This window comes from uncultured Roseobacter sp., assembly GCF_947499265.1.
Classification (GTDB): Bacteria; Pseudomonadota; Alphaproteobacteria; order Rhodobacterales; family Rhodobacteraceae; genus Roseobacter.
Window position 1 is genome coordinate 112,135 of sequence record NZ_CANMNK010000003.1, and the last position, 56,269, is coordinate 168,403.

The following is a 56,269-nucleotide window of genomic DNA, read 5'->3' on the forward strand; positions in this document are numbered from 1 at the left end:
CTTACTGGCCCGCCACCGATTGGGATTGTGCGATACTTTGTGAAAGGGTGAAATAAGCACAATTACCTAGGTAAAATTACTTAATTTCTTTTGGACAAGCTCAAGCTGAAGGCATGCCAATTTGGTCGGGCGAGTTTATTTGTGCCCGGAATTGCGCGTGAGTGTCATTGTGATCTGGCCTAAGCCCGCCGGGCAATTTCCTGAGTGCTCTCTGACACCTCAGAACCGGCATCAACCGACCGAAGACTACCAACATAGAACGTGTGACGGCTGCGCCCTCTATTTTTCGATTCGTACAGGGCAATATCCGCGTCCGCCAATAATTGGTCGGCGTCCGGCACCTCGTATTGACACGAGAGCGCCGTCCCGGCACTCGCGGAAATCTCACACAATTCCCCGGCATAGAGAATGGGTTCGCGCAGCTTCGAGATGATCCGCATCGCGATTTTGTCGATTTTGCTGGTATCCTCAAAGTCACGCAGCAAAATTACGAATTCATCGCCGCCAACCCGCGCGACGGTATCGCTGCGCCGCGCCTCTTTGAGCATAATCGATGAAACTTCCTGAAGAACATGGTCCCCCGCGGCATGGCCCATGGTGTCATTGACCGCCTTGAAGAAGTCCAGATCGATGTGCATCAGCGCAAAGTGCTCACCGCTTTCGATCAGTTCTGTCAGAACCTGATCCATCCCGCGGCGGTTCTTCAACCCGGTGAGCGTATCGGTGAGTGCCTGTTCCTCGGCAGCAATGCGCGCGCCTTGCAAGCGTTGATTGAGCTGGCGCGACGCCTCCATCGCGGCGGATTTCGCCTCAACCAGATACAACATTTCTATGGTCAGATCGGTTGGTGCAAAATCAGCGGCGGTCAGCTTGTAGTCCTGCACGGCCTCCACAACAGAAATGCCAAAAGAGAGGTTGATCACCATCTGACCAACCTCCGGTCCTTCCATCAAAACGCCTTTCAACTCCCGGTGCGGAGGATCACGAAACTGCAAGTGCAGCTTCGTCCCGGCCTTTTCGAGGAGCGCGTCAATGGATTTGATTTCTTGCGGTCTCTTGATCTCAAAGATATCGAGAAAAGATTTCCCCACAAGGGAGTGATCTGGAAACAGTTTCTGTGTCGTTGGCCCTGCAGAGCTGATGTCCCCATGACGGTTCAGAATGACGTGCATCGGGCACATGACATTCAGCATCTTGTAATACTTGGTTCCACCGCTCATTGGACACCCGCCCCCAAATCGAACCCGCGGCCTTCGGCAAAATCTGCTTCCAGCAGTGCAATCGCGACGGTCTCCGTCCCATCCTCGACCCCCTGATGTTCCAGGAACACCAGCGCGCCGTAGTCATCCGCCATTGCGCGCAAAACACCTGTAAACAGATGCCCGCATCCCGGCACCTTTCCCTCACAGGCCAAGCTATATTGCTGCGTGTTATGTTCTCGAAGTTCGATCCGGGGCAATTCCAGATCTGCAACTGCCAGCCGCGCGCGATCCGGCAGATCATCCAGTGAATGCAGGAAATCGACAAAATCCACACCGCCAAAACGTAACAATCGCCGCAAAGATTCCAGATTGGGGTGCGACACCAGATAGGTGCCAATGTCTTCCATCAACTCATCATATGGCCGGTCGAGTACATCGCTTACCGCCGCAAGCACGCGCGGCGTCAAGACGTCATCATAGATCCACATGGCTTCGAATTCGGTGAACCCGAGGTTCGCCCGTTTCGCAGACGCATTCCAAGCTGCCGCACCGTATCTATCGACGACAAAGCTCTGAATTGCTCGATTGATCAAACCATGCATGATTACCTACTCCAACACGAGTAGGACCATGCGACAGACCTGTTAAGAAAGGCCCAATACATTCAATTGTAACGATTAAATTTGGTCGAATCTGCGGTTAGAAGTCCGTCGGCGCCCCACCTTCGGACTTCCTGCGTGCCACGAAATCCGCCAGTTCTTCGCGGATGGCTTCGTCCATCTTCGGCGCTTCGAAACTGCCGATGATTTCCTTATACATCAAGTGCGCGCGCTCCGGTGTCCAGACGGCGCCCGCAACCTCCCAGCCTTCATAATTTTTCCAATCGCTCAGGAACGGCTGGTAAAAGGCCGTGGTGTAGCGATCCTGGGTGTGTTGAATGCCAAAGAAATGCCCGGCATTGCCGACGGATTTAATCGCATCCAACGCAATTTCATCAGGGCCTGTCGCAATCACGCTTGGGTCCATATATCTTTGAATTTGCTGTAGTATTTCGCAATCCATGATGAATTTCTCGGGGCTTGCAATCAACCCGCCCTCAAGCCAGCCCGCCGCGTGATAGACCATGTTGGTACCCGATTGCACGGCTGCCCAGAGGCTGTTGGAGGTCTCCCACATCGCCTGCCCGTCGGGCACGTTGGCAGCGCAGACGCCGCTGGACCGCATCGGCAACCCGTAAAAGCGGCACAGTTGGCCCGTCATTTGCGTCGCCCGCATGTATTCGGGAGTGCCAAACGCAGGTGCGCCGGACTTCATGTCGACATTGGACGTGAACGTGCCGATCGCCACCGGACAACCCGGGTTGACGATCTGCGCCAATACCACAGCGCAAAGCGCCTCGGCCAGCGATTGCGCCACTGCACCTGCCATGGTGACCGGCGCCATCGCACCCGCAAGCGTAAAGGGTGTCACAACCAACCCCTGTCCACGCCGCGCCATGCGCATCCAGCCGTCGAGCATGGGAATGTCGTGTTTGAGCGGTGAGGTGGAGTTAATATTCGTGTACATTCTGGGGCTTGCGTCGAATTCCTCATGTGAAAGCCCCTGTGAAATGCGCACCATTTCCATCACGTCTTCGACGCGCTCCTTGCCCAGCGAATAGGCGTGCATGACCTTATCCGTGAGCGTCAGTTTGTCGTAGAGCACATCGAGGTGCCGGACCGACGCGTGCAGGTCCACAGGCTCCACCGGGTACCCGCCAGCAAAGTGGATGCAGTTGAAATACTGCGTCAGTTTCAGCAGGTTCCGACACATCTCCCGCGTGCCCGGCACCTTGGTGCCTCGCTCCATATCCCAATAATTGGGCGGCGATGACACATTCCCGAACAAGAGATTCTTGCCCCCAACCGTCAGCTTTCGATCCGGGTTGCGCGGGGTCAACGTGAATTCAGACGGCGCATGCGCGATCCATTCCATTACGAATTCCCGGCCCATCCGCACGTTTTCGCCAGACACGGTGCACCCGGCCTTGCGCAGGATCTCCAGCGCCTCATGGTTCAGAAATTCGACACCGATTTCTTCCAGAATGCGCATCGCCCCGTCATGGATCGCCGCGACCCCTTCAGGCGACAGCGGCTCGGTCGGTTGATCGATGTTGACAGGCGGATTCCATGGCATCTGCTCGATGACTGCCGTGCCACGCCGCGTGGCAGCGCCCGCGCGTCCGCCCCCCCGTGTCCTGCGCTTGCTCTTCACATCGGCCATCGATCTGCCCTTTCTGCACATCCCATCGTCTATAAAGGGCAGAGCAAAAAGGGGGTGGCCGTCTCATTCGCGACGCAATCAGTCGTTTTTACACGTCAGGCCCCGGGGAACATACGCGCGCGTTTCAGGTGTCTTGTGCTGCAATCCAGCCCGGCAAGTGACCAATGTTTTCAAAGACCGCGTCCGCAAGTGGTTCCAGAACATCCCGCTCCGCGAGACCGGTCAGCACGCCGACACAGCGCATACCGGCCGCGCGTCCGGCAATCAGGTCATGGTTGCTGTCGCCCACCATCACAATTGTCTCAGGGGCTGTGCCAATGACACGGGCGAAGGCCAGCAGTTGACCGGTGTCGGGCTTGGCCCCGTGCCCACTGTCGAAACCGGCAATAAAGTCAAATTTATCAAGAACCTGCGCTGAGGAGAGATGCGCGCGTGCCGGGGCCTCGGCATCGTTGGTGGCCACGCCCAGACGTAACCCCCGGTGCTGCAAATCTGAGAGGAATGGGATCAACGGCACCGCCTCGGCCTGCGGCGCATTCGCGGCTTCGGAGTTCAACAGATCGATGGTTGCTTCAAAGGAATATCCCGGAAGATGGGGCATCAGGGCGCTGGCCACATCCCCAGGCGTTCCCGCGATGGCCACGCTGTCCTTGGCAAACCGGCGCGCATGGTAGTCGAAACCGATCTGCGCCCCGAGATGAGCAGCCCCAGCACGGTCTTTGGCAAGGCGCTCCAGGAAACTCGCAGCCCAGGCTTCCCAGGTCGTGGCAAAGTCGAAAAGCGTGCCGTCCTTGTCGAAAAGAACCCCTTTGATCATGCTCATGTCCAATTCACCTGTTCGCCGCCGGGCAGTGCCTGTCGCGCCTGAAAAACCGTGTCATATCCCGCGCCAATCGTATCGCAGGCCTGCACAACCCAGGCGTCATCCATGAGGATAAAATCGAGCACGGACCCCAGAAAGACCGGGTCCGACGCCCCTGCCCGTAGATCCGTCTCCGATGCGCCCGTCGCACCCAGAAAAACGGGTAACAGCTCTTTGTTTCCCGCCAGCCAGCCCAATATCTTGAGCGCCAGCACCTCGGCGGATTCCCGCGTGATCATGATTGCCTGCCTGCAATTTGCCTTAAATTCGAAACCCTTTGTTAACCAAATTCAGCGCAATGTCGATCAGCGGTTCATCACCCCAGAAAGGACGCAAAAAGCGTGCAGGGCAAAATACTGATAGTGGATGCGATCTCGACAAATCGCATCGTCCTCAAGGTCAAACTCGCCTCTGCGTTCTACGAGGTGGTTCAGGCCGCGACCGCCGATGAGGCCTGTGTTGCCGCCCTCAGACATGACCCCGACCTGATCATTTCCGCGATGGCCTTGCCGGACTGTGACGCTGCTGAGCTGTGTCGTCGTTTGAAACGCAGCCCGCAAACCCGCGCCATTCCGATGATGGTGGTGGGATGTCGACCGAACGCAGACACAAGGCTCAAAGCGCTCGAAGCGGGCGTGCAGGATGTCATGCTGAAACCCATTGATGACACGCTTTTGCTGGCGCGGGTGCGCAGCCTGATCCGCGCGCATAACACGGCGGCAGAATGGCAAATGCGCGATGACACCTCCCGCGCCCTGGGGTTCGCGGAAGAAACCATGGATTTCGGGCCTGCCGGGCGCGCGGTGCTCGTCGGCGCCGATGCGCATGTCTCGCACAACTGGATCAACGTATTGCGCCAGCAATTGCGCACGAACCTCAATTATGCCGCTCCTGAAACCGCCCTGCGGGACTTGTCGCCGGACAAAGTCCCGGATGTCTTCATCCTGACCCTGGCTGAAAACGACACGTCCAACAGCGATGTGTTGCGCCTGCTGGCGGCGATCCGGGCAACAGCCATCACCCGGCACGCAGGGATTCTCGTGATGCAATCCCGCCCCGACCCAGGGCTGGGCGCCTATGCGCTCGATCTTGGCGCCGACGACCTGATGACCGATGGGTTTGAGCCTGCGGAACTGACATTGCGGGTCAAGGCCATGATGCGCCGCAAACGCATTGCCGATCAGCTGCGCGCCACCGTGCGCACTGGCCTGAAGGCCGCCGTGTCGGACCCGCTCACCGGATTGCACAACCGGCGCTATGCGATGCCGCATCTGGCGCGGGTGGCGGAGCATTCCGCCGCAACCGGGCGCAGCTTTGCGGTGATGGTGGCGGATCTGGACCATTTCAAACGGATCAACGACGTTTACGGCCATGCCTCGGGCGATGCGGTTCTGGTGGAAACGGCCCGGCGGCTGCGCGACAACCTGCGCGGCGTTGACCTGATCGCGCGGATCGGGGGGGAAGAATTCCTCATCGTCATGCCGGCGACCCCACTTACCGAAGCCCGTGCCGCGGCAAGCCGCTTGTGTCGCAAGATCGGCGGGCGCGGGTTCAAGGTTCCGGGATGCAACGAACTCATCAAGGTGACGGTTTCAATTGGTGTCACCATCGGCGGGCTGCGCACCAACCAGCAGCGGCCGGAACAACAGGATGCAAATGTGCTGCTCGATGCGGCTGACAAGGCGCTCTACGCCGCCAAAATGCAGGGCCGCAATCAGGTGAACCTCAACCGTCCCGCGGCCTGATCTCCTCGCCGATTTCTATTTTTTGGCGGGCTTTTTATGGGGTGGGCCACGGCGCAAGACCTCTTCGACCTCATTGGCATAAGCGCTCCGTTCCGCATCGCTCATCTGCGAGATCACCTCCAGCCATGCGGATTGTGCGGACTTTTGGACGCGGATCGCCGCATCGGCCTGACCGCTCATGGCAACAGACAATTTCTCCGCATCAAAAGGCGTAGAGCGCAAGGCGGTCAGAACTTCGGAGTAGAGCGCGCGGCGGGCGGCACGATCAGGCACCCCACCCTCGCGATCCGCCCGCACCGCGCGGATCACATCGCGCCGCTCCGGCTTGGGCAGCGCGATCATATAGGGCAACCCATAGGCGCCAAACCCGGCAGAGCGCACACCGCGCATGCCATCCCCGCCATGCCGAAACGCCGTGCCCGCGACCAATCCTGCCACCGCAAGATTGAGCGCCAGCGACACGCCCAGAAGCACTTTGTAGCGGCGGGCCAGCCTGGGTTTGGGATCCATCTCGTCAGCCATCTTCTATTCCCCGTTCAAATCCCAGCCAAAACTGGTCAGTTCCGCCGTTGTCGTCGTAAAATCCGCGGTCTCGTACCCCAGGAGCAAGACCCCCGCGTCCGGCAAAGCTGCCGGAGGGTTCAGACCGATCCAGACGCCCGCACAGGTGGCGGCAACCAGCCCGCCCATGCCCTGCCAGCCCCCCAAAAGATCCGTCCATCGCACCCAGAGGCCTGGCTTTTCCCGCATCACACCCATCTGCGCGGGCTGCAATGCTGCCGCATCCGCCAACACCCGTGCCGTCAAACCGTCGGGGACATCCGGCACAGGATCACGCGCCGCCTTCAACAGCGCATCAACCTCGACAGTTTCCTCGTTGTCATGCTGTTTCATCATCATACCCCAATTCTGCGCGCCGCCCGGCCAGCAGGGCCGCCAGCGCACGTTTGCCCCGCGCGGTCAGACTTTCGACGGCACGCGGCGATATTTCCATCACGTCGGCAATCTCCGGATTTGGCAACCCTTCGATATGCCGCAAGACAACCGCCTGTCGTTGGCGCTCAGGCAATTGATCCAATGCCTGCTGCAACGCATCGCCGCGGGCGCGGTCCTGCAGCCGTTGTGCGGCGCTTGGCGCCGGGTCTTCGGGCTCGGCAATCTCATCAAGGCCCACCCCGCGCCTTTTCCGCAGGCGATCCGTGCAGAGATTTGCGGTCACCCGGTAAAGCCATGTGGTGACCTGCGCCTCTCCCTGTCGCCAATCCGGCGCGATGCGCCACAGACGCACCATCGCGTCCTGCGCCACATCCTCCGCTTCGGATGCATCACCCAACATGTGTCGGGCCTGCCGGAATACCCGCGGCAAAAGGCGCGCCGTCAACGCCTGCGCCGCATGGCGGTCGCCATTGGCGTAGAGCACCAGAAGCGCGTCGTCGGGCAGCGTCGTGAGGGCGTCTGACGGCATTTCCATCCTGAGCATCGATAGGGTGCCACGGCGCAGCAATCAAGGCGCGCCGTGGCGGGAAGGCGGGAACAGGGTTATTTCGACCCTTTGCGGCCATCGCGATGCTCTCTCATCTTGGCCACGGCGGCATCGAATTCCGCCCGTGTTATGGCCCCATCCCCATCCGCATCCGCACGGTTGAACCGACGATCTGCGCGCCCGGGCTTCTCAATTTCTTCGGCGGAGAGCTTGCCATCCTCATTTGCGTCGAGGCGCTCCAACATCTGGCTGGCGCTGGTTTTGGCCCGTTCTGAAGCCGCAGCCTCCAATTCCTCAAGGCTCAGGAAACCGTCGCTATCTGTATCAGCGCTCGCAATCCGCGCAGCGCCACGTGCCTGCATTTCCTCCAGCGTGATCTGGCCATCGCCGTTGGTGTCCAGTGTCTCAAAGTCGATCGGCGCACCACCTCGGTCGCCTCTGGCAAAGGCAGTGCCCCCTGCAAGAGCAATGGCAGTCCCCGCGATCAGCCCGATAAACACAGTATTCTTCATCATTCTACTCCTCAAAAGTATGTCCATCCTAGAGGCCCTGTTTTCGGGCCGGACATCTCTTCAACGCGGCACCCGCACAGTTCCGTCGCAAATAATTTTGTGCAATATTTCGCGACATCCCGCCGCAGCGACACCACCACACCTTTTAATTGCCGTATGAAAGGCGCAAGTAGGCACCCAGATAAAGGATGCGCTCCATGACCGATGCGACCCACGACAGCGGATTGACCCATGCCCCGGCAACAAGTGTGGATGACGTGCAAGAGCGCGACACCAAGCGCTCCATGCTGCGGGGCTGGCGGCGGAAATGTCCGCATTGCGGCAATGGTCCGTTGTTGAAATCCTATCTGAAAGTGAATGATACCTGTTCGGTTTGCCGCGAAGAGCTGTTCCACCACCGCGCCGATGACGGCCCGGCCTATCTGACGATTCTGTTTGTCGGTCACCTGATGGCGCCGCTTTTGCACGTTGCTTTTGTCACCTGGCGACCTGAACCGCTGACCTTGTTCACGATTTTTGCAGTTGGCTGCGTTGGATTGTCCCTCTACCTTTTACCACGACTGAAAGGGGCCATCGTGGGCTATCAGTGGGCGCGCCGTATGGGTGGGTTTGGCCAGACGGCCTGAGCCATAGTTGCGCGGCCCGCATGAACAAAGGGGCTGCGGCATGACAGACAAGAGCGCCATTCGTAATGCAGCAACATTGATTGTCCTGCGCGACCGGCACAGCGATCCGCGCATTCTGATGGGTCAGCGCGGTGCCAAGGCCGCCTTCATGCCCAACAAGTTCGTTTTTCCCGGCGGCGCCGTCGATGCCGCCGACGCAGATGTTCCCCTGGCTGCTGCCCTCAGCGAGCCCTGCATCAGTCGCCTTGCGGAGGACGCTCAAGATGGGCTGGCCCATGCGCTTGGCGTTGCGGCGATTCGGGAGCTCTGGGAAGAGACCGGGCTGATTTTGGGGAAACCCGGGGATTGGACCACGACAGTACCGGCGGATTGGCAAGGTTTTGCAGCAACAGGGCATGTGCCCATCGCCTCCGGCTTGCAGTTCGTGTTCCGGGCGCTGACGCCGCCCGGCCGTCCCAGACGCTTTGATGCGCGTTTTTTTCTGGCGGATGCCGATGATCTGGCGGGAGATCCGGATGATTTTTCCGCCGCCTCCGATGAGTTGTCCCACCTGCAATGGGTCGCGCTGCGCGAGGCGCGGTCTTTTGACATGCCTTTCATCACCGAAGTGGTTCTGGCCGAAATTGAAGCGCGGGTTTGCGACCGGAACCCGCCCAAAAGCGTGCCGTTCTTCAAGAATAATGACGAAGAAAGCCTGTTTTTGCGCCTGCGCGGGCATCCAATGCCATCGTGACCGGGTAATTTGCCCCCGGCCCGACCGCGTTCACGCCCGAGGCAGCCCCCCCGGTCAGATCAGCAGGACGAGGGCCAGAATTGAGATGCACAGGACCAAAACACCCGCCAACTCGCGCAGGCTCGGCTTTTCGCGAAAAAACAGCACAGAGGCGATCAGGCTGAGGACCAACTCCACCTGCCCCACAGCTTTGACATAGGCTGCCGTCTGTAAAGTGAAGGCAAGAAACCACCCGTATGAGCCACCCATCGACAGCATTCCAATCCAGCCCGCCACACGGCGCGCGCGCCACACGGCCCCAATCTGCGCCCGGTCGCGCCAGATCAGCCAGAGCCCCATGCCCATGAACTGCGATGCGGTCACTGCGGCAAGTGTCACGCCGGCGCGCAGCAAGGGATCCTCCGCCGCGATCTGCAGCGACGCCCCCCGGTAGCACACCGCCGACACCGCAAAGAGGACGCCGGAGGCAAGGCCCAGACCCACGCCGGGGTTCCACATCTCCTGCCAGCCCCACCCCTTCACGTCGGGGGGTGTCGACAGCAGCAAAACACCGATGAGACCCAGGGCGATGGCCCCGAATGCGGGGAGGCTGACGCCCTCTCCCAACAGGATAAGGCCGATGACGACGGATAGGATCACTTCCGTTTTCATCAGCGTGACGCCAACGATGAAGTTGCGCGATTTGAACAAGGTGACAACGGAGATGGTCGCGATGACCTGTGCCAGACCGCCGCTCAGACCGTAGGCCCAGAAGGTGGTGCTCAAGGTTGGCAGATGCTGCCCTGTCTCGCGGATGTAGAGGGCCACCAGCAGCGCGATCAGAGGCGCGGAATAGAAAAACCGCGCGAATGTGGCCCCCGCAGGCGAGAGCGTCGCCGTGGCTAGGACCTTTTGCAGCATAAAGCGCAGGGTTTGAAATGTCGCGGCGGCAAAGGTGACGACAACCCAGAAATCAAAAACAGGAAAATCCATGGGCCCCTCTTGCCGCAAATGGCGGGCAGTCACCAGAGGCCGCGGTCGGACGTGGGCGGCGCGATCATCAACGACGCTCGTTTGTCCGGAGACAGGATGCGCGGCATTTCAGGCGGAAAGACAGTGCTGGTGGCGCGGGCTACTCCGTCCCTGTGCAAAACGGCCTAGCGCGGCGCGGCAACGCTGCGGCCTGCCCCTTCCGGGCGCGGCTGATCCGCCTGGGCTTCGACAAAGCGGCGCAAAGCGGCATCAATGTCAGGGCTCGCATCCGCGGGTCGCCGGGTTTCAAGGCGGACATGCAACAGGAAATGCTCGCCCGTGGCCAGCAATCGATCCCCCTCAAACATCTCATGCCAGAGGTGCATCTTTTTGCCGCCACCGCCCAGCACGCGGGTCCGTATCTCGATGATCGCGCCCGCATGTACCTCATCGATATGCCGAATGTGGGTTTCTGCGGTGAAATAGCTGCCGCCCGAGGCGATGTATTCAGCGTCACAGCCGATCAGCTCCATGAAACGGTCCGTGGCATCGCCGAAGGCTTGCAGGTATTTTGCCTCATTCATATGGCCGTTGTAATCGGTCCAGTCGAGCGGCACGGCTCGGCGGATCGTCAACACCGGGGCCGCCGGATCAGCCACATCTGCAGCCCGTTGACCAAGCTCCGAACCTGCGCGGAGCCGCGCTTCCTGCCCTGCCAGCAAGGCACCCGCACCCCAATTCTGCACTTTGAGCGCGCGCATCATCGCCACCAGATTATTGTCGCGGATACGTTCCAGATCACGGATGGTGTGATGCCCGGATTGCGCATCCGACTGCCCCGCGATCAGGTCCACCAACTCCTCGGTGAACTCCGGCACATCCATCAGTTTGGTCCAGGGCCATTTCAACGCAGGGCCAAATTGCGCCATGAAATGCTTCATCCCGGCCTCGCCCCCCGCCACACGGTAGGTCTCGAACAACCCCATCTGCCCCCAGCGGATGCCAAAGCCATAGCGGATCGCGTCGTCGATTTCCTCGGTTGTGGCGATCCCGTCCTTGACCAGCCAGAGCGCCTCACGCCACACCGCTTCGAGAAACCGATCCGCCACATGCGCGTCGATTTCCTTTTTCAGGTGCAGCGGATGCATGCCAATGTCGGTCAGCGCCTGTTTCGCCGCCGCAACAAGCCCTTGGTCATTTTCCTTGGTCGTGACCACCTCGACCAGCGGCAGCAAGTAAACCGGGTTGAAGGGGTGACAGACCATGATCTGACCCGTGCGCAAGGCACCTTGTTGCAATTCGGACGGTTTGAAGCCCGAGGTGGAGGATCCGATCACCGCATCCGGCGCGCAAGCCTGTTGAATCTCGGCAAAGGTTTCGTGCTTGATCTCCAGCCGCTCGGGCACGCTCTCTTGTATCCACGCCGCACCCTCCACCGCCTCCGCGATGCTGGTATGAAAAGTCAAAACGCCTTCGGCGGGCAAAGCCACATCCAGAAGTCCGGGCAAGGACCGGCGCGCGTTGCCCAGCACAGCGCTTATTTTGCGCTGCGCCTCCGGGTCTGGATCAAAGATCCGAACATGCCACCCATTGAGCAAAAAGCGCGCGGCCCAACCGCCACCGATCACGCCGCCGCCAATGATTGCCGCTATCTTCATCCCTCAATCCCTTGCAAATCGGTGACGTCGTAGCCGTTGAACGCCATGATCTCGCGAGCCGCAGTCAGGCGGTCCGCCCGTAGATCCGGTGTCCGGTTGATGATCCATCCCATCTCCCCCGATGGCGTGCCAATCACAGCCGTCTGCGCATCCTCATCCATCCACATCACCCAAAGTGCCCGCGCGGGGATGTCCAGATCAGAGCTCTGCAATTGCAGCGCACCGCGTGGATCGATCGCAACAGGCGCATCATAGGCTGCCCCCCCACCGCCGCAAAACACAGCGAAACGCGCCGGCGTTGTTGCTGTATCCGCTTGCCAGCGCTGATCCGCACACCCGGGCAGAAAGACCGTAGGATAGGCTTCGATGACATGCCACGTGCCGGCGAACGCCCGCGGCGAAAACCGCGTTGTGGCCGATATCTGCACTTCGGGGTCGCGAAACCCGGGATCAGCTGTGGGAGCACAGGCCGCGAGCCACAAACCCGCAGCGCATAAAGCCCAAAGGCAGACGCTGCGACGCGCGTAAACATGCCATATCAGAGAAAGGCCACTTGCCCGCATCATGGTGTCGGCGCGCGTTTGACCAGCCCCAGCTTCTCGCGCACAGCGGCGGGGCCCATTACCCGCGCACCCATCGTCTCGATAAGGGTGCCCGCGCGTTCCACCAACTGCCAGTTTTCCGCCAGCACGCCTTTGTCCAACCACAGATTATCCTCCAAACCGACCCTGACATGCCCGCCCGCCAGCACGGCCGCCGCCACATAAGCCATCTGATTGCGACCAAGCGAAAAGGCGGAGAAGGTCCAGTCAGGCGGCACGTTATTGACCATCGCCATGAAGGTGTTGAGGTCATTCGGCGCGCCCCAGGGCACCCCCATGCAGAGTTGGACCAACGCCGGGGCCTCCAGCACACCGTCCGCCACGAGTTGTTTGGCATACCAAAGATGGCCCGTGTCGAAAGCCTCGATTTCGGGTTTCACGCCCAGGTCGGTCATCATCCGGCCCATCGTGGTCAACATACCGGGCGTATTGGTCATGACGTAATCGGCTTCGGCAAAATTCATCGTGCCGCAATCCAGCGTGCAAATCTCCGGCAGACACTCCGCCACATGCGCCACCCGTGCGCTGGCCCCGATCATATCCGTGCCTTCGGCGACAAGCGGCAGCGGGTTTTCGGTGTCGCCAAAAATCATATCACCGCCCATGCCCGCGGTGAGATTCAGCACCACATCGACATCCGCATCGCGAATACGGTCCGTGACCTCACGATAGTATTCAAGCTTGCGGCTGGGCGCACCGGTCTCTGGATCACGCACATGGCAATGCACAATCGCGGCCCCGGCCTTGGCCGCCGCAATAGCGCTATCTGCGATTTCTTTCGGCGACCGCGGCACATGTGGGCTGCGATCCTGCGTGCCGCCGGATCCTGTTACCGCGCAGGTGATGAAAACCTCATTGGACATGGTTAGCGGCATGATCGGTCTCTCCCTTGTGATTGGCGCCACGATGCCGCAAAAGAAACCATAGGACTTGCCGTAATACGAAGCATAGTTGATGAAATCCGCAGAAAAATTGCACACTATCTTTCTGGTTCTGGATGAGGCGAATACGCTGTCCTTCGCGGCCGCCGTCGATCCCCTGCGCGCGGCCAACCGGCAAGCGGGCCGGGACCTCTTCGACTGGCAATTCGCCACCCCGGAAAATCGCGATGTCTCGTTGACCAGCGGCCTGATCATTCCAGCTGCACCGCTGCATGATGTCACAACCTGTGATGTTCTGATTGTCGTCGCAGGATTCAATCTGCATGCGCAATCGACACCCAGGCTACGATCAAGTTTGCGGCGGCTTGCGGCGCGTGCGGCGCGGGTGGCCGGGATCGATGGCGGGCCCTGGATCATGGCGCAGGCCGGGGTGCTGGACGGTCACCGGGCCACCACCCACTGGGAAGATCTTGACGCCTTTGCGCAACGCTTTGCCGCGGTCACATGTGTCGATGCGCGGTTCGTCGACAGCGGCTCCCGGCTGACCAGTGGCGGGGCGGCCCCGGCGCTTGAAATGATGCTGCACCTGATCGCGCAGCATCACGGGGCGGCCTTGGCCGAACGTGTTGCCAGCAGTTTCATCTACGATGCAGTACCAACACCTGCCCGACCGCAAGGCCGTCAGCGACCGCGCGTGCACAACGCCCCTCTCACCGCACGGGCGCAGGATGTGATGCAGGCCAACCTTGAAGATCCGATCCCGATCAAGGTCATCGCGCGCCGTCTCGGCGTCAGCCTGCGGGCGTTGCAGTTGCAGTTTCAGGCGAGCCTGCGCACCACACCCCAGGCCTATTACCTGGGGCTCCGGCTCGGCGAAGCCGACAGGTTGGTCACCCAAACCGCCCTGCCCCTGCAGGATGTGGCGCTGATCACCGGTTTCGCTTCGCAATCAAGCTTTGCAAGAGCCTACCGGCAGCGTTTTGGTGTGTCTGCCCGTCAGCGCCGGTCAGATCTTGCCACGTTCAATAGGGCATCGGATGCTGACGGTGGGCGGCGTCAATATCGGCGATGACCGCATCATCCAACTCAAGGTCAATCGCGCCAAGGCAGACTTCCAACTGCTCCATGGTCGTCGACCCAAAGATAATGGACCCCATGAAGGGACGCGTTTTGCACCACGCCAGCGCCATCTGGGTCGGATCGAGGCCGTGCTCCCGGGCGATCTCCAGATAGGCGTCCACAGCCGTGAACGCGCGGTCGGTCTTGCGCCCGCCCAAATCAGCGCTGAGGGACATGCGCGATTTGGCAGGCACAGCCCCGTTTTGATATTTACCGGTCAGAAGCCCCGCAGCCAAAGGTGAAAACGCAAGCAGCGGCACCTCTTCATGCAGGCTCATTTCCGCCAGATCGGTATCATAAAGCCGACAGAGCAGCGAATATTCATTCTGGATCGAGGCAACGCGCGGCCCGCCCACCCGGTCTGCGACTTCCAGCCATTTGGTGGTCCCCCACGCACTTTCGTTGCTCAGACCGAAGGCGCGGATGGTGCCGCGCTTGACCTCATCCTGCAGCGCCCCCAAGGCATCTTCCATGTGGTTTTGGGTGTCGAGCATCAACTGCCCGGAGGGATCATAAGCCCAGTTCTTGCGAAACATGTAGCTGCCACGATTTGGCCAGTGAAACTGATAAAGATCGATGTAATCGGTCTTGAGGCGCCGCAACGATCCCTCGACGGCCTCCGCGATGGTGTCGGAGGAAATCGGCGCGCCGTCACGCACCGCGGCCATACCTTCCCCGGAGTGCTTGGTGGCCAGCACCACATCGCCCCGGCGCATGTCGCGTTCAAACCAAAGGCCTATGATCCGCTCGGTGCGACCGATGGTTTCTGCGCTGACCGGGTTCACGGGATACATTTCCGCCGTATCGATAAAGTTGATCCCTGCGTCAAGCGCGCGGTCAATCTGGTCATGCGCCTCTTCTGCGGTGTTCTGTGTGCCCCATGTCATCGAGCCCAGACAGAACTCCGATACGTCGATATTTGTGCGCCCGAGCCGGTTCATCTTCATTGCGGAATTTCCCTTGTCTTTCGGGATGCACAGTAACTTTCCCGATCATCTCCGCAAGCCACTTTAAGGCGCAAAGAGATGGTGTGAGAAAACAGGGGCATAGCACCCAGATGGCATTTTATAACTTTGCGCCCTTTCATGTTCACCCAACGCGCCGCTTGAGCCGCTGCTCTAAAAGCAGGCATCGCCCGGCAATGATGCGCTCGCCGGAAATCAAAGCTGCGTGACGTGATTGGCAAGCCAGCTCAAGATCCTATCTAAAGAGGGACCCAAAGAAAGCGCACCGCCATGTCCCTGCCGATCTCACGCCGCATGCTTCTTGCCGCCGGACTGGCCAGTTGGGCCACAAAGGGGTTGGCCGCCGCCCGACCCTACGATCTGGTTGCGGAGCGGTCGCGCGTGTCCTTCATCTTCAGCTTCAACGGCGCGGCGCAAACCGGCACCGTGCCTGTGCGCACCGCAGATATTCGCGTGGATCCGGACAATCTGGCGGCCTCCAGCGCCGACGTCACCACGGATATTCGACAGGCCAAGGCTGGCCTTCTGTTTGTCAAACAGGCCTTGCTCAGCCCCTCGGTTCTGGATGCCGAAAACCACCCCATCGTGCGCTATACCACAACCCGGATCATCCTGGGCGCGCGGGGCCGTATTTCCGAAGGTGCGCAGGTCGACGGCGCCCTCACCCTGCGCGGTGTGACACGCGCCTTGCGTTTGAACGCGGAGCTCACCCGCCCGGCGGGCACCGCCGCGAATGATCTGTCTGTGTTGAACATCCGGCTCACCGGCGCGTTGAGCCGCTCGGAATTTGGTGCCGCCGGTTTTCCGAAACTCGCAGCCGACCGGGTTGATCTGGACATCCTCGCAGAAATTCGCGCGCGCGGCTGAAAACGACGCGCTTTGTCGAATAACCGATAGGTCCGAGGTTTCAATAGTCTATGGCTGGGCGGATCATGCGCCTGCTCATTTCCTTCGCCGCCCTGTTTTTATCCGTGATGCTGTTGCAGCTCTCTTCCGGCGGCGTCGGCCCCCTCGACGTTCTGTCCGGGCTGAAACTGGATTTCACCAAACAAGAGATCGGCCTGTTGGGTTCGGCGCATTTCCTGGGGTTTTTCATTGGCTGCTGGTGGGCGCCACGGCTGATGGGCAGCGTTGGACATTCGCGCGCTTTTGCCGCCTTCACCGCTGCCGGCGCCATCGGCCTGATGAGCCATATGCTGGTGGTCGACCCCTACGCTTGGGCGCTGATGCGGGTTGCTTCGGGCATGTGCGTCGCGGGCTGCTATACCGTCATCGAGGCCTGGCTTCAGGCCAAGGTCACAAATGCATCGCGCGGGCGCACCATGGGCGTTTACCGGATTGTCGACATGACCGGTTCAATGGCGGCACAGATGATGATCAGCTTTCTGGAGCCTGCGCATTTCATCTCCTACAACCTGCTCGCCATCATCTGCTGCGCAGCACTCTTTCCACTAACTTTGACAACCGTGCGGCAACCCGAAACGCCCGCCTCGCCCCGCCTGCGCCCCAGTCTTGCCCGCGACCGGTCCCCCCTTGCGGCGGCTGCCGTGCTCGTGGCGGCCTTGTCCAGCGCGTCTTTTCGGATGGTCGGACCGGTCTATGGCACCGAGGTTGGATTGACCAATGAGCAAATCGCCTATTTCCTCACGGCATTCGTCTTTGGCGGTGCGCTGGCGCAATACCCAGTGGGCTGGATCGCGGATAAATACGACCGTCGATGGGTGCTGATCTGGCTTTCGATTGCAGCCATTGCCAGTTCGGCGTTGACGATCTTTGCGGCAGGGCTCGGCACCCTTGGCATCATGCTCACCGCCGGGCTTTTTGGTCTGACCACCTTTCCGATCTATTCCGTTGCCGCCGCCCATGCCCATGATTTTGCCAGCGACGACGAACGTGTCGAGCTTTCCGCCGCGTTGATGTTCTACTTTGCCCTTGGGGCCATCGCCGCCCCTTATGCGGCTTCGCTCCTGATCGACAGCTTCGGGCCCAAAGCGCTCTTTGTGATGATGGCGGTGGGCCATATGCTGCTGGTGATCTTTGGCCTGAGCCGCATGCGCATCCGCCCGTCCCCCGTGGATCGAACCCGCTATACCTATGCGCCACGGACGTCATTTATCATCGGACGGCTTACCGGGCGCAGTCGCGCGCGCACTGACGAGTGACCAGAACGCGATCCTCCCGAGAATTCACCGTGGCCCTTGCAGCAAAGCTGCGGTAGATGAAGGCCAAATACCTGGAATACGAGAGGCACAGCCATGGCGCGCCACCTGATCACGTCGGCCATTCCCTATATCAACGGGATCAAACACCTTGGTAATCTGATTGGCAGCCAGCTGCCAGCGGATCTGTTTGCGCGCTACATGCGCGCGCGCGGTCATGAGGTCTTGTTTCTCTGTGCGACGGACGAACATGGCACACCAGCGGAATTGGCCGCGGCCAAGGCGGGTAAACAGGTCGCGGAATACTGCGCCGAGATGCATGCGGTTCAGGCGGAAATTGCACGTGGATTCAGGTTGTCTTTTGATCACTTTGGTCGGTCTTCAAGCCCACAAAACCACGCGCTGACCCAGCATTTTGCGGGGCGTCTGGACGATGCCGGTCTGATCAATGAGATCAGCGAGAAACAGGTCTATTCCCACGCTGACGGGCGATTTTTGCCGGATCGTTACATCGAAGGCACCTGCCCAAATTGCGGCTATGACAAAGCCCGGGGGGATCAGTGCGAAAACTGCACAAAACAGCTGGACCCGACCGATCTGATTGATCCGCGCTCTGCTGTCTCCGGATCGACCGATCTGGAAGTGCGCGAAACCAAGCACCTTTATCTGCGTCAATCAGAGCTCAAGGACCAGTTGGATGCCTGGATCGATTCCAAATCGGATTGGCCGGTGCTCACCACCTCGATTGCCAAAAAATGGCTGCATGACGGCGATGGCCTGCGCGATCGCGGCATCACCCGTGATCTCGATTGGGGTATTCCGGTCCGCAAAGGCACCGAAGACTGGCCAGGGATGGAAGGTAAGGTTTTCTACGTCTGGTTCGACGCACCCATCGAATACATTGCTTGCGCCGGGGAATGGGCCGCGGCGAACGGGCTGAGCGACGCGGATTGGCAAAGGTGGTGGCGTACCGACATGGGCGCGTCTGACGTGCGCTACACCCAATTCATGGGCAAAGATAATGTGCCGTTCCATACCCTCAGCTTCCCCGCCACCCTCATCGGCTCTGGCGAGCCGTGGAAGATGGTCGATCATTTGAAATCTTTCAACTATCTCAACTATGACGGCGGACAGTTCTCTACCTCACAGGGGCGTGGGATTTTCATGGATCAGGCGCTTGAGTTGCTGCCCGCAGATTACTGGCGCTGGTGGCTGCTCAGCCATGCGCCTGAAAGTAGCGATGCTGAATTCACGTGGGAGAATTTCCAATCCTCCGTGAACAAGGATCTTGCGGATGTCCTTGGCAATTTCATCAGCCGCATCACCAAGTTCTGCCGCTCGAAGTTTGGTGAGGTCGTGCCGGGCGGTGGTGCATATGGACCGGAGGAAACTGCAGTCATCGCTGATGTTGCCGAACGATGCGCGCGCTATGGGGCGTTGATGGAGGCCATGGAGGTCAGAAAATCAGCACAAGAACTGCGCGCCATCTGGGTCAGCGGCAACGAGTATCTGCAAAGCGTCGCACCCTGGACGACGTTCAAGAGCGACCCGGACAAGGCCGCGATGCAAACCCGTCTCGGACTGAATTTGGCGCATCTCTACGCTGTCCTTTCAGCGCCATTTCTGCCGGATGCAAGTGCGGCGATCCTGAAGAGCCTGCAGGTGGATGAAGCGGTTTGGCCTGAAGACATGAACGAATTTTTGTCCCAGCTGAAACCCGATCAAGCCTTTGTCGTGCCGGAGGTGCTCTTCGCAAAAGTAACCGATGAGGACCGCGAAGCTTGGCAAGCGCGCTTCTCCGGCGTGCGACAAAGCTAGCGCATCTTGACCGAGGAGCACGGAGCAACGACCGGATGCGGCTGTATCCGAACCTATTTAGCTGCGCTCAGAACTCTTCCCAACCCGCATCCAGGTCGACATCCTCGTCAATGTCCAGCGCTAAATTGCCGTGTGTAACAGCTGGCCTCGCCACTGTCGGTTTATCAGACCTCGGTGTGACCTCTGGAGACGTTTTCGATCTTGCAACGGTTTCCAAATCCAAAGTGAAACGCGCAACTGCCGATGCGAGCGCATCAGCTTCAGCTGTCAACGCATGGCTTGCGGCTGTAGTCTCTTCAAACATGGCCGCGTTTTGTTGCGTCACGTGATCCAACTCGTTCACGGCAGTATTGATTTCATTCAGGCCTGCGGACTGCTCTCGCGCTGAGGCCGCGATGGTCGAGACGCGTTTTGATATCTCCGAAACAGAGGTCACAATCGATGCAAGCGCAGTTCCGGTTTTATCCACCAGATCAACACCTTGTCCGACTTGTTCTCCCGAACTCGAAATCAAAGCGTTGATCTCGCGTGCCGCGTCCGAGGACCGTTGCGCCAGCGCCCGAACCTCCGTGGCCACCACCGCAAAACCACGGCCAGCCTCGCCGGCCCGCGCAGCTTCGACACCCGCATTCAATGCCAGGAGGTTGGTCTGGAAGGCGATATCGTCAATCACAGTAGTGATTTTTGAGATTTCCTCCGACGAGGTCTTGATCCCATCCATCGCCTGCACAGCTTGCCGGGCAATCTCCCCCCCCTTTTCAGCATTGGCCTGCGCATCTGCAGACATCGACGAGGCCTCATCCGCACCTTCGGCGGCTGAGCGCACGGAACTCGTCAATTCATCCAGCGCCGCGGCAGTTTCCTCAAGCGTCGCGGCCTGTTTTTCTGTGCGTCGGGACAGATCATCCGCCGCTGTCGTAATTTCACCGGTTTCGTTCCGAATTGACTCCGAGTTGTGCATCACCGCACTAACCGCTTCCTTCAAGGAACGCACAGCCTCATTGAAATCGTTGCGCAGTTTCTCGTACTCAGCAGGAAATACTGTGGTTATGTCGCGTGTCAGATCGCCTTCGGCAAGGGCCTTCAATCCCACGCCCAATGCTTCAACCACGCCTTTTTGTTTTTCCACTGTCTCCGCTCGTTCCTGCTCGACCTGAATGAGCGCTCGCGCCGCCTCGGTGACATCTGTGCCCAGGAAAATCGCCCGATCAATTGTGTCGTCCGGCGCCGGAACCGATGTAAAGTTACCCTCTAGAATCAGTGTTTTTTCAGAGGTTGTATCCAAAACCTCAAATCGTCCAAAAACCGGCTCGCCTTTAAGAACGCGGGTTTGCAGATCCGAGGCTGGTTCCGCACCATCTGCCATGCCCTGGAATAGTTCGGCAAAACTCCTGGACAGAATTTCCTGCTCGTCGGCATTCAGTGCCTCAAGCAAGTTGGAGTTGGTGCCGATCACCTGCCCGCGTTTGTCAAATTCTACACGAATTTGGCTATCATCGATGGATTTGAGGACCGCTGCGTTCCTGGCCGCTTCACTTTGATCTGCCCATTCGATGACTGCACCGATCATATCACCTGCGTCACTTAAGGCCGCATTGATATTGATCTCAATGAGAGCACTTCCGATCTTAACGGAATGCGATACCGGCAATGCATCGATCCCCTTTTCCCGAATGTCTTTCGTTTGCGCGCTTAACTCCCGAAAATTGGCCAAATCAGCGCCTAAAAACGCCCCGCCTGACACCTCGGACCACATTTCAGCCAAGTCTTCCGACAAACCGTTCAGCATGGTGTCACACGCCGGGTTCATGAATATCACCGACAGTTTTTCATCGACCATCATCATCGGCGCGGTCGAACCTACAAACGCAGCACTTTTGAAGGCGCTCTCGCGCTCAGCACTTTTTGCAAAGGCCAGTGCTTCGCGGAAAGTATCCAGCCGCCGCGCCATTTGCCCAACTTCATCCCCCCGTTTTGTATAGGGAATTTCCGCCTTATAGTCCTGTTTGGCAACGCCACTCATCGCCTGGGTCAACCTGACCAAAGGCCGCGACATCTGGCTGCGCAAAAAGAAACCAGCCAGCATCACAGCCACGACCATAACGCCCAGGCCTGCCGTCAGCGCCTTATTTTGCAAGACGCTCAAACGTTCCAGCTGGCTTGCCGAACTCCAACTTGTCACCACGATCCCGGAGACCGCACCCTCATCCCCGAAAACAGAGGGCTGGGCACTCATGAGACCGTTCTCAGACAGGATCGGCTGCCCCTGCTCCAGCGCCATTTGCGCCAGTTGCTGTGCTGCGTCTAGATCAAAGCTTTCGCTCCCGGTGCTGTAAACGGTCACACCATTGGCATTCATCACGAAGGCCCCAATCGCATCGGGTTTTGCGGCATCGATAACGCCGACCACGACGTCCTCAATTGCTTTTTCATTTCCAAACTTGATGGCACCGCCCATTTGCATTGCCAGCAACCCCGTCACTTCCGATGCACGCGTGCTTAGAGCCTCATACGACAGTTCAGACTTCATCTGTCTGTTCACCATCGCAACAGCTGCCACCACGGCCACAATGCAAATGACCACCATGAGGGAGCACTTCACAAATAGGCTGTTGAGTGGATTGGATTCGTTTCCCGTGCGTTTCAAAAGCGACATTGAGCAGGCCCATCATGAAGTGACTGAATTGGCGCACCCGCCCCAACACTGCGAACAGGTGATTTTCAACTGCTCTAATTACGGGTGACTCCTTTCGGAGCGCTTAACGGGCACCCTCAAAGGCAGGCTCTCCAGGTCAATCAGCACAGGAAAATTTGGGGAAAATCCCATCAGTCTTTTATTGAAAATCGAAATGATCGGTCATGAGGGTCAGTCGCAAAAATTCAAGGGGCGCATGCAGGTTGTGCAGATGACGTTTTGAGGATCTCCGCCAGCCCGTCATCTCTCCCTATTGGCTCAGAAGACAGAGACATGGGGCTGGGACCAAACAGCCTCTCGATATATCACACTATTGTCCGCGCCGATACGACCGAACGACCCATGGGCTTTGACCCTGTAGTTGGATTGAGGTCGGATTGACCGGCCTTGACCAGATGACATCGCTTGGAGCTGTCGATGAACCACTCCCTTTCCGAAACACCCTATTCGGCACTGCAACATGGGTTGACCCTCGCGCGTCTCTTCCTGCGCGCTGCGCTCATTTGCGTCGCCTCGCTGGGCGCCAGCACGGCACACCCGCAAGAGACCTGGCGTGCAGAGCTCGGAGGCTTCGTCGATGGGTTGGTGACGACCGGTCTTGATCAGGATGCCGTTGCCGGTGCGGTGGTGGTTATCGTCTCAAGCGAAGAGGTGGTTCTGTCGCGCGGCTACAGGCTGTCCGATGCAAGAACCGGGCGTCTCATGACCCCTGAGCAGGACGTTATCCCGCTGGCATCTATCACAAAAGTCTTCACAGCCCTGGCTATTCTCCAGCTTGTGGATACAGGGCGTATCGCGCTTGACGACCCCATCACACGATACCTTCCGGGGTTGGAGTTAAACCAGCGTTTTGGTGACATCACCATCGTCCACCTGCTGAGCCATGCTGCCGGATTGGAAGAGCGCTATTCCGGCTATTTCGCCGCGCATTCCGAGCGTGATGCCCTGTCGCGTATCGCGCAAATCTCGGCAATCCTTCCACGGCAAATCCGACCGGCCGAGGAGGCGATAACCTATTCCAATGCCAGTTATGTTTTGCTGGGAGAGATCGTGGCCCAGGTCTCGGGCCAATCCTTCGAAGACTATGTCGCCACGTCCATTTTGCGCCCGGTGGGAATTGACGCCCCCCATTTCATGCATGAGCCGTCTGGCACCAAGACGCCCAGCCCTTTTCATGTCTGGGACGCCGGGCGCTACCTGGCCATCGATCCTTCGCCTTTTCCAGCAATCCACGCCCCGTCCGGCGGACTTGCTCTGACCGCCGAGGACATGGGCCGCATCATGCAAATGTTGCTCAAGCAGGGCGCGGTTGACGACGCAACGGTTCTTTCCCCTGACACCATAGCGGATTTGCAACGGCCAGTTTGGCCGAACCGGGCAGCGTTTGCGGGGCGCACCCTTGGATATTGGACCGATACCTGGGCTGGACATACCGTCTATTATCACGGTGGCACGCATTTCGGATTTCACACCAACATGGTGCTGATCCCTACACTGGATCTGGCATTTTTTATCGCGGCGAATGGCCCCAGTGGCAGCGCGTTGATGGGCCTGCCGCGCCGGGCTTTGCGCGAGGTAATTGCGCCACAAACAAGACAGCCGTCGGCGCGGGTGGCGTGTGACGCAGATTGCCTGCATGTTTATACGGGACGTTTTATCACCACCCGACGAAACGAGACCGGTCTGGACCGATTGCGGGTTCGCAACGCCCACAAAATCGAAATCCGACCCACTGATGAGGGGATGCTTCTCGTCTCCGGGCTTGGGTATTCCCGACTGTTCCAGGCGACGGGCGAGGGTCAATTTGAGACACCAGAAGGCGATATGCGCCTCGGTTTTCGCCGTGACACCTCGGGCCGCCTGACGGGTGCACATATCAACGGCGGTATTTTCAGTTTCGACCGGTTGGCGTTCTGGCAGAGCGCAATCTCATTGCATTCGGGCCTGGCAGCGGCTCTGACCGGCTCTCTTCTATGCCTCGCGTGCGCTGTTGCCGCGCGGCGGTCAAAGCGCCGTGCGATGGGTATGTCGCTTTGGCTGGGTCTCGTGTGGCTTGGGGGTGTCATCGGCAGCGTGGCGATCTTGAACTCGGTCCTGAATGGGCGAGATCTACCGTCTCAGGCAACAGCGGGGATGGGTCTCTGGACCCTGACAGGCCTCTACGCGGCTGCCGCGATAACATCGACTTGGGCCGGAATCTGGCTCGCCAGGCCGATGGGGGCCTCGAGTTGGGTCCGGGGCGACCGTCTTCTCGTTCTGGTCGCGCTTCCGTTATTTGCTTGGGCGTTGCTCGCAGCCTGGATGTGGAACCTGCCAACCGCAGCCTTGAGGTGGTGATTGCCTCGATCAATTCGGCAGGGATCGGCACAGAAAACCATCAATACTGCGCTTCAACTGCACAGGGTTGTCAGTATGCAACATATGCCCGCCGGGCAGTTTTACCAGCCTCGCCCCGCGGATACGCTCCGCCATGAGGGCGGTACCATGATGGGTGGCGGTATTTTGCTTTCCAACGATCAAGAGCGTTGGGACGTCAATCTGAGATAGGCGTGGTCGCCCGTCATAACAGGCAGCAGCTTCCAGGGCGGCGGCGATGCGAACGCGGTCCATGCGCGCCATCTGCCGCCGCAGCTCGGTGCAGGTTTCGCGACTTTGACCAAGGCCGGACAGCCACGCCAGCCATGAGATCGGGATCGACTGGAACAGCCCCGAGGCAAGGCTTGCCGAAACCCGCCCGGAAAGGCGATCCCGCACGGTCGGAACGGTTTCGATCAAGACGAGCGCCATGACCCGATCCTGCAATCGCGCGGCCAGTTCCAGCGCGACCATACCACCAAGCGAATGCCCGATTAACACGGCGTCCTGCGGCACGAGATGGGACAGCGCGTCGGCATAGGTTTCAACGCGTGGCGGCTTGACCAATTTCGCGCGCCCATGCCCAGGCAGATCCGGTGTGACCGCGCGCGCAACTCCCGCTGTGATGGGCCCCCAAGTGTCGCCCGCCAGTCCCGCGCCATGCAACCAAACCGTATCCAATCGCGCCAGCGCCGACACCGGAGCACCTGCCGGATCTTGAGTGTCACAAACGCCCGAACTGTTGGATGGCATGATGGAATAGTCCCCTTGTCTGTTTCGGTTCTGCGGCCAGCGCCCCTAGCCCAAAAGATTGCATTCATCAGCCCAAATGTCGTCCGAATGACCGAGGTAAATGTCCGATCCGAACGGCGCGGACACAAATGCACCAGGCGATTGTTGAGATGGGGCTGGCTTCGCGATAGGCATTGATGCGAGTTCACCACGGTGGTGCAGGTTGGACCAGTCAATGATTTTTGACCCTGATAGGCTTTTGGTTGCGACGGTCACGGCCACCTTTGCCGTCGCTGTCCTTGCGTGCATGATAAGCTGGTCGCAGAGATGGAGCGCGCCCTCTCGAACGACGCTGGCGCTGTTTTTCGCGGCTTTTGCGCTCAGCGAGCTCGACACCTTGGCGGTGGCGCTGACCCATGAAATGCCACAGGTCATCCGGGATGGGGTCGAGCTCAAAAGCTTCATCGCCAATTTCTGCATAATGCCGCTGTTTCTGTTTTATGTGCGAGAGCTGACCGATTTCAGCGGACACCCTGGCAACGGCAAAGCACTTGCTTTGCATTTTGCCTTGCCCGGTGTGGTTCTTATTTTTTCTTTTGTAACCATGGCCCTGCCTGCGGCGACGCGCGACATCTGGTATTCCGACACCATGGCTGAGGCTTCTCTGCCCGGTCTGCGTCTTCTGCACTATGGCTTCACCCTCCTGACGGTCGCGCTTGTACTGCAATGGGCGGTTTATGTCATCTGGGTCGCACGAACCCAGGCAGGCCATATCGCGCGTCTAAAGCAGCATTTTGCCAGCACCGAAGGAATGGAATTGCGCTGGGTCGCAGTTCTTGCTTTTGCGATGGGCTCCTACATCCTGCAAACCATTGCCGGAGAGACCCTGATCTTATTGGGCAAGCAGGATCCTGTCGGTCCGCTGTTTGACAGCTTCCTGGTTCTGATCGTCGTTGCTGCGGTGGCCCTCTGGGGGCTGCGCCCGTCCCCTGAGCTGGATCACGCCACGAAAGCTTTGGATGAGGCGGCAGAACACCATGCGACAAAATATCAAAGAAGCGCCCTTGATATCGATCAATCGCACCGGATCGCCCAAAAGCTGTTGCGCGCGATGCAGGAGGATCACCTCTATCGAGACCCAAATCTGACACTCAGTGCGCTGTCGGCGCACGTGGGGGTGTCGCTGAACTATGTCTCTCAGACCCTCAACCAAAACCTGGGCCAATCGTTCTTCGAATTTGTAAACAGCTGGCGGGTCAAGGAAGCCATCCCGCTTGTTGAAGCGGGGGAGACAACCGTCCTGGCCATTGCCTATGAGGTAGGCTTTAACTCACGCTCGTCATTCTATTCGGCGTTCAAGCGCGTGACGGATATGACGCCGACCGCCTATAAGAATGCGAAATCAAAACCGCCTCTATTTGATGCAGAAAGATTGATTTCCAGCGACCAGAAATGACAGGTACAACCAAAGAAATCGCGATCCGACCTGACGCCGAAGCCAACCGGCCAAAGGTGCGCGCCATCCACGACGCGGCCCCGCGGGACGAGTTGTCGCTTAGTGCCCGGATGGTGGCGTTCCGGATCACCGAGCAGTGCGAAAGAAAGTCAACCGGCAACGCGTCGCTTGCGACCAGCGGCCTCGTTCTGAGAAAAAGCGGCGCGTATTTGCAAAAAGCAGGCCTGGATCCCAGCGGGTCCACATCACAGGAAACATCTCATGCCTCAATCAATGATCGCAAATATCGTCGCAAGGGTCGGTCTCTTTGTTCTTCTGTTCTGGCCGTTTCCAGGCGCAGCGGTCGCCGACACGATGTTGGACCGCGAACAGTTCACCGGTGACATCGGTGAAAGACAGTCGAGCTTCCTCGCGCTCGATCTTACCTCCGGTGCACGGTGCGTTCTTGCAGGAAGCGACCTTGAGACCCGCCATGCGCCCTGGTCCACCTTCAAGATCCCCAATACCTTGATCGCGCTGGAAACCGGTGTCGCGGAAAGCATCGAATCCTGGCGCGACTGGGACCCGAAGCTACGTCCTGCGGCGCATTATTGGCCGGACGCCTGGCGACAGGGTCAAACGCTGCAATCCGCGTTTCGGCGGTCGGCGGCATGGTATTTCCAAGATATTGCTGTCGAGGTCGGAGCGCCGCGCTATCGCGATTTGCTGTCGGATTGGGGGTACGGCAACGCTGATGTGCCGACTGGCTCGGACACGTTCTGGCTTGGTGGGCCGCTGGCCCTTTCCGTCACCGAACATGTTCACTTTTTGGAGCGTCTCCTGACCGGCGCCCTTGGCGTCGACGATGTCCATCTTGAAGCCCTGACCCGGGTGGCAGCGGCGGGAAACCTCGGCGCGCTCAAGCTTTGTGGAAAAACGGGGTCCGGTCCCGTGCAGGCCGGTCAGTTTTCAGGCTCGTTTGAGGGATGGTATGCCGGATGGCTTGGGCAGGATGGCAAGGTTGCCGTTGTCTTCGCGCATCATGCGCAGGGCGCGCATTTCTCGTCCATTCGATCTTTCCGACAGGATTTCGCTGAGGTTCTCCTTAAAGCTTGTGGCTACAGGTAGACCTCGGCTGTTCCGGTTCTCCTGATTGAAAGTCCATCTATTCCGGCACGCATGGGAAACCGATTTGGTATCTTGAGACCTGACTTTTGATTGCCTATTGCACATCGATGGTGATCTGAAAACTCAATACCCGTTCAAGTCGCGGGATCCATCAGTTTGACCCGATGCGAACCTCGGTTTTGCCACAGCCTCCGTTTGGAAACTTGTTGCTCAGAACCCGGGCGACTATTTACCGGTGCGGTCCGCGCCACGGCCCTAACGGTGTTTCAGCCAGCCGGGTTGCTTTGGTGCCAGGAGCCGTTTCCAGCCGTTTTCTCGCTTTCAGTTCAAAAACGGTTTCCCAATCAGTTTGATAGCCAACGAGACCGACAAGCTCAGCGCGCCACACATCATAAGGATCCGATTTATGCACATGGGGGCTTCACCTCCTTGCAAAAATCATACAAGAACGACCCAGATGCAACGCATCGAAAATCAATCATTTTTGAGTACCCAGCTGGTTGCAAGGCGCTCACTCTTTTCTTGGGGGTGGCCAAATGGGGCGCATATCTACAACTACGACATCGGGAATTCTGGTCGGGGACCAGCGCAGGGATCAGGTGCTGCTGTTGCAGGATCTGGACAGGGATGGCATTGCAAGCGGGCCCGGTGAGACAACCGTCTTTTTCGACGGCAGCAACGCCAGCGATCTGGCGACACCGACGAATAACGTCTTCACCGTACATCAGGCAGACGACAAATCAGTCTACATCGGTGACGGGACCAGTGACGCCGTCTACCGGCTGATCGATAACAACCGCGACGGCGACGCTCAGGATGAAGGCGAAGCTGCGGTGTGGTTTTCCGCTGAGAACGCAGGTGGGCTGTCGACCATCACGCCCAATGGCATCGCCGAAGGCGCTGATGGCGCGATTTACGTGGCCAACGCGGGCACGTCCTCGACCCCGCAGGATGCGATTTACCGCACTGTTGACCTGAATGGCGACGGCGACGCAAATGACGCAGGCGAAGCGACGGTCTGGCTCGATGTGCAGACGATCATCGACACAGCGGTGCCTTTTGATCTCAGCTTTGACGGGAATGTGGCCTATCTGAATGACCTCACCGGCGCGGCCACGGATGTGATCTACCGGATTGAGGATCTCGACGGTGACGGCACCATCCAGACGGATGAGGTGACCAATTTCATCTCGGATGACATGAACTTCGGCGCGCCAGTGGACATCTCCTCCGCTGTCTCTTTGGACGGCGCGCTCTACACCCTGACATGGTTCCCAGACAATGACGAGGTTCTGAAAATCTACCGCCTGAAGGACCTCGATGGCTCCGGCCAGATCGACACTGTGTCCGAAGCGGTGGAGGTCTGGAACGCCAATGCCATGCCAGAGGGTATCCCCGCAGAGATCGGCTTTTCTCTGGCCACCGATGACGCGGGCGGGCTGGTCCTGACGGCCAACAGCTTTGGCGGCGACGGCAATGTGGTCAAATTGACCAATCTCAACGGTGACGGAGATTTCTTTGATGCGGGCGAGACGGTCATTTTCGGCTCGGATCAATACGACGATCAACTGATCCGCCCCCGTTCGGTGGAAACCTACGAAGGCGAGGGACAGATCGTGGCCAGCACCGTTGGCGCGGGCAACCATTTCTCTGTCTTTCTGCGGGACGGCGTCCTCTACAGCGCTGGCGAGAATGTCGTAAGCCAACTCGGCAACGGCAGCATCGGGTTCGACGTCAAAGCCCCGCTTGCGGTGGAACTGCCCGAAGGGTTTGAGGGCACGATCAAATCTGTTGCTGCAGGCATGTTGCACACAACCTTCCTGACCGATGACGGGGATGTCTACGCCTTTGGCTTCAATAACCGCGGGCCGCTCGGCCTGGGCGACGAAGACAGCCGCCAAGCTGCGACCAAGATCGACGCATTGGATGATGTGGAGATCATCGGCATCGAGAACGGCAACGGGGTGTCTTATGCAGTGGCCGCCGATGGTACGCTTTATGCCTGGGGCAGCAATACCAACGGCCAGCTTGGCACGGGCGATCAGGACGAACGGCTGGTGCCGACGGCTGTAACGGCGCTCGCGGATGAGACGGTGCTGGTGGCCACGTCCGGCACCTCCCATACGCTGGCGCTGACCGACGATGGCAAGGTCTATGCCTTCGGCAGCAACACCGACAATCAGGTGAACGACAGCGAGGATCGCCGCGTCATTGATCCGGTGCTGGTCGAAGGTCTGCCCGAGGACATCGTGGCGGTGACGGCGGACGGCAAAACCTCCTTTGCCGTGACATCGGACGGGCGTGTCTTCGGCTGGGGTCAAAGCGACGAGGGTCAACTGCTGCAAGGCACCGACAACGGCGATGGTACCTTCACAGCCGATCCAGCAGATGTCGCCACTCCGGTAGAGCTGACCGGCTTGCCCGAGGGGGTGATCGACGTCAAAGGCGGCGCTCGCTGGGCCGTGGCCTTGACCCAGGACGGCGATGTCTATGCCTGGGGACCGAATGACGAGGGACCCACCGGCGGGCTTGACGGCGATCCGGCAACCGAAAGCGACGTCAGCTTCCTGCCCACCAAGATCGCCGAGTTGGACGACATCAACATCGTTGAAATCCAGACCGGGCCAAATTCGATCATCGCGGTCAGTGACACCGGTGCGATCTTCACCTGGGGCTCCAACTCAGACGGGCGTCTGGGCTATGCCTCCGACGGATCGGTCTACGCCCCGCAAGAGGTGGATTTCGACGCGGACCCGGCTCCTTTCCTGAAAAGCGCCGTACCTTCGGACAACGGGCGTGATGTGGAAAACGGCGCGGTACTCACCCTCACGTTTACCGAAGAGGTCATGCCAGGCGATGGCTTGATCACGCTGGTCAATCGCGACACCGGTGAACGGGCGGAAATCGACGTCACGGACATACGTCTTGTCACCTTTGACGGTGACACGGTGACGATCACGCCCCCCTCTCATCTCAACGTCGATACGCGCTACGCGGTGGAAATCGAGGACAGCGCCTTTGTCGATGCGGAAGGCAAGGCGTTTGAAGGGATCCAGGAGGGCGACACCTCAACCTTCAACTTCACAACGTCCAAGGACGCGACACCATCCGAGGATGGCTATCGCGGCGGCACCCGCAACGACCTGCTGCGCGGTGGCGCCGATGACGACCAGATGGACGGGCGTAGAGGGGATGACCTGATCTCCGGCGGCGAGGGCCATGACAACATCAAAGGCGGGTCCGGCAATGACACTCTGCGCGGCGATGCGGGCATGGATAGCCTCTTTGGCGGTTTGGGGAATGATACGCTTGTTGGTGGCGCGGATAATGACCAGCTCTTTGGCGGGCAGTCAGACGATGTGCTTGCGGGAGGCGAAGGCGATGATCGATTGAGTGGCGGTATGGGCAACGATCTGCTGGATGGCGGTGCCGGGAATGACCTCATGAAAGGCGGGTCCGGTATCGACACATTCGTTTTCAATGGTGGAATGGATGTGATCCAGGATTTCGACGTCGGATTTGTCGGGCAGGTTTTGGTCCGCCCCTCTGATCAGATTGTCATTGATATCGATGGTACGGAGAGCTTTGAGGATCTGCTCGGTATCGCCAGCGAGTCAGATCAATCTCTAATTTTCGCGTTCAGCGACGACAACAGCCTGGCGTTGCATGGCATACAACTGGCGGAAATTGAGGCCGACATGTTCAGCTTCGTCTAAGAACACCGGTGGGAGCCGTGCGCGGCTCCCACCCCATATCGCTCTCGCGCACAAAGGCCCTTGCTTTTTCTGATTATTTTTGTCAGATAATAACTGCCCAGCCCTCCCACCTCATTGGACCAGCCCGGTGATCACTTTGTGAGCACCCGTGCGGGGTGTTCGATTGTCGGCATCGCACGCATATGATTGGCCGATGCGATTGCCGTCAGCAAGACGCAGGAGGGCTCCACTGTGACAAATCCCCCAACGCGCGATGATTGCCACCGCAATCCCGCAGCCAAAGAAAACCTTGTCGAGAACGCCGGGCTGAGCACCTCTGACATTGCCTGTCTTAAAATCTTGCGGTTCTTCATAAGCACCTTTGCGGCGCCAAGGTCGCAGAACTGGATGCGCGGATACCAACACGCGGAGGTCACGTTTGGTCCCACCGATGGACCCATCATTGCGAGCCGCCTGATGGCGGTATTGCAGGCGGTCCGGCTGAGCCGCCGGTCAATCTTTACCTTCAGCAATCCCGACTGCCCCGGTTGCGCGCGCATACTGACGGAACACGAACGCCGATTGGTCTGTGCGATCAGCGTCTATCGATGCGGACGTCCTCGCCCTGCCGGTTTACAACTGATGATGCTTTGCGAAGGCAATCCAACGGATGCCATTCTGCAGAAGCTGGACGATCTGGTATTGGCTCTGAACGCCGCACCGCAAATCGAGAGCGCGGATCAGGCCGGATCGGTAGCATTCTGATATGACCGAGACGCTGGTGAACCTTCTTGCGCTGGATCACATGTCGCGGCGCTACGGCTGCGGGCTAAACCCTGCGCTGCGCACCGCGGTAGAGCGGGATCTGCTGTTTCGGGCGAAGGCGGCTTCTCCTCCCTCATCGCCGCTGCCTCCGAATGCACCTCTGCCGGAGCGCGTGGTCCGATTGCCGCAAAACGAGAGCCCGCGTCACCGAAGGAAGGAGCAGTGACTTTTTCGACAAACGCGGGGCGGAGGCGACAGGCGGTGCGCCTCCTCTTCGAGCATTGGAAGATGCATTGCTCAGCCAGCAAGATCAGGATCAGGCCGGTGAGGTTACGGGCAATGGCAATCATCGTTGCAACTGGTCTTCAAGGACAAGGTGCCACCGCTGAGGTGCTGACGATACCAGGGCCGGAAGGCGCCCTGTCTGGGGCGTATCTCGCGGCTGAGGACGCACAACATCTGGTCGTGCTTGTCCCCGGTTCAGGACCGATTGACCGCGATGGCAATGGCCCCCAGGTCGGCCTGCATTCCGATAGCTACCGCTTGCTGGCCGAAGCTCTGGCCGCGTCGGGCGTCGCGTCAATCCGGATCGACAAACGGGGCTTTTTCGGGAGCGCGGCAGCCATCGGTGATCCCAACGACGTTACCATCGCCGCCTACGCCCAAGATGTCCGGGATTGGGTCACCAAAGCCTCGGAAAAAGCCACCTGCGTCTGGCTTGCAGGCCATTCTGAGGGAGGTCTTGTTTCATTGATCGCCGCGATGCAGCCGCAAGCAGAGCTTTGCGGCGTGATCCTGCTGGCCACAGCCGGGCGCCCGATTGGACAGCTGATGCGCGAGCAAATCCGCGCCAACCCTGCCAACGCGCCCTTCATCGCTGAGTTGGAGGCAATCATAGACGATCTAGAAACCGGGAAAACCCGGCCCATGGACGGTATTTCAAGTCAACTGCAGCCGATGTTCCAACCGGGCCTGCAGCGCTACATGATCGATCTTTTCGCCTACAACCCTATCGATGCGGCCAAGGTGTTGACCGTGCCGACGCTGGTTGTGCAGGGCGGCGCGGACATACAGGTCGGCGTCCAGGATGCGGAACTGCTGGATCAGACCATGCCGCGATCGGCGATGACGCTGATCGCAGATATGACCCATATGTTGAAAGCGGACATCCCCGGACAACCCTTCGCAACCTATACTGACCCGCACCTGCCGCTGCACCCCGCACTTCTCCCGGCGATCATGCAGTTCATTGCCGCGCACACACCAGCGAACAACTAGCTGCGCCCCTTTATCCCGACGGAATGGCTGCGGCGCGCGCCCGCGGGGGGCGGCGGGAAAGGGGCGGCCCTTTGCACGATCCGCAGCGCCGCGTTGTCGAGCGTGGAGGAGCCCGAACTGCGGGCGACCTCTGCGGTCGCCAACCCTCCGTCTGCAGCGATGGTGAAGGCGATTACCGCCGTACCGCGCGCGCTCAGATCAGGGCGGCGCTGGCGGGCGATGTAGCGCATCACAACGCCGGGGTAATTGGTTGCCTCTGCGTTGCCGGTCGTCTGTTCTTGAGCCGTGGACCGGCCTTGCGTTTTCGCCCGCGCCGCAACTTGGCCGACGGCAGTGCCCTGCACGGCATCTTGGGGCCCCTCACCCACCTTCTTTTCCGGGGCAGCGGTGGCGCGTGGCAGCTCCTGCGGTTTCGACACCTGCGCCGCGCGATGGTTTTCCGGGCGCGCTCTCGGGCGCAGCGAGGTGTCGAGGCTCGTGGTGATCTGCGATGGCGCGCGCGCAGCGACGGCGCCCTTTACCGTTTGCGCGCGCAGCGTGTCGCGTGCGGGTATCTTGGTCAGGCTCCGAGACGGGTTCGAGCGAGTTTCGACGGTCGGATCGGCTGTTGCAGTTGGCTGTACGTCAGGGCGATTGGAACGCTGCACCGGACTGTCCGGGCGGATCACTTCTTGCGATGACAAAGGTTGCTGGGTTCCCGCAACCATATCGGCAAAGCTTGTGCCCAATCTGGCCGATACGGCCCCTGCCCCGGCCTGGGTCATCGGGGTCTCGGGCGGATCCCATGGTTGCAGGATCACCACGTGCAAGGCGGCCGCGCCGATCAAAGCCGTGGATTTGACCAGGGAAAGCCGCAGGGTCATGGCAGGGCCCGCTCGGTCACGATCATCACTTTGCCAGCGCCAAGGGCCTTCAGCTCGGCTGCGACCGCGATGAGCTTTTCAGCCGCAAGCGCCCGGTCCGGTACCAGCCGCAGTTGCGTCCGCGCGGCCTCCGGCAGACCGTCGTAGAATGCGGCAAGGCTGCTGACGGCTTTGCCCGCAAATTGCATTTGTCCATCCGGCTGCAGGATCAATGCAACAGGTGGGGCGCGGCCTTCCAGTGCCGCCGTCTGAACCAGCTTCAGGTGACCGTCGACGGGCGCCACAAGCGTGCCCGCCACCATGAAGAATACCAGCATTAGAAAGACGATGTTGATCAGAGCAATCGTCGGTTCGCGCTTCTGGACCTGCCTCGGCATCCGTCAGCGGCCCAGAACGGTCAGGGTGATGTCGGGCAAGCGGCGCAGCGCAACCAACGCATCCGTCAACCGCTGGGCATCCACCGCTCCGCGCAGGCTGAGCAACACCACGGTACCAGATGGCACATCCGCCAGCGGGCTGTCTTGCAGCGCATCCAGTGCCTGCGGCGTGCCGTTCACGGTCATCCGATCCGCTGACAACTGGAGGAAAAACGGCGACGCGGGCTGAGGCGCGCGCCCGGCAGACTGTGCGGCGGCAATCTCGACCTCGGCATATCGCGAGAAGGTCGAGGAGAGCATGAAGAACAGCAGCAGCAGAAAGATCACATCAATAAGCGAGGTCATGGAGAGGCGCCGCCGTGCGCGCGGCACCCTAAGCACGGACCGCTCCCGATATGGCGGCCAGGGGCTGCGCGTCGGGCCTTGCGCCTGTGGCCCAAAGTGTCTGGATCACCCGGTCGGCCAATAGGCGTTCGCCCGCCATACGCCCGTCGAACCAACTGAGCGCCAGGGCCGCGGGCATGGCGACGCTCAGCCCTGCCGCTGTGGTCAGAAGGGCCACCCAGATCCCGCCGGCCAGAACAGATGGATCGACCTGCGCGCCGGCATCCTGCAGCGCCTGAAACGCATCGATCATGCCCAAAACAGTGCCGAAGAGACCAAGCAGCGGTGCCAACTGTGCAACGGTATCAAGCCAGCGGAAACCGTTTTCCAGTCGGGCAAATGCGCTCTCGGCTTCGGCGGTCAAGCGATCCGGGGTCTGTCCTGTGTCAAGCGCATGTTGAAAGAGCGGCGCGAGGTAGCTGTGTGATCCGGCCAGAGCAAGGCGCGCCGCGTCCTGGTCACCCGCGTCCCAGGCCACCATGGCGGCAGAAAGCTGGCGGTGCCGCCCGACCCCGGCGCTGGCAAACTGCCAGAGTTTGTAAAAGATCACGGTGACCGTGAGCACGGAGATGATCAGAAGGATCAGAACCACCGGCCCGCCGGTCTCAACAAGATCACGCACTGGCGCGATCCACCCTGAGAGCGCGTATGTCACTGAAGAACCTCAATATTCGTGCGTGTCGAGGCCTTCAACGCCCCCTCGCAGGCCGCCGGTGTCAGCGTCTCGCCCACACATTGCTCGGTTCCGTTGAACAGTACCCGGCCCAGCTTGTCACAGGCCAATCCGTCCACCGCGAATTGCCGCACGCGCTGCCGCCCGGCTGGCAGGGCCCCAAAACTGAAGAGGGTCAGGCGATCAACCTGCCCGTCGGTGGTGAAGAGGACCGTCTCCAGCACCAGATCCTCAATAGGATCGGGCAGCTCATTCTGCACCACAAAGGTCAAATTACAGCTCTGCTGATCCGTCGCGGCGGCGTTGAGCTCGATCTGTATCTGCTCAGTAGTCGGCGCCTCTTGCGCATGGCCGTTGAGGGGCAAAAGAGCTGCCAGAATGGGAAATATAGATCGACGCATGGGCATCCCCGGTGTGTTTTCAACAAAGTTGGAAAGACCCTGGCGGTGCCGCGTGGCAGTTGCTGGAGTATGATTTATCTTACCCGTTTCAGGCCGCGCTATCAAATGCGGCCTGACTCAGACGATATGCTGGATCGTGGAGAACCCTTCGAAGGTGGGCGATCCCTCGTGCAGTTTCGCGGTTGATCCAGCGTTCTTATGCGCCTCCCGGAAGGCAGTGCTGCGGGTCCAGCCGCGAAAGGCATCTTCGGAGGCCCAGACCGTGTGCGAGGCGTAGAGGATGGTGCCCTCCACCTCCGGCCCCTTGAGCATGTGAAATTCCACAAAGCCCTCCATATCCTTGAGATGGCTGTCCCGCCCCAGCCAGAGCGCCTCAAACGCCTCGGCATTCTCGGGACGCACGGTAAACCTGTTCATTGCGATATACATATCCGGTCTCCATTGGGTCGCTTTGCTATGACATGGCGTCCGCGACGAAGCGATCAAGTCTCAGAAGGTTGCAGCGAGGCTCAGAATGAAATTGCGTCCTGTTGCATTGCGGGTCGACAGGCGCGGCTCGTAGAGCTTGTCAAAGACGTTCTCGATGCCAAACCGAATTTCAGTGCCCTCCAACAGGCCACGCTGCGGCACATAGGTGGCGCGCAGATTGCTCACACCAAAACCAGGTGCGATATCCGTGCCCTCGTCATAGCGGCGCTGGGTGACCAACTCGTAGCTGAGGTCCAGCATATCGCCAAACCGCTGCCCGATCGTAACCCGAAGCGCATCCGCCGGGTTGAACCGATAGTCCTGCACGGTGCCGTTCAGAAGCGTCTCCTCCCCCTCGGAGATATGCGCATTGAGATCGACGTAGAACCCGCTCTGACGGGCGTAGGAGGCTTCCAGTTCAAAGCCATCCCGATCAACCTGATCCACCGAGGCGAGCGGATTGCCCATGGCGCGAATGGTGGTGACGCTGTCAGAAACTTGTGTGTAGTAATTCAGCTTCAGCGCCAGCGTGTCACCGGCATCGAAGACATCCAGACCCTCATAGGCCACGCCGACCTCGTAGGTTGTGGCCCTTTCAGACTGCAGGATCAGATCGCTTTCGATATCGTCCACAATCGGCAGGTTGACCGTATAGGCCGCCGAGCCAAAGACCGAAATCCCATTGTCGAAGGCGTATCTGAGCGACAGCCCGCCCATCAGCGCATCGTCCCCGAACTCCGCCGCGCCGTTGATCGGATCTTCGGTGATGTTCTGGGTTTCAAAGCGCAGGGCGGGCATGATCGTCCAGGCCTCGCCGATCCGCATCTCGTCGACCAGATAAACTGCAAAGACCTCCTTCTCGCCACCCGGGGCCGCCCCGGCAGAGGCATCCTGACGCTCCCGCAGGATGTATTCAGCGCCCGCCCGCAGCTCATGTTGCACAGTGCCGGTGTCAAAGAACGCGGTGTTCCTCAGGCGCAGGGTTGTTGTCTGGTATCGATTGTCGGCATCCAGCAGATTGAGACTGAACACAGGCAGAGTGCGGTCGATTGCTTCGCTTTCGACAATCTCATCCGAATAGGTGAGCTCGACATCAAGATTGATAAGATCGTTGCCAACCGGGTTATAATTATACCGCAGGCTGGCGACCTCATTCTCGATAAAACGGTCGACGTTGCCGAAGTTGGCCAGACCAAAGGTATCATAGGGGACGTCGAACTGCTCTTGTTCGGTGTTGGAGTAGCTGAAGGTCAGCGCATGCGCCTCTCCGTCGCCAAATGTGTAGCGGCCCTTAAACAGGTACGAGGGATCATCCAGATCCCCGGCCGCCGGATTGATATCGTCGCCATCGCCATCGGTGCGGACGTCCAGCGTACGCCGGGTGTAATTGAAAAGCAGTTCAAGGTTTTCGTCGGGCTGCCAGCCGAGGATGGTGGAGCTGGTGAGGCCATCGCCGTTCGAGGAGAATTCGAAGGTTTGCCGCCCGCCGAAATCCAGCCGATCCCCAAGGATGTCCGAGGCATTGATCGTCTCCAATCGGACAACACCGCCGAAAACACCCGAGCCATACTCGAATGATCCAATGGTCCCGCGGATGACCTCGACCTCGCGGAAGAGGAAAGGGTCGGTGTAAAGCTGTGTGCCGATGCGGTAAAGCTCTTCGCTGCCTTTCGTCGCCCCATCCACCTGAATGAGCACCTTCTGGTCAGTGCCAAAGGTGCCGTTGGCGCCGTAGCCACGAATATTGATGCCCGACCCCGCCGCTGTCGCGCCGTTGACAAGTGTCACGCCGGGCACGGAATCGATCAATTCCGCGACGGTGCCAGCCTGCCGATCCTTGATTTCGGTCTCGTCAATTGTGGTCGTTGGAATGGCAGTGTCGGTTGCCACGTCGCGCTTGCTTTCACCAAGCACGATTGTTCCGAGATATGTGTCGTCTCCGGCGGCCTCCTCTGATTGTGACAAGGCACAGACGGGGGCTGCGATAAGTATTGCAGTCGTGGCCCGCAGCAGGCTGCGCGCAGAAAAAAATGGCATGGAATATCCCTCACAAGCTGGCTGATATCCGAGCTTGCAAAAGGCTGGCCGCGGTGAATTCGGAGTGTTTTGGGCAAGTACGTCACCTGCCTCTTGCAGTATTATCTTAAACTTACTAAAAGTGTCAAGAATACCAGCGAATGCCGCGAGCCAGGTGCAACAACCACCCAGCCAGTTCTGATCTCCCTGACAAGAATTGGTGCGCCGTAATGACCAACCTGACCCCCGATGACATCCGAGCCGCCCGTGCCGCAGACAGCAAGATCCGCGCCCGCGATCTGGCCGACAAGCTGCATATAACCGAAGCACAGCTGGTTGCAGCCCACGTCGGGCGTGGCGCAACCGCCGTTGTCGCCCACCCCGACCAGATCATGCATGCCGCCGCGACCTTTGGCGAGACAATGGCGCTCACACGCAACAACTCCTGCGTGCATGAAAAAATCGGTGTCTACGACAATTATCACCCGGGCGCCCATGCTGCGATGGTACTTACCGAAGAGATCGACCTGCGGATTTTCCCAAGCCACTGGCGTCATGCCTATCTGGTTGAGACCGAAACCGAAGCGGGCCTGCGCCGCAGCATGCAGGTCTTTGACGCGGCAGGAGACGCGGTGCACAAGGTTTTCCTGCGGGAAGAAACCGCATCCCTTGCATGGGCGGAGGCAAAGGCGCAGATCGCCCTGCCCGATCAGGAAACCGCGTTGACCGTCGCGGCCCGTCAGCCAGCGGAAGCGGCGAAATCCGACCCCGGCAAGCTGGACATTCTGCGCAAGGAATGGGTGCGGATGACCGACACCCATCAGTTTCTGCGGCTGACTTCCAAGCTGAAGATGAACCGTCTCGGCGCGTACCGGATTGCAGGTGCGCCCTTCGTGCGGGCGCTGCCGCCACAGGCGGTCAATATGATGCTGGAAGCGGTGCGCGACCGGCAGATCGAAATCATGCTCTTTGTCGGCAACCGTGGCTGTATCCAGATCCACACCGGCCCGCTCCATACACTCAAACCCATGGGCCCCTGGCAAAACGTGATGGACAAGCGCTTTAACCTGCATCTGCGTGAGGATCACATCGCCGAGGTCTGGGCGGTGGAAAAACCCACACAACGTGGCCCTGCGGTCTCCGTCGAAGCGTTCGATGCCCAAGGCATGCTGATCTTTCAGATCTTCGGGCTTGGCAAAGAGGGCCGCGACAGCCGCCCGGCCTGGCGCGAAATCGTCGAGGATCTGCCCTCCCTGGAAGTGGAGGCCGCGCAATGAGGTTCAAAAACATGTGCAAAGGTCGCCTGCTGACGAGTGATCGGATCGGCCTGCTGGTAACCCTGATCCTGCTGGCGCTGGGACTTGCCACGTCGAACACACGCGCGGACAACCCGGCCACCCGCGTCGTCGCCCTGGGCGGGTCGGTGACAGAGATCGTCTTTGCGCTGGGGGAAGATCACCGCCTTGTCGCGCGGGACACTACGTCGAGCTTTCCCGAGGCCGCGTTGGCGCTGCCCGATGTGGGCTACATCCGCGCCCTGTCTCCGGAAGGCGTGCTGAGCGCGCGCCCCGATCTCATCATTTCCGAGGAAGGCGCCGGCCCGCCGGATGCGCTTGATCTGCTCAAATCCGCGCAGGTTCCCTTTGTCGAAATGCCACAGGCCCGCACCGCAGAGCAGATTGCGCAGAAGATCGAAGCCGTGGGGGCGGCGCTGGGGGTTCCCGGCAAAGCGGCCACGCTTGCAACAGAGGTTTCGACGGAATTGCAGGCAACGGCTGCCGACATCGCCGCCTCCGATCAACCGCGCCCGCGGGTGTTGTTCCTGCTCAGCACCCAAGGCGGGCGGCTCATGGCCTCGGGCACGGACACCGCGGCAGATGCGATCATCCGGCTGGCGGGCGGAGACAACGCCATCAGCACCTTCGAAGGCTATAAATCCGTCACCGCCGAGGCGATTGCAACCGCCGCGCCGGATGTGATCTTGATGATGGACCGTGCGGGCGATCACGCCAGCAGCGATGCGGAGCTCTTTGAGATGCCCGCGCTGCGCACGACACCGGCGGCGCAGGACAAGGCCGTGGTGCGCATGGATGGCCTCTTGCTGCTCGGCTTTGGCCCGCGCACCGCGCAAGCCGTCCGCACCCTTCATAGCGCGCTCGACGCGGCGGGCTGAGGCAGTGGCGCTCGCCGATCAAAGCTTATCGGTGAGCGTGGACCGTCGCCAACGCGCGCGTCAGCTGCACGGCGTTCTGGCAATGGGTCTGATCGTGGTCTGTGTCACCAGCCTCGCGGTGGGGGCGTCCGGCACATCGCTGTGGCAGGCGCTCTGGGGCCTCGCGATGGGTCAGGGCACATCGGCAACCGACGCGGTGATCCTCTGGGACATCCGCGCGCCGCGCACTTTGCTGGGCGCATGCGTCGGCGCCGCCCTGGCGGTGTCCGGTGCCGTCATGCAGGGCCTCTTTCGCAATCCGCTGGCCGACCCGGGGCTTTTGGGTGTCAGCGCAGGCGCAGGGCTCGGTGCGCTGCTCGCCATCGTTGTGGGGACCGCCCTGCCCCTTGGCATTGCGGCTTTTCTCGGAGATGCATTGCTGCCGGTTATGGCCTTTGTCGGCGCGTGGGCATCGATGATGCTGCTCTATGCCGTGGCCACGCGGTCCGGGCGGACGTCGGTGGCGACCATGCTGCTGGCGGGGATCGCCCTTGCCGCCCTCACCGGCGCGCTCTCCGGACTGCTGATCTTCCACGCGGATGATATGCAACTGCGTGAGCTTACCTTCTGGCAGCTCGGATCACTCTCAGGCAGCACTTGGGCCAAGGTCGCAATTGCGGGGCCCGTCATCCTGCTGGCTACGCTGATCGCCACCACCCTCGCCCGGGGTCTGAACGGTCTCGCACTTGGCGAAGCCTCGGCCCACCACATCGGGATCAACGTGCAGCGCACCAAGAATACGGCCATTCTTGCGGTCAGCGCAGCCACCGGGGCTGCTGTTGCGGTTTCGGGCGGCATCGGGTTTGTCGGGATCGTCGTGCCGCATCTGTTGCGGCTGGCCACGGGTCCCGATCATCACGGGTTGCTGATCAACTCCGCGCTGCTAGGCGCAAGCCTGCTGTTGCTTGCCGATATCATATCACGCTTTGTCGTTGCCCCTGCGGAATTGCCGATTGGCATCGTCACCGCCGTGCTCGGCGCACCATTCTTTTTGTGGATCCTCCTGCGGCGCCGCAATGTGGTGGACTTGTAAGATGATCAGCGCGCGGAACGTCACCCTGAGATACGGGCGCAAAACCATTCTGGAGAACCTGAACTTCAGCGCGCAACCCGGCGTGCTGACCGCGATTGTCGGGCCCAACGGCTCCGGCAAAACCAGCCTGCTCAAAACCCTGACCGGCGAGACCCCTTGTGACGGCGAGATCACCCTGGCAGGCCACGACATCGCGACAACACCGGCGTGGCAACTGGCCAGCATCCGCGCCGTCCTGCCGCAATCGACGCCCATGTCGTTTCCTTTCCAAGCCATCGAAGTGGTGCGGCTTGGCCTCGGTCAAGGGGTATCGGCGGATGCGCATCTGCCAGACCGCGCCCTAGCGCGGGTCGGCCTCGCCGGCTACGCACAGCGCTTTTACCAGGAACTGTCGGGCGGCGAGCAACAGCGCGTCCAGCTGGCGCGGGTGCTCTGCCAGGTCTGGGATCCGGTGATAGATGCGCAGCCGCGCTGGATGCTGCTCGATGAGCCGGTCTCAAGCCTGGACATCGGTCATCAGCTTGAGGTCATGCGCATCGCCCGGGACTACGCAGATGCGGGTGGCGGTGTCGTCGCGGTAATGCACGATCTCAACCTCTCCGCCATGTTCGCCGATCAAATCGTCTTGATGAAATCCGGCCGTATCATCGCGGACGGCCGGACCGATCTTGTGATGACGGATGCGCATCTGTCGGAGGCCTATAATTGCGCGGTCCGCACCCGAACGCCGCCGCCATCTTCGGACTGGTATCTTCTGCCGCAAGCAGCAACGCAGGCCGATGCAGGGTGACCCTTCTGGTGCCGCGACTCTCGGACAGTCGCTAACGCAGGTCCAAAAACCTGTCAGCTCACCAAAGCCGCTCCCCAACTGTTTTCTGACAGCCAATGTGTGAATGTCACTTGACGGTGGAGACCTTCTGTCGGACTGTCCCTGAGATGGTTCCCGGCTGCGAAATGCACAACCGGGATGAAAAGGGAATACGGTGAGGACGCGCCACCTGGCACCAAATCCGTGACTGCCCCCGCAACTGTGAGCGGCGAGCGACCCCGATGATCACCACTGAACGCCACCGCGTTCGGGAAGGATCGGGCAAGCCCGGACCCGCGAGTCAGGAGACCTGCCATCATCGATGCAACTTCAACCCGGGCGGGGCGTCCGGACAGGAGGCCATGATGGTTTTACGGGTCAACCCGTCAAGAGTGACATGCCTGCTGCACGCCCTGCATCTTCGCGGAGGGCGACATGGGACAACCAACTCACAGAATTACAATATGCACATCGTGTCGACATGAGGGCAGCGCGTGCCGTCCCGGCTATGAGCTGATCGCCAGGCTGCGTGCCGCGATTGCAGCGGCGGGCGATACGGTTACGGAGGATTTCGAAATCTCCGGCGTGGCCTGCATGGCGGGCTGCGCACGGCCCTGCACCGTCGCCTATCACGGCTCGCGCAAAGCGACCTATCTCTTTGGCGATATCGAACCCGACGCGGACATCAACGATCTCGTGGCATTCGCCCGGCAATACGCGCTGCTGGAGGACGGCTGGTGTTCTTCGGTGGATCGTCCCGGAAAGCTGCGCAAGACAACACTGGCACGCGTACCGGCAGCGATCATCGCGCTGGAAGACAGCACCGAGCGGGTCTCGTGAGCGCCGCCGAACTTGTCGCTGAGAACATCAGCTGGGCGCCCCGCGGGCCTGATCCGTTGCTGTTGCACCCCACCAGTTTTCGCGTAGAGGCCGGACGGGTGCTGGGCGTGGTTGGTCCAAACGGGGCCGGGAAATCGACATTGCTGCGACTGATCTACCGCTACCAGCGCCCCTCGACCGGGCATATCTTTGTCGCCGGGGAAGATATCTGGGCCGTGCCCCCCCGTATGGCCGCCCGCAGGGTGGCGGCAGTGTTGCAGGAGCACACATCCCTCTTTGGCTTGACGGTCCGCGAGGTCGTCGCGCTGGGTCGGACACCGCACCACGGCGGGTTTTGGTCTGCGGGGGCGCGGGACGCCAGTATCATCGAGGCTGCGATCACGCAGCTCAATCTGGAGGCTTTCGCGGACCGCGATCTTGCCACGCTGTCGGGGGGCGAACGGCAACGGGTCATGGTCGCGCGCGCTTTGGCGCAGGAGCCGCAGGTTCTGGTGCTGGACGAGCCCACCAATCACCTCGACGTCCGCCATCAGCTGGAAGTGCTCGCCCTGATCCGCCAGCTCGATCTGACAATCATCGTCTCGCTGCACGATCTCAATATGGCCGCTGACATCTGTGACACGATCCTGTTGCTGGACCGGGGTCATACCAGAGCTTTTGGTCCACCCGATCTGGCACTGACCGAGGCGCTGGTCTCCACCACATTCCGTGTCGATGCGCGCCAGGAGCGGCTCGCGCCCAGCAACACCCAACATTTCTCATTCCACCTGCCCGACTGAAGGAGCCACATCAATGAAACCATCCCTGATCACCCTGCTGATGAGTGTCATCGCAACAGGCCTAGGCGCCGAAACCACGGTGCAGAGCTGCGACCGCACGGTGACCTTTGATACCACCCCAAAGGCCGCCGTCTCCAATGATGTGAACCTGACGGAGATGATGCTGGTGTTGGGGCTTGCGGACCGGATGGTCGGCTACACCGGGATTTCCGGCTGGAAAACCCTCGATCAGGAGATGACAGCGGGCGTTGAGGCGCTGCCGGAACTGTCGTCGAAATATCCCAGCAAGGAGGTGCTAATCGGTGCCGATGCGGATTTCTTCTTTGCCGGCTGGAACTACGGCATGAAGGTGGGCGGCGACGTGACCCCGGAGACCCTCGCGCCCTTCGGGATCGACGTTTACGAGTTGACCGAAAGCTGCATCCATATCGGTGAAAAAGACGCGGCGAGCATGGAGGATATGTACAATGACCTTCTGAACCTGGGCGCGATTTTCGAAGTCAGCGAGAAGGCTTCCGCGCTTGTGCAGGGATACCGGACCGAGCTTGAAGCCTTTACGGCGAACCTGGCCCCGCTGGAGACCGCACCACGGGTGTTTGTCTATGACAGCGGCGAGGACGTGCCGTTCACGGCCGGGCGCTACGCGATGCCCAACGCGCTGATCGAAGCGGCGGGCGGCACCAACATCATGAATGATTTCGCGAAAAGCTGGGCCACGGTCGGCTGGGAAGCCGTCGTTGAGCGTAACCCCGAAGTCATCGTGATCGTGAACTATGGCGAGGTCACCGCCGCGGAAAAGCGCGACTTCATGATGTCAAATCCCGCCTTCGCGGATGTTGACGCGGTGAAGCATGACCGCTTTGTGACACTGGAATATGTTGAGGCCACACCGGGACCCCGTAACATCGAGGCCGTGAAAAAGCTCGCCGCAGCCTTCCGCACCCAGTGATCGCAATGGCGCAACGCATCACCAAGCGCAGGCCCCTCAGGCCGACCTTCTTTATGGTGATGATCGCGGGGCTGATCGTGGTGTGCCTTTCCATTTCCGCGGCTGTCAGCCTTGGGGCGATCCCTGTCCCCCTCTCGGTTGTCTGGGGGGTGGTTGCGAACAAGCTTGCGCCCGGTGCGGTGCCGGTGAGCTGGTCCCCGGGCCGCGAAGCCATCGTATGGGACATCCGGTTTCCGCGTGCTCTGCTGGCCTGCCTGGTGGGGGCGGGCCTCGCAATGGTCGGTGCAAGCCTGCAGGCCGTGACGCGCAACCCGCTGGCCGACCCTCATCTTCTGGGCATTTCTGCGGGCGGCGCATTCGGCGCGATCCTCGCCCTGCTCCACACCGGTCTGTTTCTGGGCCTGCTCACTGTGCCGCTTCTGGCGTTTCTGGGGGCGTTGGCCGCGACGATGCTGGTGCTTGCGGTGTCGCGGTTCGCCTCTGCGACCAGCGCAGACAGGTTGATCCTCGCCGGTGTCGCGGTCTCCTTCATCGTGATGTCCCTGGCCAACGTCCTGATCTTTATCGGCGATCCACGCGCAACGCACACGGTTGTGTTCTGGATGCTGGGCGGGCTCGGGCTGGCGCAGTGGGCCCAGTTGATATTTCCTCTGGCAATCCTTGTCGTTGCCGGGAGCTATCTGTTGCTGAACGCGCGCAATCTCAACGCGATGACCATTGGCGATGAGACAGCCTCGACGCTCGGCATTCAGGTCGCCCGGTTTCGGCTGTCGATCTTCGTCACGGGCGCGTTGATCACCGGTGTCATGGTCGCCTTTTCCGGGATCATCGGGTTTGTGGGTCTCATGGTGCCGCATATCGTGCGGCTGGTCGTAGGAGGAGACTATAAGCGTGTGCTGCCCGCTGCCGCCCTGCTGGGGTCCGTTTTCCTCCTGTGGGCGGACATTCTGGCCCGAACGGTCATGGCGCCGGATGAGGTGCCAATTGGGATCGTCACCGGGTTGATCGGGGGAGTGTTCTTCATCTGGCTGCTCAGACGGCGGATTGGGTGAAACCTGAGTCGATCTGGCGTCATCCGCTTTGGACAGACCCGGCGCGAACTGGTTCACGTGGTCTGATGTGAGGTCGTTTCCGGTGGCGCCGCCGTTGGTGACGGCGAGATCGCGCCAAGGCCACTACTCACCAGTCGACGTCATTCAAGGTCGCGAACAGCTTGGTTCCTATCAGAAATTTCAACGACTTTACCGCCGACGTACCAGACATGCACAAACAGCGCGTCCATTGTTTCGTTGTAGATGTAACTCTTGCAACCACTCGGATGTCCGGTGGGCGATGTAGACGCTATTGGCCGTCCTAAAATATCCTCAACCTCGGCCATACTCGATCCAATCGAAATCTTGGAAATCTGACTGTTCTCGACGATGGACGACACGCTTCCTGCGCAAGCTGCGAGGCACAAGCAGGAAGCCAAGCACATTTGTGAGAAATCCCACCTTCGTGTTGGCCCCACCCTATCCTCTCCCCAACATAAGTCTCCAGAAGATCGTCTCATCTGAACTACCCACCCAAATCTTGTGGGTCATGGGGATAGAGTTAGCATTCGGATCGCCAGCCAGCTAGGGCGCGTGATTATGCTGCCCGCGAGGATCTGTATCCCCTACTTCGGGAACATAAAGAACTCTTCCCGGACGATCTTGCCGTCCTCCACCGAATAAACTGCAATCTCGCGCAGGGTCATCCGCCGACCGGTGGCTTTCTGCGTCACCTCAACCTCGTAGCGCACTCCAAACCGGTTCGGCGGATGGACATAGGGCCCGTCTACGTCGAGCTTGTGGATATCGTGCTTTGCCACCCAATCCTCTCGTTTCGCTTTGATCGCACCGCGCCCCTTGGCGATACGTACATCTCTGCCCGGCGGCACAACCGCCTCTACCGATTCCGCGCTTTCGGCATAGATGTCCTCAACATGCGCAATACCGCGACGATCCAGCATCGCCTGAACGAAATCTCGTCCCAGTTTGACCAACTCTTCCATACGAGCACTCCTCTTCATGCCACTAACAATGACATGGCCCCCACGCGTGGACCTTGACTGGGATCAATGTGTATCCGTGAAGCAGCGCAAAACCGGCATCTCATGCAATGGCCGCCAACCAGAAGAAACAGCGATAAACGGACTTCATATAAAAGTTTGAATGGCCGCAGCGCAGGGCAAATCGATACCTGACACCAACATGTGTGATCTCCCTGTCCATTGAAATTGGCATTATGACGGATCGTATTGGCCTCGACAAAAGCATGCAGAGAGCGACCCGAAATGAACAAGAATATTGAAGTTCACGAGGCTGACCCTGATTCTGCCACGGCACAGGCGCTCTTGAAGGCCGGATATGCAGCGATGCAGGCCGAGTTTCCTAAGAAGCCCAACGTGGAGTTTGACCCTAAATCATTGGCAGCTGGTGGCATGACCCTATTTATCGGCTACCTGGATGGGGAGCCCGTTGGCTGCTGCGCGCATTCACTGCAGCCGGAGTTTTCTGAGTTGAAAAAACTCTATGTTACGGCCTCGGCTCGTGGCCTCGGTGTTGCTGAGCTTTTGATCCGCCATGTAGAGAATTTCGCCAGAACCTCCGGCAGTCAGAAAATCATGCTTGAAAGTGGTGCGCGGCTGCACGCCGCGCACAGGCTGTACGACCGCCTGGGTTACAGATCATGCGGTGCTTTCGGCAATCACGAAGCCGACCCAGAAAGCAGCTTTTTCCAAAAGAATTTGGGAAGTTAGCGATGTGTCACCTTGTGTTTGGCAACCTTAAAGCCGGCGTTTCATCGATAAACTAGGCGCAGTCGCTATCTGCGGCGTTGTACAGGTCAGATGGTGCGATCCGGCATCGCCATCACGTAAGTGATCGCCCTTCTATTAGGGGACAGAGACCCTGCGGAAAGTGTCGGGATAATCCAACACGAGACCAAATTCATCAATTTCGAGATCAGCGGTGAACGCCCGAAACAATCCCTCGTATCGGTAGATACGATTTGGTGTCAGGCAGGTGTACCGTTGCTCCGCGCGCCGTGGCAGAAAATCGCCGTCTATCTGATCGGGAAGAGGCACATAGGCTGCCGTTATCTCGACGCTCTCGTTCTCCTGTAGCTTCAGTCGTTTAATCGGTAGCGTGTTCGTGGCCGGAGTGATGCCGATATCGACATCAATACAGCCCTTTAAGTCTGGAAGAGGCCGCTTTCCGATTACGTCGCGCCAATTTCCAGCACCGTCAGCCTCAACGTGCAAACAAGCGCCATTGGTATACTCGACGCGGACTTCACGTGTTCTGAAGTCGGCATCGGCGCGAACAAAATAGCGCCCACCGTATAGCCCCTGACGCGTTCCAGCGACAACTCCTTCGATCGTCAGACGATCAACTTGCTCAAGATAAACGCAATGCTCAAGGCCGTGGCCTTCCCAGTCCTGCCATCGAGCAACCGCCATCTTTTGAACCCTTCCATTGTAAATTGTGTGGGCACACTATGAGGCGGACGAAGGGCGGTAAAGTGAGGTATTCTGAAAGTTGTCAGGGTCCGAGAAATGGCCGCCAACGCATCGCAATAAACAAAACCGGATAGACCCTGCTCAAATATAGACCATAGTTGGAATAAAGTTCATAAAAAACATCCAACCCGTTGTTTTAAAATATTTTTGGTGCGGGCGGTGGGACTCGAACCCACACGGGCATACGCCCTTCAGATTTTAAGTCTGATATGTCTACCATTCCATCACGCCCGCATCTGGCGCCGCCTTTGACCTCAAGACCCCGCGCAGGTTTCCCGCTTGGGTTTTCCTCTTTCGTCCCCGCTTGATCACGCGATGCAGGGAACGGAGTTGCTCCCAAATCATCCCGCTCGGACAAAGACGAGTCTCAAGGTCGAGGCGCACAATAGCGAAGACAAACGGCGTGTAAACGGGTCAGATGTCTTTTCCCGAAGGCGCAAGTGGTCCGCCCTCCAACAGCAAAAACCGCTCCGACAGCCAGGGGTTGTTTTCCAAGGCCATCAGGAGCTGCACACGCGCTTCCTCGGTCCGTCCGAGGTTCATCAATGTCAGGGCGCGTCCGGATTGGGCGGCAACGTGAGAAGGTGACAAAATCAACGCTTTATCCAGATCGATCAGGGCATTGCTGTAGTCTTCACGCAGAAAATGGATGTAGGCCCGTTGATTGAAGCCTTCCGCATAGTCTGGGCAATAATCGACAAGGCGCGAAAATGCCTCCAGGGCACCCGCGAAATCGAAAATCTGCCGATGCCGCATGCCCTTGTCGAGCACCTCCTGCGCGGCCTCATCGGGCGCGCGCAGCCAGACCTGCCACATCTTGTTGGAAACCTCCTGACCTGCCATGTCGTTCGGCGCGGCGCGAGCCTCTGCAAAGAGCGTTTCCAATTCAGAGGAATAGTCCACCGGTGCAGGACAGGTGGCAAAGACCGGGCCCGCGCAGACCGACAGAATAAAGGCAATCTGTTTCATACCAGGAAAAGTGACATGGGATCGCCCCAGGTCAAGGGCTGTCCGCCAGCATCGTCTCCTTGACCGCTTCCATCGCCACATATGTCGAGGTGCCCGCCACATGCGGCAGCATGGAAATCGTCTCGCCCAGAAACTGCCGGTACCGTGACATGTCGCTGGTGCGCACTTTGAGCAGATAGTCGAAATTCCCTGCAATCATATGGGCTTGCTCAATCTCCGGCACCTTTGCGACCGCCGCGTTAAAGGCCCTCAGCGCATTCTCCCGGGTGTCGCTCAGGCGCACCTCGACAAAGGCCACGTGGTCCAGCCCCAACTGAATGGGATCCAGCAAGGCACGGTATCCGATGATCACGCCGGTCTGTTCCAATCTGCGCAGACGGGCCTGAGTGGGCGATTTTGACAGCCCGATCCGCTTGGCCAGATCGGTGATGCTGATCCTGCCGTCCTCTGCCAGAACGGATAGAATCGCACGATCAAACCGGTCAAGGTTCATCTGATCACTTTGCTCTCTTTCTTCCAGTAATTTAACCACATCGACCTCCAATTCCGTCACCTTTGGTGATTATGGCTTCTGTTTTAGCTGTATACTAGGAAAAACCTTCACCGGAGATATCAAATGGCCCGCGACACCCCTCTCTCTCTGCGCCATCAAATCGACGCTGGCACCTATGCCGATCCAAACACCGTTCTGTCGGATCTGGTCGAAACCGCGCAATTGGCGCCGGAAACCCGGCAAGCCATCAGCGCATCTGCGGCACAGCTGGTCCGGGATATTCGCGGCACAACCGCACCCGGTCTGATGGAGGTGTTCCTGGCGGAATACGGTTTGTCCACTGACGAGGGCGTGGCCTTGATGTGCCTGGCCGAAGCGCTGTTGCGGGTGCCGGATGCGGACACCATCGATGCGTTGATCGAGGACAAGATCGCGCCGTCGGACTGGGGTCGCCATCTGGGCCATTCCACGTCGAGCCTTGTGAATGCCTCCACCTGGGCACTGATGCTGACAGGCCGCGTGCTGGACGACGAACAACCCGGCCCGGTGCGACATCTGAGGGCGGCAATCAAACGACTGGGCGAGCCGGTGATCCGCACCGCCGTCAGCCGGGCGATGAAGGAAATGGGCCGGCAGTTCGTATTGGGAGAGAACATCAACTCTGCCATGGAACGCGCTGCAAACATGGAGAAAATCGGATTTACCTACTCCTATGACATGCTGGGCGAAGCCGCGCGGACGGAGGCGGATGCCAAACGCTACCATCTGAGCTATTCGCAGGCGATCTCCTCAATTGCAACCGCCTGCACCGCGCCGGACATCCGCCGCAATCCGGGCATCTCCGTTAAGCTCTCCGCGCTGCACCCCCGGTATGAAGTGGCGCAGGAGGAGGCGGTGATGACCGATCTGGTGCCCCGCTTGCGCGCGCTGGCGCTGCTAGCAAAATCTGCGGGCATGGGCCTGAACGTGGATGCTGAAGAGGCCGACCGCCTGGCCCTGTCGCTGGAGGTGATTGACCGGGTGATGAGCGAACCCGCACTGGCCGGTTGGGACGGGTTCGGCATTGTCGTGCAGGCTTACGGTCCGCGTGCCGGCACCGTGATCCAGGCGCTTTATGACATGGCCGAGCGCCATGACCGCAAGATCATGGTGCGACTGGTCAAAGGCGCCTATTGGGACACCGAGATCAAACGCGCACAGGTCGAGGGGATCGACGGCTTTCCGGTCTTTACCCAAAAAGCCGCCACCGATGTGTCCTACATTTGCAACGCCAGGACGCTGCTGGGCATGACCGACCGGATTTATCCGCAATTCGCCACCCATAACGCTCATACTGTCGCGGCCATCTTGCATATGGCCGACGACCCGGAGGTCTATGAGTTTCAGCGCCTGCACGGCATGGGGGAGACGCTGCACAAGCTGGTCATGGCGCAGAACAAGACCCGCTGCAGGATCTATGCCCCGGTGGGCGCGCATAAGGACCTGTTGGCCTATCTGGTGCGTCGTTTGCTGGAAAACGGTGCAAACTCCAGCTTCGTGAACCAGATCGTGGACGAAAACGTGCCACCGGAAGTGGTCGCGGCGGACCCTTTTGAGGGTCTGAGCGCGCGGACATCTGACATCCCGAAGGGCCCGGCGCTGTTCCTGCCCGTGCGGGCGAACGCAAAGGGATTTGACCTGGCCCATACCCAGACACTCGATGCCATTGAGGCTGCGCGCGGGGCTTTCGCCGGACATCGATGGGTAGCGACCCCGCTGCTGGCGGCACCGGTCGATCCGGGGGGTGTGACCACCGAGGTCACCAATCCGGCAGATCCGGGGGATACCCCCGGCAGCGTACAAAACGCCACAGCAGCCGATGTGGCCACAGCTTTCGATCACGCAGCCCCCTGGGATGTAACCCTCGCAGAGCGGCGCGCCGTCCTGCTGCGGGCGGCAAGCCTCATGGAGGACCGCTACGGCGAAATCTTTGCGCTGCTGGCCCGCGAGGCTGGCAAAGGGCTGCCCGACTGCGTGGCTGAGCTGCGCGAGGGGGTGGATTTTCTGCGTTACTACGCAGCGCAGGCCACAAACGCGCCGCCTGCGGGGATCTTCACCTGCATCTCGCCATGGAACTTTCCTTTTGCAATCTTCTGCGGCCAGGTCACTGCCGCCCTCGCCGCGGGCAACGCAGTCTTGGCAAAACCGGCGGAACAAACACCCTTGGCTGCCCATCTGGCGGTATCGATCCTGCATGAGGCCGGTGTCCCCCGCGCCACCCTGCAGTTGCTACCGGGTGGCGGAGATATCGGGGCCATGGTCACCTCAGATGCCCGCGTCGGCGGCGTGGCGTTTACCGGCTCGACCGCCACTGCCCTGCGCATCCGCGCCGCGATGGCGGAAAACTGCGCGCCGGGCACGCCGCTGATTGCGGAGACCGGCGGGCTGAACGCCATGATCGTGGACAGCACCGCCCTGCCGGAACAAGCGGTGCAATCGGTCATCGAAAGCGCCTTTCAGTCGGCGGGTCAGCGGTGCTCGGCCTTGCGATGCCTTTACGTTCAGGAAGACATTGCAGAGGATTTCACCAAAATGCTGACCGGCGCAATGGATGCCTTGCGCCTTGGCGCGCCCTGGCATCTGTCCACCGATGTGGGACCGGTGATCGATGAGACCGCGCGCAAGGGCATCGCCGATCACATCGCCGCAGCCCGCGCCGAGGGCCGCGTCATCGCGGAGTTGGGCGTGCCGGAAACGGGCACATTCATTGCCCCAACCCTCATTAGAGTGAACAGCATCGCAGATCTGGAGCGCGAGGTTTTCGGGCCTGTCCTGCACATGGCCACCTTCAAATCCCACGAGCTGGACGCCGTGATCGACACCATCAACGCCACCGGCTACGGGCTGACCTTCGGGCTGCACACCCGCATTGACGACCGCGTGCAGCATATCTCGGAGCGTATCGAGGCCGGGAATATCTATATCAACCGCAACCAGATCGGGGCCATCGTCGGCAGCCAGCCCTTTGGTGGCGAAGGCCTGTCAGGCACCGGTCCCAAGGCGGGCGGGCCAAATTATCTGCCGCGATTCTCTGCACCGGACCAGGAGGATCGGGAAGGCATATGGGACGCCGCGATGGCGGCCCTTCCGGCGCTGCGGCATGCGCTGCCCGCGCCGCTTGCCGCGCAAAGCCTGCCGGGGCCGACGGGCGAATCCAATCGTCTCAGCACCCTGCCCCGCGCCGCCCTGTTGTGTATGGGCCCCGGTCCGGAAACCGCCGCGGCACAGGCCCGCGCGGTGGCAGCGCTTGGCGGCATCGCGGTGCTGGCGACCGGTGCCATCGACCCTGCCGCCCTGACGACGGGCCCCGCCTATGGTGGGGTGCTGTGGTGGGGCGACAAAGACATCGGTCGCGCGGTTGAACAGGCGCTGGCGAAACGCGACGGTCCGATCATCCCGTTGATCCCGGGGCTGCCGGATACGGCGCGGGTCAGGGCCGAGCGCCATGTCTGCGTGGACACCACCGCCTCGGGCGGGAATGCCGCTTTGCTGGGCGCCGCTACCTGACGTTGAAACCCCGGTGGGAATGCGCCGGGGTCTCTTGACGCCGCCTATCCAATCGCCCAGCGTGGTCCGGTGTTTCCGATCCGCGATCATAACCCGTCCGGCCGTACGCCCTATGTCACCTACATCCTGATGGCGGCCAATGTCGGTATTTTTCTAAGCTATGTTGGCATCATGCAGGACGCCCGATTGATCAGCGGGTTCTGGGCGGACTGGGCGCTTGTCCCGGCGCGACTGGATCAGGGACAGGGCGGCTATACTCTGATTTCATCGATGTTTTTACACGGCGGGTGGATGCACCTGATCGGCAATATGCTGTTCCTGTTCATCTTTGGCGACAACGTCGAGGATGAGATGGGCCACATCGGCTATTTGCTGTTCTATCTGGTCGCCGGTGCGGCGGCGGGCTGGGTGCAATACCTGTCAGCGCCCTTTTCCACGGTCCCGACAGTGGGGGCCTCCGGCGCGATTGCCGGTGTCATGGGCGCCTATCTGCTGCTCTTTCCAAAGGCCAAGGTCGACATTCTGATCATCTTCATCATCTTCTTTCGGATTTTCCCGATACCAGCCTGGATCATGCTGGCCGTCTGGTTTGCGCTGCAATTTGTCGGTGGCGTGGGGTCGGACCCGGACGCGGGCGGTGTCGCCTACTGGGCGCATGCAGGTGGGTTTATCGCCGGGGTTATCCTGACGATCCCCGCATGGCTGCGACGCGGCGGGCCCTCTTTCTGGGAACGCACGGAAGGGCATCCGCCCCACCCCGAAGCCCATTACACACTGGTGAAAAGCAGCATTCCGAAAGTTCCACGGCGGCAGCAGCGCCGACGCGGGCCCTGGAGCTGATCAGCCGCGCACCAGCTTGGCCAGCGGCGAAAACAGCGCCTCATTGGCACAGATGAGCGTGCCATCTTCGACAATATTACCCGCGGGATCAATTGGCTCGGCCAATCCGCCTGCTTCGCGCACGATGATCAGGCCCGCCGCCAGATCCCAGGCGTTCAGACGGCGCTCCCAAAAGCCGTCATAGCGCCCCGCGGCGACATAGGCGATGTCCAGGGCTGCAGCCCCCCAGCGGCGAATGCCGGAGCACACGGGAGCCACGCGCGCCATTTCCTTCAGCGTATCCGGTAAATCCGACCGCCCGGCAAAGGGCAGCCCGGTGGAAAACAGGCTCTCAATCATCTTGGTGCGACCCGATACGCGCAACCGGCTTTCGTTCATCCACGCGCCGGTGCCTTTTTCGGCAAAGAACATCTCATCCTTGGCCGGGTCAAAGATCACGCCTGCAACGATCTGCCCCTTGTGTTCCAGCGCGATGGAAACCGCCCAATGCGGCAGCCCGTGCAGGAAGTTCGTGGTGCCATCCAACGGGTCCACGATCCAGCGGCGCGTGGGGTCCTGCCCGTCTTCGGCACCACCCTCTTCGCCCAGCCAGCCATAGGTGGGACGCGCGGCCATCAGGTCTTCCTTGATGATCTTTTCAGCGTTGATATCCGCCCGGCTCACAAAATCACCTGCCCCCTTCATGGAGACCTGCAGGTTTTCAACCTCGCGGAAGTCCTTGACCAGCGAACGCCCCGCGCGGCGGGCGGCTTTGATCATGATGTTGAGATTTGCGCTGCCAACCATTTTTCGGCTCCGATAGGGGATCAGGCTGCGCGTATAAGTGCTGTGCCAGGCAATGCCAAGGGCCGTTTCGCGCAAAGCCTACCCGGGCCGGACATGGCTGCGATGCGCTCGCTGCAAATGCTGCCGGTGGCTCAGGGGGCCGACAGCCATGCGGCGACGCCACCTGCCATTTCGGGGCGGAAATAAGCGATCATCCGGCCCTCAGGCGCCGCCCTTGCACCGGGCGCCCAGGGCGCCACGCCATGCAGCGTCAGCCGGTGCATCAACGACACCGATCCCAGCGGTGCCGGGACGGCGATGCGCCTGCAGGTTTCAAACGCCTCACGCCGTGCTTTTTGGTAAATATCTGTGACATCGATCTGGGAAAACGCCCCTCTGGTGACATCGGCAAATGCCGCCTGCAGGGCCGCACGCATGATGTGATGGCTGCCTTCCCAGACAACCAGCGGTGCGGCATCCGCTGTGGCATTGGTCAGCGGAATGCCCAAAACGAAGGCATGCGGCTCCTGCACGAAACGCCGCTTTGGCGTGCCCAACCCGATGATCCCGTCCACATGCGCGGCATCGCGGTCGCGGCGGTAGCGAAAACCGGCCTCGCTCTCCCGGGCGCGCGGTTTGGGATAGCCC

55 protein-coding genes, 1 tRNA gene and 1 riboswitch (1 of these 57 cut by a window edge) are annotated in these 56,269 nt (G+C 60.1%); of the genes, 25 read left to right on the plus strand and 31 right to left on the minus strand.

Features of this window, described 5'->3' with window-relative positions:
* Positions 1-179: 179 nt before the first annotated feature.
* The 5 genes from Q1A63_RS08685 to Q1A63_RS08705 form a co-directional block, all read right to left on the minus strand.
* Positions 180-1,220: a diguanylate cyclase gene (locus Q1A63_RS08685; RefSeq protein ID WP_298971306.1), complete on the minus strand. Its 1,041-nt coding sequence runs from the start codon at positions 1,218-1,220 to the stop codon at positions 180-182.
* The gene (locus Q1A63_RS08690) at positions 1,217-1,804 is read right to left on the minus strand and encodes a heme NO-binding domain-containing protein (RefSeq protein WP_298971303.1); all 588 of its coding nucleotides are present in this window, start codon (positions 1,802-1,804) and stop codon (positions 1,217-1,219) included. The genes Q1A63_RS08685 and Q1A63_RS08690 overlap by 4 nt, the downstream gene beginning before the upstream one ends.
* Positions 1,805-1,901: 97 nt before the next feature.
* Positions 1,902-3,464 carry a trimethylamine methyltransferase family protein gene (locus Q1A63_RS08695; RefSeq protein ID WP_298971301.1) on the minus strand — a complete coding sequence of 521 codons (1,563 nt, stop codon included), beginning with the start codon at positions 3,462-3,464 and terminating at the stop codon, positions 1,902-1,904.
* A 124-nt stretch (positions 3,465-3,588) separates the two neighbouring features.
* Positions 3,589-4,287, minus strand: a complete 699-nt coding sequence (locus tag Q1A63_RS08700) for an HAD family hydrolase (RefSeq protein ID WP_298971299.1) — start codon at positions 4,285-4,287, stop codon at positions 3,589-3,591.
* Positions 4,284-4,568 (minus strand): DUF3572 domain-containing protein, encoded by a 285-nt coding sequence (locus Q1A63_RS08705; RefSeq protein WP_298971618.1) that lies wholly within the window; start codon positions 4,566-4,568, stop codon positions 4,284-4,286. The genes Q1A63_RS08700 and Q1A63_RS08705 overlap by 4 nt, the downstream gene beginning before the upstream one ends.
* Positions 4,569-4,667: 99 nt before the next feature.
* On the opposite strand from Q1A63_RS08705, the gene Q1A63_RS08710 reads away from it, so the two are divergent.
* Positions 4,668-6,071: a diguanylate cyclase gene (locus tag Q1A63_RS08710; RefSeq protein ID WP_298971298.1), complete on the plus strand. Its 1,404-nt coding sequence runs from the start codon at positions 4,668-4,670 to the stop codon at positions 6,069-6,071.
* A 15-nt stretch (positions 6,072-6,086) separates the two neighbouring features.
* On the opposite strand, the gene Q1A63_RS08715 is transcribed toward Q1A63_RS08710, so the two are convergent.
* From Q1A63_RS08715 to Q1A63_RS08730, 4 genes are all read right to left on the minus strand, one after another.
* Positions 6,087-6,593 (minus strand): periplasmic heavy metal sensor, encoded by a 507-nt coding sequence (locus tag Q1A63_RS08715; RefSeq protein ID WP_298971296.1) that lies wholly within the window; start codon positions 6,591-6,593, stop codon positions 6,087-6,089.
* Between the two features lie 3 nt (positions 6,594-6,596).
* Positions 6,597-6,965 carry a hypothetical protein gene (locus Q1A63_RS08720; protein WP_298971293.1) on the minus strand — a complete coding sequence of 123 codons (369 nt, stop codon included), beginning with the start codon at positions 6,963-6,965 and terminating at the stop codon, positions 6,597-6,599.
* Positions 6,952-7,542 (minus strand): RNA polymerase sigma factor, encoded by a 591-nt coding sequence (locus Q1A63_RS08725; RefSeq protein WP_298971290.1) that lies wholly within the window; start codon positions 7,540-7,542, stop codon positions 6,952-6,954. The genes Q1A63_RS08720 and Q1A63_RS08725 overlap by 14 nt, the downstream gene beginning before the upstream one ends.
* Positions 7,543-7,610: 68 nt before the next feature.
* Entirely contained in the window at positions 7,611-8,066 is a 456-nt protein-coding gene (locus Q1A63_RS08730; RefSeq protein WP_298971287.1) for a calcium-binding protein, read from the minus strand.
* Positions 8,067-8,350: 284 nt separating this feature from the next.
* Between Q1A63_RS08730 and Q1A63_RS08735 the strand changes: the two genes are divergently transcribed.
* A complete protein-coding gene (locus tag Q1A63_RS08735; protein WP_298971616.1) occupies positions 8,351-8,692 on the plus strand; it encodes a DUF983 domain-containing protein in 342 nt (113 codons plus the stop codon).
* 40 nt (positions 8,693-8,732) lie between these two features.
* Entirely contained in the window at positions 8,733-9,425 is a 693-nt protein-coding gene (locus Q1A63_RS08740; RefSeq protein WP_298971283.1) for an NUDIX hydrolase, read from the plus strand.
* Positions 9,426-9,479: 54 nt separating this feature from the next.
* Here Q1A63_RS08740 and Q1A63_RS08745 read toward each other — a convergent pair whose 3' ends face one another.
* From Q1A63_RS08745 to Q1A63_RS08760, 4 genes are all read right to left on the minus strand, one after another.
* Positions 9,480-10,397, minus strand: a complete 918-nt coding sequence (locus tag Q1A63_RS08745; RefSeq protein WP_298971281.1) for a DMT family transporter — start codon at positions 10,395-10,397, stop codon at positions 9,480-9,482.
* A 164-nt stretch (positions 10,398-10,561) separates the two neighbouring features.
* Positions 10,562-12,034 carry a carnitine 3-dehydrogenase gene (locus Q1A63_RS08750; protein ID WP_298971280.1) on the minus strand — a complete coding sequence of 491 codons (1,473 nt, stop codon included), beginning with the start codon at positions 12,032-12,034 and terminating at the stop codon, positions 10,562-10,564.
* Complete coding sequence (locus Q1A63_RS08755; RefSeq protein WP_299631248.1) at positions 12,031-12,516, minus strand: lipocalin family protein; 486 nt, start codon at positions 12,514-12,516, stop codon at positions 12,031-12,033. The genes Q1A63_RS08750 and Q1A63_RS08755 overlap by 4 nt, the downstream gene beginning before the upstream one ends.
* Positions 12,517-12,596: 80 nt before the next feature.
* The gene (locus tag Q1A63_RS08760) at positions 12,597-13,511 is read right to left on the minus strand and encodes a 3-keto-5-aminohexanoate cleavage protein (RefSeq protein ID WP_298971277.1); all 915 of its coding nucleotides are present in this window, start codon (positions 13,509-13,511) and stop codon (positions 12,597-12,599) included.
* 79 nt (positions 13,512-13,590) lie between these two features.
* On the opposite strand from Q1A63_RS08760, the gene Q1A63_RS08765 reads away from it, so the two are divergent.
* On the plus strand, positions 13,591-14,589 hold the full coding sequence (locus Q1A63_RS08765; protein ID WP_298971275.1) for a GlxA family transcriptional regulator: 999 nt from the start codon (positions 13,591-13,593) through the stop codon (positions 14,587-14,589).
* Here Q1A63_RS08765 and Q1A63_RS08770 read toward each other — a convergent pair.
* Positions 14,540-15,583 carry an aldo/keto reductase gene (locus tag Q1A63_RS08770; protein WP_298971272.1) on the minus strand — a complete coding sequence of 348 codons (1,044 nt, stop codon included), beginning with the start codon at positions 15,581-15,583 and terminating at the stop codon, positions 14,540-14,542. The genes Q1A63_RS08765 and Q1A63_RS08770 overlap by 50 nt on opposite strands.
* A gap of 288 nt (positions 15,584-15,871) precedes the next feature.
* Between Q1A63_RS08770 and Q1A63_RS08775 the strand changes: the two genes are divergently transcribed.
* From Q1A63_RS08775 to metG, 3 genes are all read left to right on the plus strand, one after another.
* The gene (locus Q1A63_RS08775) at positions 15,872-16,468 is read left to right on the plus strand and encodes a YceI family protein (RefSeq protein WP_299631251.1); all 597 of its coding nucleotides are present in this window, start codon (positions 15,872-15,874) and stop codon (positions 16,466-16,468) included.
* A 65-nt stretch (positions 16,469-16,533) separates the two neighbouring features.
* Entirely contained in the window at positions 16,534-17,763 is a 1,230-nt protein-coding gene (locus Q1A63_RS08780; RefSeq protein WP_298971614.1) for an MFS transporter, read from the plus strand.
* A gap of 93 nt (positions 17,764-17,856) precedes the next feature.
* Complete coding sequence (gene metG, locus Q1A63_RS08785; protein ID WP_298971267.1) at positions 17,857-19,578, plus strand: methionine--tRNA ligase; 1,722 nt, start codon at positions 17,857-17,859, stop codon at positions 19,576-19,578.
* A gap of 67 nt (positions 19,579-19,645) precedes the next feature.
* Here the strand turns inward: metG and Q1A63_RS08790 are convergent, their stop codons facing one another.
* Complete coding sequence (locus Q1A63_RS08790; protein ID WP_299631254.1) at positions 19,646-22,234, minus strand: methyl-accepting chemotaxis protein; 2,589 nt, start codon at positions 22,232-22,234, stop codon at positions 19,646-19,648.
* 456 nt (positions 22,235-22,690) lie between these two features.
* Here Q1A63_RS08790 and Q1A63_RS08795 point away from each other — a divergent pair, with 456 nt between their 5' ends.
* Complete coding sequence (locus Q1A63_RS08795) at positions 22,691-24,610, plus strand: serine hydrolase domain-containing protein (protein ID WP_299631256.1); 1,920 nt, start codon at positions 22,691-22,693, stop codon at positions 24,608-24,610.
* 9 nt (positions 24,611-24,619) lie between these two features.
* Here Q1A63_RS08795 and Q1A63_RS08800 read toward each other — a convergent pair whose 3' ends face one another.
* Positions 24,620-25,381 (minus strand): alpha/beta hydrolase, encoded by a 762-nt coding sequence (locus Q1A63_RS08800; protein WP_298971263.1) that lies wholly within the window; start codon positions 25,379-25,381, stop codon positions 24,620-24,622.
* 214 nt (positions 25,382-25,595) lie between these two features.
* Here Q1A63_RS08800 and Q1A63_RS08805 point away from each other — a divergent pair, with 214 nt between their 5' ends.
* The 6 genes from Q1A63_RS08805 to Q1A63_RS08830 all read left to right on the plus strand — a co-directional run bounded on the left by Q1A63_RS08805 (position 25,596) and on the right by Q1A63_RS08830 (position 33,661).
* A complete protein-coding gene (locus tag Q1A63_RS08805; protein ID WP_298971261.1) occupies positions 25,596-26,816 on the plus strand; it encodes a helix-turn-helix domain-containing protein in 1,221 nt (406 codons plus the stop codon).
* Positions 26,817-27,077: 261 nt separating this feature from the next.
* A complete protein-coding gene (locus Q1A63_RS08810) occupies positions 27,078-27,923 on the plus strand; it encodes a penicillin-binding transpeptidase domain-containing protein (protein ID WP_299631259.1) in 846 nt (281 codons plus the stop codon).
* Positions 27,924-28,459: 536 nt separating this feature from the next.
* Positions 28,460-31,639, plus strand: coding sequence for an Ig-like domain-containing protein (locus Q1A63_RS08815; RefSeq protein WP_298971257.1), 3,180 nt, complete (start codon positions 28,460-28,462; stop codon positions 31,637-31,639).
* A gap of 231 nt (positions 31,640-31,870) precedes the next feature.
* On the plus strand, positions 31,871-32,383 hold the full coding sequence (locus tag Q1A63_RS08820; RefSeq protein ID WP_298971254.1) for a hypothetical protein: 513 nt from the start codon (positions 31,871-31,873) through the stop codon (positions 32,381-32,383).
* Position 32,384: 1 nt separating this feature from the next.
* Entirely contained in the window at positions 32,385-32,609 is a 225-nt protein-coding gene (locus Q1A63_RS08825) for a hypothetical protein (RefSeq protein ID WP_298971252.1), read from the plus strand.
* Between the two features lie 113 nt (positions 32,610-32,722).
* Positions 32,723-33,661 (plus strand): alpha/beta fold hydrolase, encoded by a 939-nt coding sequence (locus tag Q1A63_RS08830; protein WP_298971250.1) that lies wholly within the window; start codon positions 32,723-32,725, stop codon positions 33,659-33,661.
* On the opposite strand, the gene Q1A63_RS08835 is transcribed toward Q1A63_RS08830, so the two are convergent.
* From Q1A63_RS08835 to Q1A63_RS08865, 7 genes are all read right to left on the minus strand, one after another.
* A complete protein-coding gene (locus tag Q1A63_RS08835; RefSeq protein ID WP_298971247.1) occupies positions 33,658-34,524 on the minus strand; it encodes a TonB family protein in 867 nt (288 codons plus the stop codon). The two genes, Q1A63_RS08830 and Q1A63_RS08835, sit on opposite strands and share 4 nt — an antisense overlap.
* A complete protein-coding gene (locus tag Q1A63_RS08840; RefSeq protein WP_298971245.1) occupies positions 34,521-34,901 on the minus strand; it encodes a biopolymer transporter ExbD in 381 nt (126 codons plus the stop codon). The genes Q1A63_RS08835 and Q1A63_RS08840 overlap by 4 nt, the downstream gene beginning before the upstream one ends.
* Positions 34,902-34,904: 3 nt before the next feature.
* Positions 34,905-35,282, minus strand: a complete 378-nt coding sequence (locus tag Q1A63_RS08845) for a biopolymer transporter ExbD (protein ID WP_366524304.1) — start codon at positions 35,280-35,282, stop codon at positions 34,905-34,907.
* The gene (locus Q1A63_RS08850; protein ID WP_298971242.1) at positions 35,275-35,907 is read right to left on the minus strand and encodes a MotA/TolQ/ExbB proton channel family protein; all 633 of its coding nucleotides are present in this window, start codon (positions 35,905-35,907) and stop codon (positions 35,275-35,277) included. The genes Q1A63_RS08845 and Q1A63_RS08850 overlap by 8 nt, the downstream gene beginning before the upstream one ends.
* 29 nt (positions 35,908-35,936) lie before the next feature.
* Entirely contained in the window at positions 35,937-36,359 is a 423-nt protein-coding gene (locus Q1A63_RS08855; protein WP_298971239.1) for a hypothetical protein, read from the minus strand.
* Between the two features lie 117 nt (positions 36,360-36,476).
* Positions 36,477-36,788: an antibiotic biosynthesis monooxygenase gene (locus Q1A63_RS08860; RefSeq protein WP_298971236.1), complete on the minus strand. Its 312-nt coding sequence runs from the start codon at positions 36,786-36,788 to the stop codon at positions 36,477-36,479.
* Positions 36,789-36,848: 60 nt separating this feature from the next.
* The gene (locus tag Q1A63_RS08865) at positions 36,849-38,864 is read right to left on the minus strand and encodes a TonB-dependent receptor (RefSeq protein ID WP_298971234.1); all 2,016 of its coding nucleotides are present in this window, start codon (positions 38,862-38,864) and stop codon (positions 36,849-36,851) included.
* 209 nt (positions 38,865-39,073) lie between these two features.
* Here Q1A63_RS08865 and Q1A63_RS08870 point away from each other — a divergent pair, with 209 nt between their 5' ends.
* The 8 genes from Q1A63_RS08870 (at position 39,074) to Q1A63_RS08905 (ending at position 46,516) form a co-directional block, all read left to right on the plus strand.
* On the plus strand, positions 39,074-40,120 hold the full coding sequence (locus Q1A63_RS08870) for a ChuX/HutX family heme-like substrate-binding protein (RefSeq protein WP_299631265.1): 1,047 nt from the start codon (positions 39,074-39,076) through the stop codon (positions 40,118-40,120).
* Positions 40,117-41,016 carry an ABC transporter substrate-binding protein gene (locus Q1A63_RS08875; protein WP_299631267.1) on the plus strand — a complete coding sequence of 300 codons (900 nt, stop codon included), beginning with the start codon at positions 40,117-40,119 and terminating at the stop codon, positions 41,014-41,016. The genes Q1A63_RS08870 and Q1A63_RS08875 overlap by 4 nt, the downstream gene beginning before the upstream one ends.
* An 82-nt stretch (positions 41,017-41,098) precedes the next feature.
* Positions 41,099-42,088, plus strand: coding sequence for an iron chelate uptake ABC transporter family permease subunit (locus tag Q1A63_RS08880; protein ID WP_366524327.1), 990 nt, complete (start codon positions 41,099-41,101; stop codon positions 42,086-42,088).
* 1 nt (position 42,089) lies between these two features.
* Positions 42,090-42,878, plus strand: coding sequence for a heme ABC transporter ATP-binding protein (locus Q1A63_RS08885; RefSeq protein ID WP_298971228.1), 789 nt, complete (start codon positions 42,090-42,092; stop codon positions 42,876-42,878).
* A 130-nt stretch (positions 42,879-43,008) separates the two neighbouring features.
* Positions 43,009-43,229, plus strand: a riboswitch (cobalamin riboswitch).
* A gap of 102 nt (positions 43,230-43,331) precedes the next feature.
* Entirely contained in the window at positions 43,332-43,736 is a 405-nt protein-coding gene (locus Q1A63_RS08890; protein ID WP_298971226.1) for a DUF1636 domain-containing protein, read from the plus strand.
* Positions 43,733-44,515, plus strand: a complete 783-nt coding sequence (locus Q1A63_RS08895; protein ID WP_298971224.1) for an ABC transporter ATP-binding protein — start codon at positions 43,733-43,735, stop codon at positions 44,513-44,515. The genes Q1A63_RS08890 and Q1A63_RS08895 overlap by 4 nt, the downstream gene beginning before the upstream one ends.
* A 13-nt stretch (positions 44,516-44,528) precedes the next feature.
* Complete coding sequence (locus Q1A63_RS08900) at positions 44,529-45,464, plus strand: ABC transporter substrate-binding protein (protein ID WP_299631272.1); 936 nt, start codon at positions 44,529-44,531, stop codon at positions 45,462-45,464.
* A gap of 5 nt (positions 45,465-45,469) precedes the next feature.
* Positions 45,470-46,516, plus strand: a complete 1,047-nt coding sequence (locus Q1A63_RS08905; protein ID WP_298971221.1) for an iron ABC transporter permease — start codon at positions 45,470-45,472, stop codon at positions 46,514-46,516.
* A 140-nt stretch (positions 46,517-46,656) separates the two neighbouring features.
* On the opposite strand, the gene bamE is transcribed toward Q1A63_RS08905, so the two are convergent.
* On the minus strand, positions 46,657-47,016 hold the full coding sequence (gene bamE, locus Q1A63_RS25610; protein ID WP_366524305.1) for an outer membrane protein assembly factor BamE: 360 nt from the start codon (positions 47,014-47,016) through the stop codon (positions 46,657-46,659).
* 105 nt (positions 47,017-47,121) lie between these two features.
* Entirely contained in the window at positions 47,122-47,499 is a 378-nt protein-coding gene (locus tag Q1A63_RS08910) for a nuclear transport factor 2 family protein (protein WP_298971220.1), read from the minus strand.
* A 282-nt stretch (positions 47,500-47,781) separates the two neighbouring features.
* Here Q1A63_RS08910 and Q1A63_RS08915 point away from each other — a divergent pair, with 282 nt between their 5' ends.
* The gene (locus tag Q1A63_RS08915; RefSeq protein WP_298971217.1) at positions 47,782-48,246 is read left to right on the plus strand and encodes a GNAT family N-acetyltransferase; all 465 of its coding nucleotides are present in this window, start codon (positions 47,782-47,784) and stop codon (positions 48,244-48,246) included.
* 135 nt (positions 48,247-48,381) lie between these two features.
* On the opposite strand, the gene Q1A63_RS08920 is transcribed toward Q1A63_RS08915, so the two are convergent.
* From Q1A63_RS08920 to Q1A63_RS08935, 4 genes are all read right to left on the minus strand, one after another.
* A complete protein-coding gene (locus tag Q1A63_RS08920) occupies positions 48,382-48,948 on the minus strand; it encodes a putative glycolipid-binding domain-containing protein (RefSeq protein ID WP_298971215.1) in 567 nt (188 codons plus the stop codon).
* Positions 48,949-49,156: 208 nt separating this feature from the next.
* Positions 49,157-49,242, minus strand: a tRNA-Leu gene (locus Q1A63_RS08925).
* A gap of 180 nt (positions 49,243-49,422) precedes the next feature.
* Complete coding sequence (locus tag Q1A63_RS08930; protein WP_298971213.1) at positions 49,423-49,977, minus strand: tetratricopeptide repeat protein; 555 nt, start codon at positions 49,975-49,977, stop codon at positions 49,423-49,425.
* A 31-nt stretch (positions 49,978-50,008) separates the two neighbouring features.
* Entirely contained in the window at positions 50,009-50,470 is a 462-nt protein-coding gene (locus tag Q1A63_RS08935; RefSeq protein WP_298971608.1) for an Lrp/AsnC ligand binding domain-containing protein, read from the minus strand.
* 123 nt (positions 50,471-50,593) lie between these two features.
* Between Q1A63_RS08935 and putA the strand changes: the two genes are divergently transcribed.
* Entirely contained in the window at positions 50,594-54,016 is a 3,423-nt protein-coding gene (gene putA, locus Q1A63_RS08940; RefSeq protein ID WP_298971211.1) for a bifunctional proline dehydrogenase/L-glutamate gamma-semialdehyde dehydrogenase PutA, read from the plus strand.
* Positions 54,017-54,085: 69 nt separating this feature from the next.
* Complete coding sequence (locus Q1A63_RS08945) at positions 54,086-54,856, plus strand: rhomboid family intramembrane serine protease (RefSeq protein WP_298971210.1); 771 nt, start codon at positions 54,086-54,088, stop codon at positions 54,854-54,856.
* On the opposite strand, the gene Q1A63_RS08950 is transcribed toward Q1A63_RS08945, so the two are convergent.
* Together Q1A63_RS08950 and Q1A63_RS08955 are read right to left on the minus strand one after the other, a co-directional pair.
* Positions 54,857-55,642, minus strand: a complete 786-nt coding sequence (locus tag Q1A63_RS08950) for an inositol monophosphatase family protein (RefSeq protein WP_298971209.1) — start codon at positions 55,640-55,642, stop codon at positions 54,857-54,859.
* A gap of 131 nt (positions 55,643-55,773) precedes the next feature.
* Positions 55,774-56,269, minus strand: partial view of a hypothetical protein gene (locus tag Q1A63_RS08955; RefSeq protein WP_366524306.1) — the 3' portion only. It continues 89 nt past the right edge of the window; the window shows 496 of its 585 coding nt (coding positions 90-585); the start codon falls outside the window, past its right edge — the gene reads right to left on this strand; it ends in the stop codon at positions 55,774-55,776.

Excerpts from the sequence above, each read along its gene's own strand:
- Q1A63_RS08685 (WP_298971306.1), bottom strand. The coding sequence starts at position 1,220 with ATGAGCGGTGGAACCAAGTATTACAAGATGCTGAATGTCATGTGCCCG.
- Q1A63_RS08690 (WP_298971303.1), bottom strand. The coding sequence starts at position 1,804 with ATGCATGGTTTGATCAATCGAGCAATTCAGAGCTTTGTCGTCGATAGA.
- Q1A63_RS08695 (WP_298971301.1), bottom strand. The coding sequence starts at position 3,464 with ATGGCCGATGTGAAGAGCAAGCGCAGGACACGGGGGGGCGGACGCGCG.
- Q1A63_RS08700 (WP_298971299.1), bottom strand. The coding sequence starts at position 4,287 with ATGAGCATGATCAAAGGGGTTCTTTTCGACAAGGACGGCACGCTTTTC.
- Q1A63_RS08715 (WP_298971296.1), bottom strand. The coding sequence starts at position 6,593 with ATGGCTGACGAGATGGATCCCAAACCCAGGCTGGCCCGCCGCTACAAA.
- Q1A63_RS08720 (WP_298971293.1), bottom strand. The coding sequence starts at position 6,965 with ATGAAACAGCATGACAACGAGGAAACTGTCGAGGTTGATGCGCTGTTG.
- Q1A63_RS08725 (WP_298971290.1), bottom strand. The coding sequence starts at position 7,542 with ATGGAAATGCCGTCAGACGCCCTCACGACGCTGCCCGACGACGCGCTT.
- Q1A63_RS08730 (WP_298971287.1), bottom strand. The coding sequence starts at position 8,066 with ATGAAGAATACTGTGTTTATCGGGCTGATCGCGGGGACTGCCATTGCT.
- Q1A63_RS08735 (WP_298971616.1), top strand. The coding sequence starts at position 8,351 with ATGCTGCGGGGCTGGCGGCGGAAATGTCCGCATTGCGGCAATGGTCCG.
- Q1A63_RS08740 (WP_298971283.1), top strand. The coding sequence starts at position 8,733 with ATGACAGACAAGAGCGCCATTCGTAATGCAGCAACATTGATTGTCCTG.
- Q1A63_RS08745 (WP_298971281.1), bottom strand. The coding sequence starts at position 10,397 with ATGGATTTTCCTGTTTTTGATTTCTGGGTTGTCGTCACCTTTGCCGCC.
- Q1A63_RS08750 (WP_298971280.1), bottom strand. The coding sequence starts at position 12,034 with ATGAAGATAGCGGCAATCATTGGCGGCGGCGTGATCGGTGGCGGTTGG.
- Q1A63_RS08760 (WP_298971277.1), bottom strand. The coding sequence starts at position 13,511 with ATGCCGCTAACCATGTCCAATGAGGTTTTCATCACCTGCGCGGTAACA.
- Q1A63_RS08765 (WP_298971275.1), top strand. The coding sequence starts at position 13,591 with ATGAAATCCGCAGAAAAATTGCACACTATCTTTCTGGTTCTGGATGAG.
- Q1A63_RS08770 (WP_298971272.1), bottom strand. The coding sequence starts at position 15,583 with ATGAAGATGAACCGGCTCGGGCGCACAAATATCGACGTATCGGAGTTC.
- Q1A63_RS08775 (WP_299631251.1), top strand. The coding sequence starts at position 15,872 with ATGTCCCTGCCGATCTCACGCCGCATGCTTCTTGCCGCCGGACTGGCC.
- Q1A63_RS08780 (WP_298971614.1), top strand. The coding sequence starts at position 16,534 with ATGCGCCTGCTCATTTCCTTCGCCGCCCTGTTTTTATCCGTGATGCTG.
- metG (WP_298971267.1), top strand. The coding sequence starts at position 17,857 with ATGGCGCGCCACCTGATCACGTCGGCCATTCCCTATATCAACGGGATC.
- Q1A63_RS08790 (WP_299631254.1), bottom strand. The coding sequence starts at position 22,234 with ATGTCGCTTTTGAAACGCACGGGAAACGAATCCAATCCACTCAACAGC.
- Q1A63_RS08795 (WP_299631256.1), top strand. The coding sequence starts at position 22,691 with ATGAACCACTCCCTTTCCGAAACACCCTATTCGGCACTGCAACATGGG.
- Q1A63_RS08800 (WP_298971263.1), bottom strand. The coding sequence starts at position 25,381 with ATGCCATCCAACAGTTCGGGCGTTTGTGACACTCAAGATCCGGCAGGT.
- Q1A63_RS08805 (WP_298971261.1), top strand. The coding sequence starts at position 25,596 with ATGATTTTTGACCCTGATAGGCTTTTGGTTGCGACGGTCACGGCCACC.
- Q1A63_RS08810 (WP_299631259.1), top strand. The coding sequence starts at position 27,078 with ATGCCTCAATCAATGATCGCAAATATCGTCGCAAGGGTCGGTCTCTTT.
- Q1A63_RS08815 (WP_298971257.1), top strand. The coding sequence starts at position 28,460 with ATGGGGCGCATATCTACAACTACGACATCGGGAATTCTGGTCGGGGAC.
- Q1A63_RS08825 (WP_298971252.1), top strand. The coding sequence starts at position 32,385 with ATGACCGAGACGCTGGTGAACCTTCTTGCGCTGGATCACATGTCGCGG.
- Q1A63_RS08830 (WP_298971250.1), top strand. The coding sequence starts at position 32,723 with ATGGCAATCATCGTTGCAACTGGTCTTCAAGGACAAGGTGCCACCGCT.
- Q1A63_RS08835 (WP_298971247.1), bottom strand. The coding sequence starts at position 34,524 with ATGACCCTGCGGCTTTCCCTGGTCAAATCCACGGCTTTGATCGGCGCG.
- Q1A63_RS08840 (WP_298971245.1), bottom strand. The coding sequence starts at position 34,901 with ATGCCGAGGCAGGTCCAGAAGCGCGAACCGACGATTGCTCTGATCAAC.
- Q1A63_RS08855 (WP_298971239.1), bottom strand. The coding sequence starts at position 36,359 with ATGCGTCGATCTATATTTCCCATTCTGGCAGCTCTTTTGCCCCTCAAC.
- Q1A63_RS08860 (WP_298971236.1), bottom strand. The coding sequence starts at position 36,788 with ATGTATATCGCAATGAACAGGTTTACCGTGCGTCCCGAGAATGCCGAG.
- Q1A63_RS08865 (WP_298971234.1), bottom strand. The coding sequence starts at position 38,864 with ATGCCATTTTTTTCTGCGCGCAGCCTGCTGCGGGCCACGACTGCAATA.
- Q1A63_RS08870 (WP_299631265.1), top strand. The coding sequence starts at position 39,074 with ATGACCAACCTGACCCCCGATGACATCCGAGCCGCCCGTGCCGCAGAC.
- Q1A63_RS08875 (WP_299631267.1), top strand. The coding sequence starts at position 40,117 with ATGAGGTTCAAAAACATGTGCAAAGGTCGCCTGCTGACGAGTGATCGG.
- Q1A63_RS08880 (WP_366524327.1), top strand. The coding sequence starts at position 41,099 with ATGGGTCTGATCGTGGTCTGTGTCACCAGCCTCGCGGTGGGGGCGTCC.
- Q1A63_RS08885 (WP_298971228.1), top strand. The coding sequence starts at position 42,090 with ATGATCAGCGCGCGGAACGTCACCCTGAGATACGGGCGCAAAACCATT.
- Q1A63_RS08890 (WP_298971226.1), top strand. The coding sequence starts at position 43,332 with ATGGGACAACCAACTCACAGAATTACAATATGCACATCGTGTCGACAT.
- Q1A63_RS08900 (WP_299631272.1), top strand. The coding sequence starts at position 44,529 with ATGAAACCATCCCTGATCACCCTGCTGATGAGTGTCATCGCAACAGGC.
- Q1A63_RS08905 (WP_298971221.1), top strand. The coding sequence starts at position 45,470 with ATGGCGCAACGCATCACCAAGCGCAGGCCCCTCAGGCCGACCTTCTTT.
- bamE (WP_366524305.1), bottom strand. The coding sequence starts at position 47,016 with ATGAGACGATCTTCTGGAGACTTATGTTGGGGAGAGGATAGGGTGGGG.
- Q1A63_RS08910 (WP_298971220.1), bottom strand. The coding sequence starts at position 47,499 with ATGGAAGAGTTGGTCAAACTGGGACGAGATTTCGTTCAGGCGATGCTG.
- Q1A63_RS08915 (WP_298971217.1), top strand. The coding sequence starts at position 47,782 with ATGAACAAGAATATTGAAGTTCACGAGGCTGACCCTGATTCTGCCACG.
- Q1A63_RS08920 (WP_298971215.1), bottom strand. The coding sequence starts at position 48,948 with ATGGCGGTTGCTCGATGGCAGGACTGGGAAGGCCACGGCCTTGAGCAT.
- Q1A63_RS08930 (WP_298971213.1), bottom strand. The coding sequence starts at position 49,977 with ATGAAACAGATTGCCTTTATTCTGTCGGTCTGCGCGGGCCCGGTCTTT.
- Q1A63_RS08935 (WP_298971608.1), bottom strand. The coding sequence starts at position 50,470 with ATGAACCTTGACCGGTTTGATCGTGCGATTCTATCCGTTCTGGCAGAG.
- putA (WP_298971211.1), top strand. The coding sequence starts at position 50,594 with ATGGCCCGCGACACCCCTCTCTCTCTGCGCCATCAAATCGACGCTGGC.
- Q1A63_RS08950 (WP_298971209.1), bottom strand. The coding sequence starts at position 55,642 with ATGGTTGGCAGCGCAAATCTCAACATCATGATCAAAGCCGCCCGCCGC.